The organism is Streptomyces sp. H27-H5, assembly GCF_026627505.1.
Lineage (GTDB): Bacteria > Actinomycetota > Actinomycetes > Streptomycetales > Streptomycetaceae > Streptomyces.
Map to the genome: position 1 here is coordinate 1 of NZ_JAPNLK010000050.1, position 56,813 is coordinate 56,813.

Here is a 56,813-nt window from a genome sequence, read left to right on the forward strand (position 1 = left end):
CCTCCCCACCGGCCTCCCCATCGGCAGTCCCGAGGACTGCCTTACCTGCGCCGGCACCCTCTACCTCGGCAGCCCGGCCTGACCGGCCCAACCCCCCTCCACGAACTTTCGCGGTGCAGCACTAGGCCCCGTGCCGGAACGCCGCCGCCGCCCGAACTGCCGGGCGGCGGCGGCGTTTTCGCTGCCCGTTGCCGGGTACCCGCGTGTGACACGACCATGACTGTGGAGGCGGTAGGTATGCGCGGCATCGGCGGTTGCATCGCCCTGATCGTGGTGGGAGCCATCCTCACCTTCGCGAGCGACTGGAAGATGGAGAGCGTCAACCTCGATCTGGTCGGCCTCATCATGATGGCGGCCGGAGGCATCGGCCTCGCCGTCTACGCCAGCGTCCTCAAGCGCCGGCGCGCGGCCGGGGTCCTCCCGGTGGTCGAGGGCCGTCGCGACGGCATCTGACCACCCCGGGACCCGGCCGCGCGGCCGGGCGACCCCGGGGAAGACTCCGGTCCGCTAGCGGGTGCGTCCCGCGGCGGCCTCATAGACCGGCAGGAGGGTGTCCAGGACCGCGTCCATCGAGAAGGACTCCGTCGCCAGCTTGCGGGCGGCGACCGAGGCGGCCGCGTTGGCGGCCGGGTCCAGCAGCGCGAGGATCGCCTCGGCCACCCCCGCCGGACCCGGGTCCACCGCCCGGCCGGCCCCCGCCGCGGCGATGTCGCGGGCCAGCCCGTTGGAGTGGGTCACCACCGGGGGGACACCGACCGACAGGGCCTCCAGGACCGACATCGGGAACGGCTCCTCCACCGACGGCAGCACGTACACGTGCGCCCGGCGCAGTTCCGTCAGCACCTCGGCGCTGGACAGCGCCCCGGGCAAGGTGAACCGGTCGCCGAGCCCCAGGGCCGAGATCCGCGCGCGGACGGCGTCCCGTTCGCCCTCGTCCGGCCCCGCCACCACGAACTCCGCGTCCGGGTGGACGGCCAGTACCGCCGGGGCCGCGTCCACGAAGTCCACCGGACGCTTGCGGGCCTGCAGGCGCGCCGAGTACAGCACGCGCGGCGCCCCGCTCGGCGCGGGCCGCTCCTCCTGCGCCGGGGTGCCGTTGACGAGACGGACGGCCGAGGCGAGCGCGGGAGCCCCCACCACCGCGTCCAGGCCCTCCCGTTCGTGCGGGGTCAGGTACAGCACCGCGTCCGCGCCGCGCAGCACTCGGCGCACCGCCACCGCGTCCAGCAGCTTCGCCAGCAGCTTCCCGCTCGGGTCCACCATGCCGTGGGTCTGGAGCACCAGCGGCTTGCGGGCCCGCAGCGCCGCCAGCGCCACCGGCAGCGTGACCAGGTCCCGGGCCAGGTGGACGTGGACGACGTCGGCGTCGCGGACCAGCCGGCCCGCCGAGGCCAGCAGGGCCGGCGAGGTCATCCCGCTGAAGCCGAGGGGGAGCAGTCGCCGGGCCGGGAACAGCTTCGCCGGGACGCCCTCCACCGAGGTCGGCCACGGGTCGGGGAATCCCTCGCCCAGGGCCAGCAGTCGGGCCTCGTGACCGCGTGCCCGCAGTCCCTTGGCGAGGTTCAGCGCGACCCGCACCGGGCCGCCGAAGGCGTGCGAGGGGGAGTGCAGCGTAACGGCGTGCAGGACTCTCACTTGGGCTCCTCCACCGGGCGGCGACGCCCGTCCTGGGTCTGCAGGGTCAACGGCGGCAGGTCCTTGTGGACCACGGCGCCCGCGCCCGCGACCGCGCACCGGCCGATCGTCACGCCGGCCAGCACCGTCGCGCGCACGGCCACCCAGGCACCGTCCTCCACGGCGATCGGGGCGTTGCGGTAGCGGAAGTCCGCGGCCCGGTGGTCGTGCGAGCCGGTGCAGAGCAGGGCCTCCTGCGAGACGCACACGTTCGCCCCGATGGTCACCGGTTCCAGGTTCAGCAGCCAGGCGCCCTCACCGATCCAGGTGTGGTCCCCGACGGTCAGTTTCCACGGCCACAGCACCCGCACCCGGTGGCGGATCAGCACGCCCTCGCCGATCTTCGCCCCGAAGGCCCGCAGCAGCGCGACGCGCAGCCGGGCCGGGCAGAACCAGGCCATGAACACCGTGTTCATCACGGCGAACCAGAGCGCCTGCGTCAGCAGTCCGCGCCCCTTCTCGTATCCGGCCAGCGTGAACGCAGGAAGATCCCGCAACTGTCGCCCCTCGTCGTCCGCCCCCCGAGCACCGTCGGCGGGCGCCTCCCCGGCCGCGCCTCCCCGGGCGCCGCCCGCTCAGACTAGACTGCGCGCGGACCAGGTACACCGGGTGGGGGCAGCAGTGGCAACAGACGTACACAAGCCCGCCGCCACGCGCCCGCTACCCGGCGTGCCCGACCCGGACGACGAGAAGAAGTGGGGTCGGGTCACCACCCCGCGCACCCTGCTCTCGCGCGCGTTGTCCATCCCGCTCATCCTCGGCTTCAGCGTCTTCCTGCCGCTCGTGGTCGCCGTCCAGTCCGGCGACGGCCAGCACGACGCCGCCTTCTGGCTCCAACTCCTGCTCACCATGTACGCGGGCGCCCGGCTGTCCGCGATGGTGCTGACCGGCCGCCGCAAGCTCCTCCAGGGCTCGTTCTGGCTGTTCGTCTACATGGCGATGGGGGTGGCCCCGCTCGCCCAGGCCGTCCTCGGCCGGGTACCCACGCCCGTGGTCGGGCCACGCTCCGACCTGACGATCGCCATCGGCCTCGTCCTGCTGGGCTGCCTCGCGTTCGACGTCGGCGTCCTCCTCGCCCGACACCGGCCGACGGGCCTCGCCGGGGGTTCCCGCAAGGAGGAGAAGCCGGTCATGGCGCACAGGCGGCGCCTGCAACTGCTGACCGTCCTCGCCTTCCTGGGCAGCGCGGCCTTCATCATGAAGCTGGGCGGCCCCAGCGTCTTCTTCTCCAGCCGCCAGGAGATCATCGCCGGCATCGAGGAGGCGGGCGTCTCCAACGGCGACGGGCAGGCCGGCCAGGCCCTGCTGCGCGGCTTCGGCACCGTCCCGGCTCTCCTCGCCCTGCTGCTGTACACGCGCTGGCTGATCACCTCGAAGTTCGCCCGCCGCAAGGTGTCGATCATCGTCACCTGGGCGGGGCTGGCCGCGCTGAACCTCGTGGTCAACAACCCGATCTCGAACCCGCGCTACTGGTTCCTCACCGTCATGTTCGCGCTGCTGTTCACCGTCTTCCCGGTGAGCGCCGCGATGTACCGGGTGGCGCTGTCGATGGCCGTGGTGATCGCCCTGCTCGTCTTTCCGTTCGCGGACCGCTTCCGGTACGACGAGAAGAACTACAAGCCGGTCGAGACGACCTCGTTCCTGGAGCCGATGGCGCTCAAGGACTACGACCAGATCGGCATGTTCGCCAACACCATCACCTACGCGGACTCCGGCCCGGGCCACTCCTACGGGCGCCAGCTCGCCGGTTCCGTCTTCTTCGCCGTGCCCCGCTCGGTCTGGCCGAGCAAGGCACGCGACACCGGCGTGATGGTCGGCCAGTGGATGGGCACGATCAACACCAACCTCTCCTCCCCGATCTGGGCGGAGCTGTGGCTGGACTTCGGCACGCTGGGCATGGGCGCGGGCCTGTTGGTGATGGGCTACGCGGCCGCCCGCGTCGACCGGCGGTACGCGAAGCGCGCCACCCGCCGGTCCCCACCCGGCAGCCTGATCTCGGTGGTCGTCCCGCTGGTCGCGGGCTACTCCTTCATCCTGCTGCGCGGACCGCTGCTCCAGGCCTCGGGCCGCGTCGCGATCGCGGCCCTGTGCCTGGCCCTCGTGGCGACGTACCGCACGGACAAGGACAGCACCCTGCGCTGATCCGCCGCCGGGGCGTCCCACGCGCCCCGTCCGGGGTCAGGCGGCGCCGCGGCTCTCGGTCACCGGGTCGGGCATCGGACCCGCGGTCACCGGCGGCACGGGCAGCCGTACGACGCGCACCCAGCCGGCGGCGGCCTTGGCGGCCGAGCCGACGGCCAGCCCCCACGCGGCGCCGGCGACGCCCCACGCCGCGTACCCGCCCAGCAGCAGCCCCACCGACAGCAGCGAGAACACCACCTGGAGCGAGAGCGTCGCCTTCGGGTTCAGCACCCGAAGGGTCAGCAGGGCGCAGGTGCCCAGCCCCATCACCGCGTACTGGGCGCCCGTCGCCGGCAGCAGCGCGGCGGCCGCCGTCCAGGTGTCGCCCAGCAGTTGGCGGCCCGCGGAATCGGGCAGCGCGTACAGCACCGCACCCCAACCGGCGCCGAGGACGGCCAGCGCGCCGCCCATCAGCAGCGTCAGCCGGACCACGCCCCGCTTGCCGCAGGCCCGGCCCACCACGGGCGGCCCGAAGGCGTTCGCGGAGTTGAACAGCACGTTGAGCGGCCCGAACAGGGTCGTCGCGCCGCGCAGCGCCCCCACGGCCAGGGGCGTCGCGAAGACGCCGAGGCCCAGGACGGCGAGCTGACTGGACCCGTTGCCCACCGCGAACTCGACGACGAACCGCTGCCCCAGGTGCCCGCGGCGCAGGTACGGACGCAGCTCCGTCGCGGCGCCCCGCACGGCCGGCCTCAGCAGGAGCAGCCCCAGGGCCAGGGCGGGCAGCGCGGAGAGCCCCCACACCAGCACGAGCCGTCCCGCCGACGCCCCTTCGGGCTGGAGCAGCAGGGCGGGCACCACGCACACCAGACGCAACGCGTCGGCGGCCAGGGCCCGCTCGGGCGCGCGCAGCGCGGAGAAGCAGTACCGCAGTCCGTCCTGGACGAGCACCGGCGGCAGGACCAGACCCAGCGCGAGGACCGCCCACCCGGTGGCCCCGGGCAGCAGCAGGCCCACGAGGACGAGCACGACGCCGACGACGCCCGCGGCCGCCGCAGTGAAGGCGACGGCCGAGCGGCACACGCCGGCGAGCCGCTCACCCTTCTCCAACACCACGGTCTGTCCGACGTAGGCCATGTTCAGCCCGAGGAGCACGGTGAACGTCACGTACACCATCGAGAAGTCGGCGAACCCGGCTGCCGAGGACAGCCGGGCGGCCAAGACCAGCACCAGGATGTTGGTGGCGCTGGAGGCCGCCTGGTCCAGGACCGAGGCGACCGCTGCGAGTCCCCGCCGACTCACCGCCGGCCCATGCGGACCGTGCGCAGCGCCACGGTGTCGGTGCCGTCACCGGGGATGTGCTGCTCCGGCTCGGCCACCTCGTAGGGGATCGGCTGCGGCGCGGACGGGCCGGCCGGACGGGCCGGCCCGTCCGGCGGGGCGCCCTCCCCCTTGCCCTTGCCACGTCCGCGCTTCTCGGTGGGCAGCGGGGTGTGCAGCACGGCGCCGAGCACCGTGCCGCCCGCGCCGCTGATCAGTTCGCGGATGCGGGAGAGGTCGGTGCGCCGCACGGCGCGCGGGTCACAGACGACCAGCACCCCGTCGACGCGGTCGACGAGCGCGAGGGCGTCGGCGTACGAGAGCACGGGCGGCGCGAGCACCACGACCGTGGAGTTGGGGGAGTCGGCCTCGGAGATCAACCGGGTCGAGCGCGGGGACGTCAGGGCGCGGGCGACGTTGCGGACCCGCTCGCCCGGGATCAGGTCGAAGGCACCGGACTCGCCGGCGTCCACGACGAGCTGACGTCCGTCCGGCCAGTCGGAGTCGCCGCTCTGCCCGGCGGCGGGACCGCCCGACATCTGGCTCCAGCGCGGCCGGCCGCCCGCGTCGGTCGGCAGCTGGCTCGCCAGCACCGGGGTGCGCAGGTCCGCCTCGATGAGCAGGACGTCCTTGCCGGTCTCGGCGAAGGAGGCGGCCAGGTTCACGGCCACCGCCGCGGCGGTCTCGCTGGAGCCGCGCGGGGCGACGACCAGCAGGCGGCGCCGGTCGGCGAACCGGGCGTCGTACGCGAGCCGGAACGCCACCGAGCGGAACTCCTCGGCGAGCCGCGGATCCTCCTCGCCGGCCGCGAGCAGCGGCCCGCCGCCGGTCTTGTCCCGCGGCAGGGAACCCAGTACGGGGGCGCGCAGGGCCCGGGCGACGTCGCCCTCGGAGCGCGGCGCCGGGTCGAAGACCAGCCGGACCCAGGCGGCGAGCAGGCCGAGCGCGAGGCCCACGGCCGCGCCGAGCGCCAGCGACATCGGGATGCCGGGGCCGTCGGGCTCGGACGGCGGGGTCGCGGGGCTGGTGACGCGCCCCGGGGTCATGTCGAGGGCTTCGAGCTTGGTGATGCTGTTGTTGTAGCGGCCGACCTCGCTCTGGAGGTCGGTCTTGCTGGAGGTGGCGGCGTCCCGGGTGGCGCCCGAAGGCATCCGGGAGATGTCCTTGGCCAGCTCGTCCAGTTGCTTGGCCACCGGGTCGCGCTGGTCCTGGTAGCCCTTGACCATCTTGTCGCGGGTGACGTCGAGGGCCTCCTGCCGCTTGAGCAGGTAGGCGCCGGTCATCGCGTTGGCGCGCTTGGCGGCCTCGGCGGGGGAGGACGAGGTGTAGGTGAAGCGCAGGACCATCGTCTGGGGCGGGTTGGTGACCTGGAGGCCCGAGCGCAGACCGGCGAGGCCGGACGCGGAGACGCCGAGCTTCTTCGCCGCCTCGTTGGCGATGGAACTGGAGAGCGCGACCTGACGCTCGGAGCCGATGTTGATCGCCTTGTCGGGCGCGAGGCTCGGGTTGAACGGGTCGTCGGTGGGCGCGCGCAGCACGACGTCGGCGGTGGCGACGTACGTGTCAGCCGTGGATATGCCGAGGTAGACGCCACCCAGCAGGCCGACGCCGACGCCCGCCAGGAGGAGTCGGCGGTAGCGCAGGAGCTGCTTGAACTGGTCCCGGAGGAGGTCGGGTTCGTCCTCTGCCGGGGCCGCTGCCGGGCGGTTCGTCTCGATCACGGCCGGGGACCCCCAAGTGCTTCGTCTATCAGTGCGTCGATGCGGGCGAGGCCCGCTTCCCTGCTCAGGTGGGCCGCCACGTGGGCGGGCCCGGCGGCCCCCAGCGCGTTCGCGCCTTCGGGATCCTCGGCCAGGGCCCGTACGGCCTTCAACAGGGCGTCGGGGTCCTCCGGCGGTACGAGTACCCCTGCGCCCGAACGTTCCACTTCCTGGGCCGTTCCGCCCCGCGCCGCGACGGACGCGAGGACGGGGCGCCCCGCCTGGAAGTACGAGGTGAGCTTGGACGGCACGCTCATGTCCATCACGGCCGCGTGCTGCGTGACCGCGAGCACGTCCGCCGCCGCGAGGATATCCGGGAACTCGCCGTCAGCGGCAGGGGGGATGATGTCCAGATTCGGCACATCGGCGGCGAGGTCGGCGAGAGTGGAGCGCTGGCTTCCGTCACCCATGAGGACAAAGCGGACGTTCGGATCCAGTCGCGCGGCACCGACGAGTACCTCCAGACCCTGCTTGAGGCCCATGTTCCCGGAGTGCAGGACCACCGTCTGACCAGGGGCCCAGCCGAGGTGCCGGCGGGTCTCGCCGCGCGGCTTCGTGGGGACCGCCACGTGGGACCAGTTGGGCACCAGGCGGATCCTCTTCGGATCCACGCCCATGCCGACGACCCGGTCCACGAACGTCTCGTGGATCACACCGACCAGGGTGGCGCGCTTGAGGGCGTACGCCTCGGCGCGCCCGGCGATCGCGGCCGCCTTGTCCCCGCCGCTGATCCCGCTCTGCTCGGCCGCGGCGCCCATCAGGTCCTGGACCACCGGGACGTAGGGGACCTTCCACTTGGCCGCGAGTCGCGCCGCGAGCACCCCGCCGGCCAGGCTGGGCATCTGGGCCATGACCGCGTCCGGCTTCGGCATCCGCGGCGGGGCCGCGGCCCCGTGCAGCAGAATCGATCCTTCGAAAAGGGCCCGCTTGACGGCGGTCTGCTGCTGAGGAACCGTGTGTGCGCGCCGGTGCACGGTGACTCCCGCGCGCTGCTCCGTGCGCCGTAGCGCCCCCTTGTACTCCGGCTCGAGAGACCAGGCCGGATAGTGCGGCATGCCCGCCAGTACATGGGTCTCGTGGCCGAGATCCGCCCAGTGCTCGGCGATCTGCGTGGCGTACGGCCCGATCCCCGCGTGCTCAGGAGCGTAATTGGTGGAAACCAGCAGCAGGCGCCGGTGACCGGATCTGGACACTGAAGGTCCCCTTCTCCCCTGGATGATGCGCACGTCACCCTATTCGTTCACCGACGTGATGCGGTACGTGCACGCTATTGTCTGCTAATCCGCCACACCGGGGGTGTGGCTCTTGGGGGGTAACCAATGACGGAGCAGGACATGTCAGACCTTGGTGCGCCCGCGCGCAGGCCGTATCGAGTGGGCTATGCGCCGGGTGCGTACGATCTGTTCCATATCGGACATCTCAATATCCTTCGCCACGCCCGGAGTCAGTGCGACTACCTGGTGGCCGGCGTGGTGTCGGACGAGATGGCCGAACTCGCCAAGGGCCGCCGCCCGATGATCCCGCTGGTGGAGCGCCTGGAGATCGTCCGCAGCGTCAAGTACGTCGACGCCGCCTTCGTCGAGACGGTCCCGGACAAGGTGGAGACCTGGAAGCAGGTCCGCTTCGACGTCATCTTCAAGGGCGACGACTGGCGCGGCACCCCCAAGGGCGACCGGCTGGAGAAGGACTTCGCCGAGCACGGCGTCGACGTCGTCTACTTCCCCTACACCGTCCACACCTCCAGCACCCAGCTCCGCCGGGCCCTCGACGCCCTCTCGCAGCCGGCCGGCCCGCCCCAGGTCGCCCACCTCGCCGGCGAGGGCCTCACCGCGGAACGGCGCTGAGCTCCCGGTACCACTTGGCCAGGAACGCCACCAGGAACAGCACGGCGACCGCGCCCAGTCCCGCGTACGCCCAGCGGAACAGCTCCCCGCCGCCGAGCAGCAGGAACACCAGACAGAACACCCCGTAGTCCACGGGCAGCAACGCCACCGCGCGCACGGTCGACGGCGCGGCGGCGGCGCTCCCCGGCGCCGGCCTGGGCTTGAGCTTCTCCGTCAGCAGCCCGCCGAAGAAGGTGACGATCGCGGCGAACTGGAAGCCGAGCGGCACCAGGAGCCAGCCGTCCGCGCCCGTCCCGTACGCGTCGGGGAAGCGGTAGAACGCGATCAGTACGCAGGTGTGCAGAGCCGTCAGCTTGGCGCAGTCCACGACGTGGTCCAGCCATTCGCCCGAGGCGCTGCCGCCCCCGCGCAGCCGGGCGAGCTGGCCGTCGGCGGAGTCGAAGGCGAAGCCGACCGCGAGCGCCGCCCACACGACGATCCCGAGCCCCCACGAGGGCGCGGCCAGCGCGACGGCCGTGACCGCGGCGAAGCTAAAGGCGGCGCTGATCAGCGTGACCTGGTTCGGGGTGAGCCCGAGGACGTACGACCCGGCGGCCAGGTACCGCCCGGCGGGACGGTTGACGTACCGGGAGTAGAGCGACACGCCCTTCGCCGACTTCTGCGCCCCGCGCAGCTCCCGCAACGCGGTCCCGAATCTCGCCATCCGGCCAAGCCCCTTTGAACGTGTGTACGTATGAAGGGCACATCATCGCAGGGCGGGTGCGGCCGTCCGCCCGGGATGTGCCCGGACGTCCTGAAGCAGCAGTACGGACAGGTTCGCGGCGGCGGTGAGCACGGCCGCCACCAGCAGCGGGACCGTCGTCCCCGCGACCGCCGCGAGCGGCGCCGCCGTCGCGAGGCCCAACGGTCGGGCGGCGAACGAGATCAGGGTGTCGAAGGAACCGACCCGCCCCAGGGTCTTCGGCGGGACGCGGCGCTGGATCTCCGTCTCCCACAGGGGACTCAGCAGCCCCACGCCGAACATGGCGACGAAGAGGGCCGCGGCCGTGACCGCGAGCGGCGACCGCAGGGCGAAGGCCGTCAGCGGCAGGGCCTGGAGCGAGGACGCGACCGCCACCCAGACCAGCGGCCGGCCCACGCGCAGTCGACCGGCGACCCAGACCCCGACGAGCATCCCGGCCGTGCCCAGTTGCGCGATGACCACCCAGGCGCCCTCGCCCCCCAGGCTCCGCACGGCGATCAGCGGTCCCAGGGTGAGCAGCAGACCGGCCGCGAGGTGCCAGACGCCGTGGGCCACGACATTGGCCAGAAACCACGGGTGCCGCCGGGTCTCCGCCCAGCCGGCCCGCAGTTCCGTGAGGAAGCGGGCGCGTGCCTCGCTCCGGGCGGGCGCCGGGGTGCGCAGCCCGCCCAGGGTGAGCGCGGAGCAGACGAACAGGGCGCTGGTGAGCAGGGAGGACCAGCCCGCGCCGATGAGCAGCACCATCGCGCCGGCGGCGGCGGGTCCGGCCATCAGGGCGAGGGCGTTGGCCACCCCCAGCCGGGCGTTGACCCGCAGTCGGCCCTCCTCGGGGACGACGCCCGCCACCAGCGTCCGGGCGGAGGGGTTGCCGAAGGCCACGGCGACCCCGGTCACGGCGGCCAGCGCCGCCAGCTCGGGGATCCGTACGGGGCCGGACAGCAGCAGCGCGCCGGTGCCCAGTTGCGCGGCGGCGCGCGCGAGGTCGGACACGAGCACCACCCGCCGGGCGGGGTGGCGGTCGGCCACCACGCCCGCGAGGGGCAGCAGGAGCAGCATCGGGAGCAACTCGGCGGCGAGCACCAGGCCCAGATCGCCGGCCGAACCGGTGCGCACCACCGCGAGGGTGAGGGTGGTGGGGATCAGGGCCGTGGCGAAGGCGGCGAAGGAGCGCCCGATGAGCAGTCGCCAGATCGTCGGGGTCATGACACCGGACACTATTTCGCCGGGGAGGAGGCCGTCACCCGCATGCGGCGCCACCCCCCTCGGCCCCCCCCCCCCCGGCCCCTCAGCCCACCACCCTCAACAGCAGGACCGACCTGGCCGGAACCGACAGCGCCTCCCCGCCCCGGTGTCGGGTCGCGGGCGCCGCGCCCTGCTCCTCCCGCGAGGTGTCCAGCACCAGTTCGTACGTCGTCGCCCACGGCGCGCCCGGCAGCATCCACTCCACCGGCCGGTCCCCGGCGTGCAGCAGCGCCAGGAAACTTTCGTCCGTCACCTGCCGACCCCGCTCGTCGCGCCCCGGGATGTCGCGCCCCGACAGGTACAGGCCCAGCGCGGCGGCCGGCGCGTACCAGTCCCGCTCCGTCATCTCCTTGCCGCCGGGGGTGAACCAGGCCAGGTCCCGCAGCCCGTCCGCGCCCTGCGCCCGCCCCGAGAAGAACGCCCGCCGGCGCAGCACGGGATGCTCGCGGCGCAGCGCCAGCACCCGCGTGGCCAGGGCGAACAGCTCCCGCCACACCGGGTCCTCCAGCAGCGACCAGTCCACCCAGCTCGTCTCGTTGTCCTGGCAGTACGCGTTGTTGTTGCCGCCCTGCGTGCGGCCGAACTCGTCACCGGCCACCAGCATCGGCACGCCCGTGGACAGCAGCAGCGTGGTCAGCAGGTTCCGCAGCTGCCGGCGCCGCAGCGCGCCGATCCGGGCGTCGTCGCTCTCGCCCTCCGCCCCGCAGTTCCACGACCGGTTGTCGTTGGTCCCGTCCCGCCCGTCCTCGCCGTTGGCCTCGTTGTGCTTGCGTTCGTGACTCACCAGGTCGCGCAGGGTGAACCCGTCGTGCGCGGTCACGAAGTTCACCGAGGCGTACGGCCGCCGCCCGCCCCACGCGTACAGGTCGCTGGACCCCGACAGCCGGTACCCGAGGTCCCGTACGTCGGGCAGCGCGCCCCGCCAGAAGTCCCGGACGGCGTCCCGGTAGCGGTCGTTCCACTCCGTCCACAGCGGCGGGAACGCGCCCACCTGGTAGCCGCCGGACCCCACGTCCCACGGTTCCGCGATCAGCTTGACCCGCCGCAGCACCGGATCCTGGGCGATCACCGCGAGGAACGGCGAGAGCATGTCCACGTCGTGCATCGAGCGGGCCAGCGCCGCGGCCAGGTCGAAGCGGAAGCCGTCCACGCCCATCTCCGTCACCCAGTACCGCAGCGAGTCGGTGATCAGCCGCAGCACGTGCGGCCGCCCGGCGTGCAGGGTGTTCCCGCAGCCCGTGTAGTCGGCGTACCGGCGCTGGTCGGACTGGAGCCGGTAGTACCCCCGGTTGTCGATCCCGCGCAGGGACAGCGTCGGGCCGAGCTCGCCCGCCTCCGCCGTGTGGTTGTAGACCACGTCGAGGATGACCTCGATGCCGGCCACGTGCAGCGCCTTCACCATCCGCTTGAACTCGCCGACCTGCTGCCCGGTCGTCCCGCTCGACGAGTAGCCCGCGTGCGGGGCGAAGTAGCCGATCGAGTTGTAGCCCCAGTAGTTGCGCAGGTTTCGGCGCAGCAGATGGTCCTCGTGCGCGAACTGGTGCACCGGCAGCAGCTCCACCGCCGTCACGCCGAGCCGGGTCAGGTGCTCGATCGCGGCCGGATGGGCCAGACCGGCGTAGGTGCCGCGCAGTTCCTCGGGAATGCCCGGATGGCGCATCGTGAAGCCGCGCACGTGCAACTCGTAGATCACCGAATCGGCCCAGGGCGTCTTGGGCCGGACGTCGTCCGCCCAGTCGTCGTCGTCGTGGACGACGACCCCCTTCGGCACGGACGGCGCCGAGTCCCGGTCGTCGCGCACGGTGTCCGCGATGTACTGCTGCGGCCAGTCCCGGACGTGGCCGTACACCTCGGGCGGCAGCCCGAAGTCGCCGTCCACGGCCCGCGCGTACGGGTCCAGGAGCAGCTTCGCCGGGTTGTACCGGGCGCCCGTCCAGGGGTCCCAGCGCCCGTGCACCCGGAATCCGTACCGCTGTCCGGGGCGCACGCCCGGCACGAAGCCGTGCCAGATCTCGTGCGTGAGCTCCGTCAGGGCGCACCGGGTCTCGGTGCCGGACTCGTCGAACAGGCACAGTTCCACCGCCTCCGCGCCCTGCGCCCACAGCGCGAAGTTGGTGCCCGCGACCCCGTCCGGCCCGGTCCGGAACCGCGCCCCCAAGGGGTGCGAGGACCCGGGCCACACCGCCGGTCCCGGGCGCGCGGACACCCGTGACGCGTGGCCGGGCCGCGCTGTGACCTGGCCGTTCGTCCTGCCGTTCGCCTGACCGTTCGACTGCCCGTCGCGGTGCGGTACGGGCGCGGTCACGCCGCGCCGTACGTCACCCTCGACGGCTTCCACCGCCTCTTGCTCGGCTGCGCTCGACACTGCCCGCCTCCACGGCTCTCGGTACCTGCGGGGGTGGGGAGTGCGCGGTCCCGGCGTCCCGGCCGGGTCCGCCCCCGTCTGGTCCTTCCCACTGTTCTGCCCGTACTGCCCCGCCCGGAACGTGGGCCGCGCCCACGTTTCCCCCGGAGGGGGCCGGTCGTTGGACAGTCCGTGACTCATCTGACGAGGCGGGCAGGGGCGGGCTTGGCCGCCATGGCGGCATGGGCGGGCCTGCTGGGCGGGCTCACCGGCTGCACCAAGGACGGCGGATCCCCGGTCGAGATCCAGCTACCCGGCAAACCCCGGTCGCCGGACGAGGCCATCCGGATCACCCCCGGGGACAACGCCAAGGGGGTCCCGGCCGACGGACCGCTGGTCGTGAACGTTCCCGAAGGACGGCTGGAACGGGTCGTCGTCACCAAGGTGGAGGACGCCCAACAGGAACAGGTCCCCGGCTCCATCGCCGCCGACGGGCTCAGCTGGAGCCCGGACCCGGCGGCCGGACGGCTCTCGCTGGCCGCCAAGTACACCGTGGACGCGGTCGCCCTCGACGGGCACAACCGCCGCCAGGCCCGGCACACCACCTTCACCACCTACGTTCCCGAGGAACGGTTCATCGGCTACTTCAAGCCCGAGAACCGCTCCACCGTGGGCACCGGCATGATCGTCTCCTTCAACTTCAACCGCGCCATCAAGCAGCGCGCCGCGGTGGAGCGGGCCATCACCGTCACCTCCAGGCCCGCCGTGGAGGTCGTCGGCCACTGGTTCGGGGACGGCCGCCTGGACTTCCGGCCCAAGGAGTACTGGAAGCCGGGTACCGAGGTCACCGTGAAGATGAACCTCCGCGACGTCGAGGGCGCGCCCGGTTCGTACGGGATCCAGGACAAGACCGTCACCTTCACCGTCGGTCGCTCGCAGATCTCCACCGTGGACGCGGCCGCGCACACCATGGAGGTCCGCCGGGGCGGGGAGCTGGTGTCCACCGTCCCGATCACCGCGGGCGCTCCGAAGAACACCACCTACAACGGCAAGATGGTGGTGATGGAGATGTTCGACGTGACCCGGATGAACGGTCAGACCGTCGGCTTCGGCGGCGAGTACGACATCCCCGACGTGCCCCACGCCATGCGGCTCACCAACTCCGGCACCTTCCTGCACGGCAACTACTGGGCCAGCCCCGACACCTTCGGCAGCACCAACGTCAGTCACGGCTGCGTGGGTCTGCGCGACGACAAGGGCGGCGGTTCGGACACTCCGGCGGGCTGGTTCTTCGACCGGACCCTGGTCGGGGACGTGGTGGTCGTCGAGAACTCGCAGGACAAAACGGTCGCCCCCAGCAACGGACTGGGCGGCTGGAACATGACCTGGGCCGATTGGGTCGCCGGCTCGGCCGCCCGTTGAGCGACCCGCCCCGGTCGCACCAATCGAGTGATTGTCGGACCGGATGGCCGCAGCGGGATCGTGTCGTCGATCCGGCTCGCCGCAGCCTGCCGTCAGCCTGTCAGCCAACAGCGCAGGCAACGGACGGAGCGTCATGTCAGCAAGGAACTGGACCCTCGGCCTCGCGATCGGGGCCGTGCTCACCGCCGGCGCCCCCGCGGCCGTCGCCGCGGGATCCGGCGGCGAGCAGCCGGTACGGGCCCTGCGGGCCCCCCTGCCGGGCGGGCTCGGTCCCTGCGTTCCGGGCACCTGCCCGAACCCGTTCCCCCCGATCGGCACCGGAACCAGGCCCGTCGGCACCGACAACGCCGTGAACATCTTCGTCGGCGGCGACTTCCTCGTGCGCGAGCGCGCTGCGGAGGCCGAGGGCCGGGTGGTGGTCCTCGGCAGCTTCGACCAGGACAAGGTGGCCGGGGCGAGCTCCGCCTACAACATCGGGATCGTCGGCGCGGGCTCCCTGGTCCAGCCGCCGCTCGGCTCGGACTTCCTCACCACCGGCCGGAACGTGAACATCGCCGCCGGCGAACGACTGATCTCCGACGGCGGCGTGGTCCGTCACGCGGGCACCGCCCCCGGCGCCGGCACGGTCACCGGCACCCTGCGCGCCGACCCGAACGCCGTCGCCCCCTACGCCGGCCTGCGGGACGACCTCACCGCCGCCGGCAAGTGCTACGCCCGGGTCGGCGCGACCCCCCGCCCGGCGACCGGCACGGTGGTCAACCGGGACGGCACCTTCGTCTTCACCGGCGACGACAGCTCCGCGCTCCAGGTCTTCAACCTCGACGCCGACCTGGTCGGCCGCAACGGCGGGGCCGTCGGCATCCGCTTCGCCCGGATCCCGGCGACGGCCACCGTCCTGGTCAACATCCTCGGCACGACCCGGACGATCAACACCTACAGCGGCACCATCGTCGACGGCGCCGACACCTTCAACGCCCTGCGCACCCGACTGCTGTGGAACTTCCCGGACGCCACGACGGTCAACCTGAACGGCAGCGGCCAGTTCCAGGGCAGCGTGTTGATCGGCGAGCAGGGCTCCCGGGCCACCGTCACGCTGCCCGGCATGAACGGCCGCTTCTTCACCACCGGCAACCTCACCCACACCGGCATCCAGGGCGGTGGCGGCGGCCAGGAGTTCCACGCCTACCCCTTCGACGGCGACCTCCCCGACTGCGCCCCGCCGCCGGCGACCGGCGCGGTGTCCGTGCTCAAGCGGGACGAGACGGGCCGCCCGCTCGCCGGCGCCCGGTTCGAGCTGTGGCGCGAGACCAACGACACGCCCGGCCTCCAGACCACCGGGGCGGAGGCCGACACCAGGGTCACCGAGTGCACCACCCCCGAGAACGGGATCTGCTCCCGCACCACGGACCTCGGCCGCTACTACTGGCGCGAGAGCGTCGCCCCCGACGGCTACCGCCCCGCCCCGAACCCGGTCTTCCCGCTGGAGCTGACCGCGGACAACGCGAACGCCGGCGTCCGGGTCACCGTCGACAACGAGCGGCTGCCGGCGCCCACCGTCAAGGTCGTGCTCTGGAAGTCCGACCTCGCCACCGGAGCCGCGCTGCCCGGCGGCCGCTTCGACCTGTGGCGCGAGAGCAACGGCCGCACGGGCCTGCAGACCGGCGGAACCGACCCGGACACCAGGCTCCCCGGCGAGTGCGTGACCGACACCGACGGCAGCTGCACGGTGTACCTGCCCGTCGGCCCGACGTACTACTGGCGCGAGACGGCGGCCCCCGACGGCTACAACCCGCCGGAGGACCCGGTGGTGGCCTTCACCCCGGACGGGGACGACGTGACGGAAGGGATCGTCGTCAACGTCCCCAACACCAGGGAGCCCGAGGAGGACCCCGGCACCCTGCGCGTCGTGAAGAAGGACGCCAAGACCGGGCGACCGCTGCGCGGCGCCGTGTTCGAGGTCTGGAAGGAGACCAACAACACCGAGGGCCTCCAGACCCGCGGCATCAACGCCGACCGCAGGGTCAAGCCGGGCTGCGCCACCGACCGCGAGGGGATCTGCGACTTCGACCGGCTCTCCGAAGGCTCGTACTACCTGGTCGAGACGGACGTCCCCGAGGGCTACGTCCTGCCGAGGAACCGGGTCACCGGGCCGCTGCGCCTCGACGGGACGACCCCGAACCACCGCCTCGTGGTCACCCTGCACAACAAGCGGGACGACCACGGCAAGGACCCGAAGGGCCCGCGCGCCTGAACCCCGCGCGACCCCGGCCCGGGTACGCCGGCGGAGTGACCTCCTCACCCCGCCGGCGCACCCGGGCGGCCGTACCGGGCGGGAGCGGGTTGGCTGGGCGGCGAGTGCCCGACCGGCGGGCGCGAGGAGGTCCACATGCCCCCAGGGGACACCACCGCCGCGACGGGCCGCCCGGCCCGCGGGACAGCCGCGATACGCGGGGCGCTCGCCCTGGCCGCGGCCCTGACCCTGGGCGCCCTCGCCCCGACCGCCGCCGCGGCCCCGGCCGGGCGCGTCCCGGAGCCCGAACCCGCCTGCACCGCCGGTACCGGCCCCTACCAGCGCGAGTTGGAGGCCGGACTGGGCCGCCCGGTCGACGGGGTGCAGTCCACCGCCGACTGCGTCGCCGTCCGCTCCTTCCAGCGGACCCACCGCGTCACCCCCGCCGACGGCTACGCCGGCCTCGTCACGCACCGCACGATGGTCGCCGTGAACGCCCGCGAGAACGCCAATGCCGACGGCTCCTGCCCGGTCCGCACGCATCGGGTGACCTGTGTGGACCTGGAACGCCAACTCCTGTGGGTACAGCGCGGGGAGCGCGTCGTCTTCGCACCCGTGCCCATCCGCACCGGCCGCGACGACCAGGAGACCCGGCCCGGTTGGCACGAGGTGTACTGGCGCAGCAAGGACCACGAGTCCACGATCTACGACAACGCGCCCATGCCGTACGCCCAGTTCTTCGACGGGGGCCAGGCCCTGCACGGCCGCCCAGGCGACCTCTACGCGCACGGCGGTTCGGCGGGCTGCGTCAACCTCTCGGTGCCCGACGCCGAACGCCTGTGGAACCTGTTGGCGGAGGGCGACGCCGTCTACGTCTGGGGGACCAAACCCGGTACGGACGACTGACTCCGGGACCGTCCCCGTGCTTGGGACCGAACGGTGACAAGACCGTATCTTTTCGTGTTCTTCCCGTGTGATTTCCTGTCGACATGCGCGCGACTGTCCGTGCGCGGGGGACATGGGGAGAACACGAGTGAACCTGCAGCCGATTCGCGGTCGAGTCCGCACCGGCCTGCCGGCCCTACTGCTGGGAGCGGCCCTGCTGCTCACCACCGCGTGCAGCGGTGGCGGCAACGGCGGGGGCAGCGGCGGAGACGACAACGGCGGGGGCGGTGCCGGCAAGACCGGCACCGAGGCGTCGAAGGCGGTCGTCAACGTCAAGCCGGACGACGGGGCCAAGGAAGTCGCCACCAGCGGCGTCCTGAAGATATCCAGCACCGGTGGCAAGCTCACGACGGTGACGGTCGCCGACACCAAGGGCAACGCGGTGGCGGGCAAGCTCACCGCGGACGGCGCGAACTGGGAGCCCGAGCGCCACCTGGCCTCCGCCACCGAGTACAAGGTGCACGCGGTGGCCAAGGACACGGCCGGCCGGGAGTCGGTCAAGGACACCACCTTCACCACCCTGACCCCGGAGAACACCTTCGTCGGCCACTACACCCCCGAGGACGGTTCCACGGTCGGCGTGGGCATGCCCGTCTCCATCAACTTCACCCGCGGCATCACCAACCCGGAGGCCGTCGAGAAGGCGATCACGGTCACCGCCGAGCCCTCCGTCCCGATCGAGGGCCACTGGTTCGGCAACGACCGCCTCGACTTCCGCCCGGAGAAGTACTGGGCCGCGGGCACCAAGGTCACCGTGAAGCTCGCCCTCGACGGGGTCGAGGGCCGGGAGAACGTCTACGGCAAGCAGACCCGCACGTTCTCCTTCACCATCGGTCGCTCCCAGGTCTCCACGGTCGACGCGAGCGCGCACACCATGGAGGTCGTCCGTGACGGCCAGGTCCTGAAGAACCTCCCGATCACCGCCGGCGCCCCGTCGACGACCACTTACAACGGACAGATGGTCATCAGCGAGAAGTACAAGGTGACCCGGATGAACGGCGCCACCGTCGGCTTCGGCGGCGAGTACGACATCTCCGACGTGCCGCACGCGATGCGCCTGTCGAACTCCGGCACCTTCGTGCACGGCAACTACTGGGCCTCCTCCTCGACCTTCGGTTCGGAGAACGTCAGCCACGGTTGTGTCGGTCTGCGCGACGCCCGCGGCGCCGGCGACCCCGACCAGCCCGCCGCCTGGTTCTTCGACCAGTCGCTGATCGGTGACGTGGTCGTCGTGAAGAACTCCAAGGACAAGGAGATCGCGCCGGAGAACGGCCTCAACGGCTGGAACATGGACTGGGCGGAGTGGGTCAAGTAGCCCCACCCCGTACGTGATCGAGTGGCCCGGCGCTGTGACCCACGGCACCGGGCCACTCGCTGTTAACCGGTACTAACCTTCCCCGTATGACCCTCTCTCTCGAAGTCTCCGAAGGCGTCGGCACCATCCGCCTGGACCGGCCGCCCATGAACGCCCTGGACATCGCCACCCAGGACCGGCTGCGCGAGCTCGCGGTGGAAGCCGGCGACCGGGCCGACGTCCGCACGGTCGTCATCTACGGCGGCGAGAAGGTGTTCGCCGCCGGCGCGGACATCAAGGAGATGCAGACCATGGACCACGCGGCGATGGTCGCCCGGTCCCGCGGTCTGCAGGACGCGTTCACGGCCGTGGCCCGGATCCCCAAGCCCGTTGTGGCGGCCGTCACCGGCTACGCCCTGGGCGGCGGTTGCGAACTCGCGCTCTGCGCCGACTACCGGATCGCCGCCGACAACGCGAAGCTCGGGCAGCCCGAGATCCTGCTGGGCCTGATCCCGGGCGCGGGCGGCACCCAGCGGCTGTCCCGCCTGATCGGCCCGTCCAAGGCCAAGGACCTCATCTTCACCGGCCGGATGGTCAAGGCCGAGGAGGCGCTCGCCCTCGGTCTGGTCGACCGGATCGTGCCGGCCGCCGAGGTGTACGAGCAGGCGCACGCCTGGGCCGCGAAGCTGGCGCAGGGCCCCTCGCTCGCCCTGCGGGCCGCCAAGGAGTGTGTCGACGCCGGCCTGGAGGCGGACATCGACACCGGACTGACCATCGAACGGAACTGGTTCGCGGGCCTGTTCGCCACCGAGGACCGCGAGCGGGGCATGCGCAGCTTCGTGGAGGAGGGCCCGGGCAAGGCCAAGTTCCTCTAGCCACAAGGGAAGTCCACACGGGAGCCCTCGGGCAGTCCTCCCTGTGGGTGGATTAGCCAGGCCTTAAGACAGGCTTAAGGTGACCTCATGGGCCACCGAGGGTGATCGACTCCGGGCGCTGCGTCATCGCAGGTCACTTCGGCGTCGAGGCTCCTCTTTTGCCTGTTGCATATGCCGGGACACCCCTTCGGAATCAACCATTCCGGGGGGTGTTTTCCCGAGGAACGGCCCGGAGCGGCGCTCGCGCCGTCCATGATGGGTTCATGGCGGGCCTGGAGGGTGTGGAACAGCCGCGGCAGCGCAGCAGCGCTTCCGCCGTACGGCTCACGGCTGCTCTTGAGGACGAACAGGGCCTCAAGGTGCCGGAGTTGTTCGAGAATCCGGCGGAGGCGGAGGTGACGTTGCCGTCCATGCCCGAATCCGCGAGAACCGCTCGCCGGCTCACCCAGTCGGTGGTGATCCGCTACTGGGGCCTCTCGCCGCAGATCGCCGAACACGCGGTCCTGCTCGTCTCCGAACTTGTCGGCAACGCCGTGCGTCACACCGGGGCCCGCTCCTTCGGCTTACGGATGTTGCGTCGCCGCGGGTGGATCCGGATCGAGGTGCGTGACCCCTCGCGCGGGCTGCCCTGTCTGATGCCGGTCCACGAGATGGACACCACGGGGCGCGGGCTCTTCCTCGTCGACAAACTGTCCGACCGCTGGGGGGCCGATCTGCTGCCGCGCGGCAAGATCACCTGGTTCGAGATGCGGGTGGCCGACCGCTAGGGGCAGCCCTCTCCGCACTTGGCCCGGAACGCCAGAAACCCCCTGTCGCCGTGATGTGGCGCTGCGGGGGTTTCATGGGTGTGCCGAGGATCAAAGGGGGTGTGATCCTCGGCGGGACTTCGCTCGGGTCAAAGGGAAGCCGTGGTTCCGACTATGGCAGACGAGCGGCCGAATGCCAAAAGTCCCAACATGGACATAAGTGTGCATATCCTAAGAGTTTCCACCTAAATCTTAGGTGAGGTGGGCCACTCACCTCGTAATCAATGAATAAGTATCGACTGCTCTGAGTGAATCGTTGATCACATAGCGGACGGAACCCTGGATGGCGTCCCGATGGCCGACGTCCCGAATTGGGTCAATCATTACCATCTCGGTCATCCACCCCTTAAATGGGCAAGTGCTCTGCTACCCGGACCGCCGATCCGCCCTTCGCGCCGGTGTGGCGGGCGCCGTCGGCGCCCTCGCCACCGCCTGCGGGACCGCGTCCCCGCCCCGGGCGACCGCCCCCGACAAGGCCACCGCCCCCTCCGCCACCGTGCCCGCCAAGGCCCCCGCCGCCGCGGCCGCACCGGCACCCCGCCGGTTCGCCGGCATGCCCGTCGAGATCGCCCACGGCCCCCGCGACCGCCCCCGGGTCGCCCTCACCTTCCACGGCAACGGGGACCCCGCCGTCGCCCGCGCCGTGCTCGCCGAGGCCGAGAAGGGCGGGGCGCGCGTCACCGTACTGGCGATCGGCACCTGGCTCGACGACCACCCGGACATGGCCCGCCGGATCCTCGACGGCGGCCACGAACTCGGCAACCACACCCAACGCCACCTCGCGATCAACGACATGTCCGAAACCGACGCCCTCGCCGAGATCACCGGCTGTGCGCAGCGCCTCAAACGCCTCACCGGCTCGATCGGCACCTGGTTCCGCCCCTCGCAGACCCAGTACGCGAGCCCGCTCGTCCGGACCCTCGCCCAACGGGCGGGCTATCCGCACGTCCTGTCCTACGACGTGGACTCCCTCGACTTCACCTCGCCCGGCGCCGCGGCCGTCATCCGCAACGTCACCGGGACGATCCACGGCGGATCGGTGGTGAGCCTGCACTTCGGCTACGCGGACACGGTCGACGCGATGCCGCCCCTCCTCGAAGAACTCGCGCGCCGCAAGCTGCGCGCGGTGACCACCACGGAGCTGCTGACCCCATGACCACGAACCGCCTTCCCCGGAAGGCCACCGCGCTGCTCGCCGGACTGGTTCTCGCTGCCCTGGCCGGCTGCGGTTCCGGTGGAGGGAGCGCGACCGAGGCGCTCGGCTCCAAAGGACCCGCCCGGCCGGTCAAGGCCGTGCCGGCGGTGCCGCCCGGACTGCCGGGCATGCCGCCGGTGCTCGACCCCAAGGACGTGTACGCGGCGGACCGCCCGAACCGGCTCTCCCCGGTGGTCAAGGACTTCCCGTCCCGGGTCTACGTACCGAACACCAACTCCAACACGGTGTCCGTCATCGACCCGGCGACGTACAAGGTCATCGACACCATCCCGGTCGGCGCCCAGCCCCAACACGTGGTGCCCTCCTGGGACATGAAGACCCTGTGGGTCAACAACAACCGGGGCCACACGCTCACCCCCATCAACCCGGCCACCGGCGAGGCCGGTGAACCCGTCGAGGTGCACGACCCGTACAACCTCTATTTCACGCCCAACGGGAAGTACGCGATCGTGATGGCGTCGATGGACCGTGAACTGGTCTTCCGCGATCCGCACACCATGAACCGGGTGAAGACCGTCCCCGTGACCTGCTTCGGCGTCAACCACGCGGACTTCTCGGCCGATGGCCGGTACTTCATCGTGAGCTGCGAGTTCTCCGGCGAACTGCTCAAGGTGGACACCGAGAAGATGGAGGTCGTCGGCCGGCAGAAGCTGCCGTTCGAGGGCGCGATGCCGCAGGACGTGAAGATCTCCCCGGACGGGAAGACCTTCTACGTCGCGGACATGATGGCGCACGGCATGTGGGTGCTCAGCGGGGACAAGTTCGACGTCCCCAAACTGCTGCCCACCGGAAAGGGATGCCACGGCCTGTACGTCAGCCGCGACTCCAAGGAAATGTACGTCTCCAACCGCGGCGAGGGCACCATCTCCGTCTTCGACTTCCCCAAGAACAAGCTGACGAAGAAGTGGGAACTGCCCGACGGAGGCAGCCCCGACATGGGCGGGGTCTCCGCCGACGGCAAGGTGCTGTGGCTGTCGGGCCGCTACAACTCCGTGGTCTACGCGATCGACACCACCAGCGGCAAGGAACTGGCCCGGATCCCGGTCGGCGGCGGCCCGCACGGCCTCGCCGTCTACCCCCAGCCCGGCCGCTACTCGCTCGGCCACACCGGGATCTTCCGCTAGGCCCTGTCGCCTCCGCCGGGTCCCGCCGCGTTCCGCCGGGGCCGCGACGGCGACGGTCGGCGCGACGGGACGGCGGCGCCCCGGGAGCTCGCACAGCTCCCGGGACGCCGCCGTCCACCCGGTCGGGCAGGGCCCCACCGGGCCTACCAGGCGACGGGAAGCCGCTCCGGCAGGCGCTTGATGAAGCCCGTGCGCCAGACGAGGTTCTCGGCCGGGACCGCGAGGCGCAATGCGGGCAACCGCTCCACCAGCACCTCCAACGCGATCTCGGCGTGGGCCCGCCCCAGCGCGGAGGCCGGGCAGAAGTGCCGGCCGGCCCCGAAGGCCAGGTTGGCGTGGGGGCGGTCGCGCTCCAGGTCCAGTACGTCGGGGTTCTCGAAGGCCTCCGGGTCGAAGTTGGCCCCCTCCAGCAGGACCAGGACCAGTTCGCCCTTCTCGACCAACACGTCACCGACCCGCACGTCCTCCAGGGCGATCCGCGGCAGGCCGTCGCCCACGGACAGGTTCCAGCGCAGGAGTTCGTCCACCGCCGGGCCCATCCGCTCGGGATGCGCGCGCAGGTACCCGATCAGCTCCGGCCGCTGGAGCAGTGCGAGGACCGCGAGCACCAGGAACGCGGACGTGGAGACCGCACCCGCCCCGAAGAGCGAGACGGCGACCGTCGCGAACATGTCGTCGGTCAGGTGCGCCGACTCGGGGTCGGCCTCCTTCAACCCGGCGAACCGGCCGAGGAGCCCCGTACGCTCCTCGGCCGGCAGGGCGAGCTGCGCGTCCAGCCGCTCGACGAAGTAGCCGACGTCCTTGTACCAGTTGAGCGCCGAGTCCGCGAAGGGCTCCCGCGCCGTCATGAACGCCACGTCCAGTCCCGACATCAGCCGGCGCCGGTCCTCGAAGGGAACTCCCAGCACCCGACAGTGCAGCGCCGCCGAGAACGGGTCCGCGAAACCGGCCCGGAGGTCGGCCGGTCCGCCCTCGGTCACCATCCGGTCGACGAGCTCCCCGGCCGTGGCGCGCAGCCACTCCTGGAGCCCCTTCTGACGCGGGTTGAGCGCCTTCATCACCGCGTTGCGCAGCCCGGCGCTGTTGATGTTGCCCATGTTGTTCACGACCTCGGGCGGGATCGTGAGGGCGTACTGGCGGGGGACGCCGGCGTTCGCCGTGTCCTTGAGGCTGAAGCGCTCGTCCTCCAGCACCTGCTTGGCCAGCGCGTAGCTGCTCACCAGCCAGGCCGGGTCCCCGGTGAGGGTGCGGACCCTGGCGACCGGCGCCTTCTCGCGCAGCCAGGCGCACTCCTGCGGGAGCACGTCACCGCGTCGCGAGAGCGGGAAGTCGAGGAGGGCGTCCCCGGCGCCCCCGCCCTCCCGACCCTCAAGCTGCTCGACGGTCATCGACGGTCCCTCCGGTCGGCGGTACGTGGTTCGAGGTGGTGTCCGGCGTCTCGGCCGGCGTGTGGATCGAGGCCGCCGCGGCCTCGGGGCGCACGACGGCGTACGCCTGGTTGCGGGTGGCGCGCAGGCCCCCGCCCCGCGCGAAGAGGACATCGGTCAGGGGCATCTTGACGTGGTAGGCCGCCACCGAGGACGGGACGTCGAGAATGCTCGGGGTGTCCACGAAGAACGGGAGTTCGGCCGCCATGTAGTCGAAACAGACCTGCAACTGTGCGTCGGTGATCGATTCACCTCCCGGCAACTTCGATCCGACAAAATGAAGGGCCATTTCCTCGCAGCCCTTACGGAATTCCTCGTCGGTCTCCAGGAAATGGAGCACGCGTCGGTGCAGGAGTTGGTAGACGGGATTCGACTGGAACTCCGAAAGTGCCCTCACGCGAATCTCGGCGAGTGGGGGCCCTGATTCCTCCACGCCTTTGAGGATGCGCCGCCGAACGGCCTTGATCTCTTTCGCGGCCCGTTTCTCCGCGTGCTCCGGGGCGTAACCGAAGGCGGCGAACATCCGGTCGACGTGGAGGTCCGCGTAGACGAAATCGACTTGGGCGAAGCGGGTCGTGGCCCACCGGGCGAGGTCGCCGATGCGCTCGGAGCTGAAGTAGCTGTTTCCGGGACTCACTCCGATGAGCACATGGTCGCCGTCTTCCCAGATATGGCGGCAGGTGCGGGTGAAGGGCAGAACTTCGAATGATGCGTCAGCTGTGATCGTCACCTGTGTGATCGCCCTTGTTGCCGCTTGTCCCTGGGAGCCCTGCGCTCCTGGTGTGGCGGCAATGTCGGTACGTTATGCCGCGATGCCGGAGTGTGACAAGTGCAGGCCGGAATTATTGGCCGGAATTATTGCTTCCGCCTTACCGGGTGGTAATTGGATTTCTTTCTGCCGGCCGAACGGGACCCGGGGAGGAGCCCCGCCCGGGCGGGCGCTACCCTGAGCCGTCAACAAGCACCAAGAAGGGGTGGACCCAGTGGCGGACATCGAGAGCGCGCGGGCGACGTTCCGTAAGTTCGACGCGGACGGCGACGGCTTCGTCACGGCCGACGAGTACAGCGCGGCCATGAAGGCCATGGGCGACGCGTTCGTCACCGGCGCGGTCGCGGACGCCGTGGTCGCGTCCAAGGACAGCAACGGCGACGGCCTGCTGAGCTTCGACGAGTTCTGGGTCGCCCTGAACAAGTAGTCCCCGTCCCGGCCGCCTCCGACCCCCTGCCGGGGCCGGAGGCGGTCAGGCCGTGTCCCCGGGTCCCTCGGGCGCCCCCGGCCCGTCCTGCGCGGCAGCCATGTCCTCGACCTCGGTCAGGGCCTCCTCCAGCCAGCGCAGCCAGAAGGTCTCCAAACCGATCCCGCCGCGCAGCACCAGCCGGCGCAACCGGTCCTCGTCGGAGTCCCGTCCCGGCGGGAAGTCCCGTGCCTCGATGGCCTCGTACTCCGCCAGCTGCCCCCGGTGCAGCTCCACGTGACGGCCCAGCTCCGCCCCGAGCCCCCGCGCCCCCACCACGCCCGCCGCCCGCACCCGCAGCAGCAGCGGGTCCCGGATGGCCTTCGGGTCCTGGCTCTCGCCGACCCACCGGGCCAGTTCCGCACTGCCGGCGGGCAGCACCTCGTACTCCTTGCGCTGCCCGCGCACCGGCACCTCGCCGGGCAACGCCCTGATCAACCCGGCCTCCTCCAGCCGGCCCAGCTCCCGGTAGATCTGCTGGTGCGTGGCCGACCAGAAGTACCCGATCGACCTGTCGAACCGCCGGGTCAGCTCCAGCCCCGACGAAGGCTTCTCCAGCAGGGCGGTGAGGATGGCGTGCGGCAGCGACATGCGGCCATCCTAGGTTCGGGGTCGATCCCGGCGCCGCGATCCCGTCCCCGACGGCGCCCGCCGTACGGGCGAGGTCGGGGCGCCCGTACGGTCACCCCAGCGCGGCCAGCGCCTCCGGGGTCCTCGGGCCCGCGGCGTCCGGGGCCAGCAGGCCGTGGGCGCGCAGGTGCGCCGTGACCGTCGGGGACCACGCCTGACGCAGCCCGGCCGAGGCCAACAACGCGGGGTCCGAGAGGAGTTCCGCGGCCGGCCCGACACGGACGCCCGTCGGGGTGAGGACCGCCGCGTCGTCGGCCCAGCGAACCGCCAGGTCGACGTCGTGCGTGGCCATCACCACCGTGGTCCCGGCCGCGCGCAGCCCCGCCAGGACGTCCAACAGCCGCTCCTGCCCGTCCGGGTCCAACCCGGCCGTCGGTTCGTCCAGGATCAGCACGCGCGGGGCCATCGCCACCGCGCCCGCGATGGCCGCGCGCTTGCGCTGCCCGTACGACAGCAGGTGCGTCGGCCGGTCCCGCAGCGCCGTGATGTCCAGGGCGGCGAGCGCCGAGTCCACCCGGCCCCGCACCTCGCCGGGCTCCAGGCCCATGTTCATCGGACCGAAGGACACGTCCTGCTCCACCGAGGCGGCGAACAACTGGTCGTCCGGGTCCTGCACCACCAACTGCACCGCCCTGCGCAGCCGGGTCAGCCCCGCCCGGTCGTGCGTCACCACCGCGCCGTCGAGCCGCAGCGAGCCCGAACCCGGCCGCAGCCCCCCGCTGAGCAACCGCATCAGGGTGGTCTTGCCGCTGCCGTTGCGGCCCAACAGGACCAGCGCCCGGCCCTCGACGATGCCGAAGTCCACGCCGGAGAGGACCGCGGGCCCGTCCTCGTACGCGTAGCCCGCGCCGGCCAGTTCCACCAACGGGTTCACAGGTACAGCCCCTTCAGGGTGAGAGTCACGGTGATCAGGGCCGCCAGCAGCGCCCCGGACGCGGCCAGGAACCGCCACGACAGCGTGGCCTGCGGCACCAGCACCCGCAGCGCGCCGTCGTAGCCGCGCCCCGCCAGCCCCTCCTGGAGCCGCGCGGCGCGGTCGAAGGCCCGGACGAACGAGGTCGCCGCCAGCCCGGCCAGCGAACGCCACACCGCCGCCCGGCCCGTGTGTCCGAGCCGGGCCGCCTGGGCGCGGCGGACCTGCGCCATCGAGTCCAGCAGCAGGAAGCCGATCCGGTACATGACCAGGGCCACGTCCACCACCGGCGCCGGCACCCCGGCCCGCACGAGCCGGGGCAGGACGTCCGACACCGGGGTGGTGAAGGCGAACAGCAGCACCCCGAGGGAGGCCGCGGAGGTGCGCAACAGCAGCTCGGCCGCGTGCCGGGGCCCGTCGGGGGCCCACGACACCAGCCCCGCCGGGCCGCCCACCGCGAACAGCAGCGGGAGCGCCCCGGTGAAGCAGAACCCGAGCGGGATCCGGAAGGCCCGCCACAGTTGGCGCCCGGCCACCCCGGCCGGCCCGAGCAGCACCCCCAGGGTGGCCGCCGCGACGAGCGGCCCCCCGGGCCAGGGCGGCAGGGCGACGGCCGTGACCGTCAGCCCGAGCCCCAACAGGGCCTTCTCCAGCGGATGACGACGGCGCCAGCGGCTGCCGTGCGCCGCCACGTCGATCGGCAGCACCGCCTACGACTCCGCGGGGCCCGCCGGGCCACCGGTCGCGCCGGCCTGGGCGAGGCCCTGACGCCGGCCCTTGCGGACGCCGAAGTAGTACGCGAGCACGCCCGCGCCCAGCGCCGCCTGAAGGGCGAACAGGGCCGACTCGATCTCCCCGGACGGGGGCTCGTACAGCGGCGAGAACCACGGCTCGTAGTCCGGCTTCAGCTCGGTGATGGCCGCCTCCGCCTGCGCGTCGGCGCCCGCGAACGGCTCCTCCTTGCCCTCGCCCAGACCCAGCGCGAGCGGGAGCACGGCCAGCGCCGCCACCAGGAGCAGCAGCACCACGTTGATCTTCGCGTTCCTGGTCATCGGACCACCGCCTCCTCCTGCTTGTTCCCGTTACGGGCCGTCAGCTTCGCGACCCCCAGCCGGACCAGGTCCGACTTGCTCGACTGCATCAGCAGCCGCATCACGAGGACGGTCAGCAGACCCTCGCTGACGGCCAGCGGGATCTGGGTGACGGCGAAGATGCCGCCGAACTTGGCGAGCGCCCCCGGGAAACCGGTGCCCGGGTCGGGGAAGGCCAGCGCCAACTGGACGCTGGTCACGCAGTAGGTGACGAGGTCGGCGAAGAACGCGCCGAAGAAGACGGTCACCATCAGCGGCAGGTCGAACCTCTTGAGCAGCCGGTAGACCCCGTAACCCGCCCAGGGTCCCGCGATCGCCATGGAGAAGACGTTCGCGCCGAGCGTGGTCAGGCCGCCGTGCGCCAGCAGCAGCGCCTGGAAGAGCAGGGTGATCGTGCCGAGCACCGCCATGATCGGAGGCCGGAACAGGATCGCCCCGAGTCCGGTGCCGGTGGGGTGGGAGCAACTGCCCGTCACCGAAGGGATCTTCAGGGCGGACAGGACGAAAGTGAACGCACCGGACGCGCCGAGCAGCAGGGTGCTCTCGGGGTTGGCCTTCACCTCGCGGGTGAGGGCGCGCACACCGTGTACGACGAAGGGAGCGGACGCGGCGCCCCAGGCGACCGCGTGCAAGGGGGGCAGAAACCCCTCGGCTATATGCATGAGTAAGGAGACCTCTCCAGCACCTCGTGGATGGACGACGTGCCCTGGCCGGTCTCCTGGCTCACGGGTACTGATGCCCTGACTCCGCCTTCCCGGGGCCGTGCGGTCTCCCGCGCGGGCCCAGTGGCTTCCCGCAGGGGAGTGGAGCCGGACTTCCCGATCACAGTGGCGAGGGCCGCACCGGTTTTTCACCGGTTTCCCGAACACCAAGGCCCGCTGACCCTAGTCGGCCGCGCGGACCCGTAACAACCCGACCCCGCTCCCGCGCCCCCCGTCCACCCGCTCCGACCAGGGCCGATCCGGATGGCCCCCGGACGGGCGCGGCCCGCTGGCGCACCCGTCCCGGCCTGCGCAGGCTGGGGGAGTGGCCGACGAACACGACTACTCAGACCTCAGCGCCGTCTACGTGAACTGCACGCTCAAGCGCTCGCCCGAGACCAGCAACACCGAGGGGCTGATCAGCAGGAGCCGCGCGGTGATGGAGGCGGCCGGCGCCCGGACCTCACTGATCCGGGCCGTCGACCACGACATCGCCACCGGTGTCTGGCCCGACATGACCGAGCACGGCTGGGAGAGCGACCAGTGGCCGGTCCTCTACAGCCAGATCATGGACGCCGACATCCTCGTGCTGTGCGGGCCGATCTGGCTCGGCGACAACAGCTCCGTGATGAAGCAGGTCATCGAGCGGCTCTACGCCTGCTCCTCGATCCTGAACGACCGGGGCCAGTACGCCTACTACGGCAGGGTCGGCGGCGCGCTGATCACCGGCAACGAGGACGGCGTCAAACACTGCGCCATGAACGTCCTCTACAGCCTCCAGCACCTCGGCTACGCGATCCCGCCGCAGGCCGACGCGGGCTGGATCGGCGAGGCAGGGCCCGGCCCCTCGTACCTCGACCCGGGGTCGGGCGGCCCGGAGAACGACTTCACCAACCGGAACACCACGTTCATGACGTGGAACCTGATGCACCTGGCCGCCCTGCTCAAACGGTCCGGCGGCATGCCCGCACACGGCAACCAGCGCGCGGAGTGGGACGCGGGGTGCCGTTTCGACTTCCCCAATCCGGAACACCGCTAGTGCTGTGACCGGACGCGAGGGGCCCGGGGCGGCGCACGCCCCGGGCCCCTCGACCGTTCGAACCGTGCGCCGGGCGACGGTTCAGCAGGTCGCCGGGTGCGGGAAGTCGACGACGAGCCGCTCCGGCGCGTGCAGCACACTGGTCTTGTAGGTGGGTTTGGTGTCGAAGGCGGCGCCGAAGGTCACGTACCCCTCGTAGTCGCCGGTGTAGGCCATGCCCTTGAGTTTGGGCAGGTTGATCTTCTGTAGGCGGGGGCCCTGGTAGACGTTCTGGCCGGCGTCGGTGTGCCCGGCCGCCGGGTGCAGCCGGATCTCCAGGAAGAACTTCCCGGCCAGCGGCACGGGCTTGCCGGACCCGTCGTAGACCAGTTGGGAAACGGGTGTGACGGTGACCGGGGGAGCGGATCCCTGGAGGTCGACGACGAGCCGGTCGAAGGTGCAGTGACCGCCGAAGCGGGCATTGGTGACCAGCGTGGTGGACAGGGTGCGGGTGGCGGCCGAGGCCGGAGCGGCGAGGCCGATCCCGGCGGCGAGCAGCGTGCCCGTGACGAGTGCGGTGACCTGACGGCGACGCAGTGGACGCATGACGTCCCCCCGATTCTTCAGAGACGGGGACAGTGGTGTCACAGCAGAAGACACTCCCCGGGCGCCCATGGTTGCACCGGATCGGGCACCAGCCCGCGCGGGGGCGGGCGGCGGGGCCGCGAGCCGCGCCGTCAGCCGGGCAGCAGCGCGCTCAGTTCCGCGTCCAGGTCGTAGTGCCGTCGTTCCTGCCCGCGCGGCACCAGTTCCACGAGCCGGCGGCACAGGGCCCGTACGTCCTTCGCCCGGGCGGACACCACACACCCCTGCTCGCCGTTGCTGAACGCCAGGAAGATCCGCGGCTCGGTGGCCTTCCAGCGCGGCCACACCTGTATGTCTCCCTCGCCCGTGGCGCAGGTCTGCCCGTCGAGCAGCAGCTCGCGGGAGAACACCCAGCGCGCGATGTGCACCCCGGCGCCCTCGAAGTCGAGCGTGATCTCGTAGGGCCGGTCGGTGCGGTACACGAACGTCCCCCGCACCGGGATGCGGGTGGGCGCGGCCTCCAGGCGGAGGGGGAGGACGCGGTGCTCCGTGATCGTCATGGTGGGGGGTGCGCCTCTCTGTCGGCGGGGGTGTTTCCTTCCCCTCGGGCAAGCTAACCCCACGCCTTCCCCGCATCCGCGGGTCCAAGGTCCCGACCCGGACGGGCCGCTCGGCCCGTCTTGCGCCGGCTCCGGGATTTCCCCGCCCCCACCGGACACGCGGAAGCCCGCCCTCGGGGGAGGACGGGCTCGACGGGCCCGCCGCGCGCGGCGGCGGGCGGACGCTCAGGTCAGCATTCGATGACGTTGACCGCGAGACCGCCGCGAGCGGTCTCCTTGTACTTCACCTTCATGTCGGCGCCGGTCTCCTTCATGGTCTTGATGACCTTGTCGAGGGAGACCTTGTGGGTGCCGTCGCCGCGCATCGCCATCTTGGCGGCGGTGACCGCCTTGACGGCCGCCATGCCGTTGCGCTCGATGCACGGGATCTGCACGAGCCCGCCGACCGGGTCACAGGTGAGGCCGAGGTTGTGCTCCATGCCGATCTCGGCGGCGTTCTCCACTTGCTCGGGGGTGCCGCCCAGCACCTCGGCGAGGGCGCCGGCCGCCATGGAGCAGGCCGAGCCGACCTCGCCCTGGCAGCCGACCTCGGCGCCGGAGATCGAGGCGTTCTCCTTGAAGAGCATGCCGATCGCGCCCGCCGCGAGGAGGAAGCGCACCACGCCGTCCTCGTCGGCCCCCGGCACGAAGTTCATGTAGTAGTGCAGGACCGCCGGGATGATGCCCGCGGCGCCGTTGGTGGGGGCGGTGACGACCCGGCCGCCCGCCGCGTTCTCCTCGTTGACGGCCATCGCGTACAGCGTCGCCCACTCCATGGCGTGCGCCTGCGGGTCGCCCTCGGCGCGCAGCTGGCGGGCGGTGCCCGCGGCGCGGCGCTTGACGCGCAGACCACCCGGCAGGATGCCCTCGCGGGACATGCCGCGCGACACGCAGGCCTGCATGACCCGCCAGATCTCCAGGAGGCCCGCGCGGATCTCCTCCTCGGTGCGCCAGGCCTTCTCGTTCTCCAGCATCAGGGACGAGATGGACAGGCCGTTCTCGTTCGCCAGCCGCAGCATCTCGTCACCGGAGCGGAAGGAGTACTTCAACACCGTGTCGTCGAGCTTGATCCTGTCCTCGCCGACCGCGTCCTCGTCCACCACGAAGCCGCCGCCCACCGAGTAGTACGTCTTCTCCAGCAGCGGGGTGCCGGAGGCGTCGTACGCGAAGAGCGTCATGCCGTTCGCGTGGTAGGGCAGCGAGCGCCGACGGTGCAGGATCAGCTGGTTCGGCTCGTCGAAGGCGATCTCGTGGGCCTCGCCTATCTCGGCGCCGAGCAGCCGCAGCCGGCCGCTCTGGCGGATGCGCTCCACCTCGGCGTCCGCCGTCTCGACGTTCACCGTGCGGGGGGAGTGCCCCTCCAGCCCCAGCAGGACGGCCTTGGGCGTGCCGTGGCCATGGCCGGTGGCGCCGAGGGAGCCGAAGAGTTCCGCGCGGACGGACGCGGTCTGGGCGAGGACACCGTCCTTCTTCAGGCGGGTCACGAACATGCGCGCCGCCCGCATCGGGCCGACCGTGTGGGAGGAGGAGGGGCCGATGCCGATGGAGAAGAGATCGAAGACGGAGATGGCCACGGTGGCGGACTCCCTTGTCTGCTCGTGGGGTGGGAGGGGGCAGGAGAGGCGGATTGGTCGGATTTTGTCCGGCAGCCGAGCTTAACGCGAGGAGGTGAACAAGCCGGCTGGCGGGAGGGTTGCACGGGTGACGGTCAGGCGCGGCTCGGTCCGCGCTCCGGTACCACGCATGCGGCGTCCGGTGCCGGTCAGGGGCCGGGTCCCGGTCGGGCGGGCCCGTCCGGTGGCCCCCGATGCCCGGGCGTACGGCCGGACGTACGTGAGCAAGGCCATGCCGGCCGGCCCGCGGCGCGGTGTCCGGTCGGGCCGCCCGGGCGAGGGGGAGGCGGCAGCACTCCCGACCTCCCCGACCCCGTGCCCCGTACCCGCGCCCCGTCCCCGGGGCCGCGGACGGGTCGGACACCGACCGCCTCCGGCCGGGTCCACGGTCACGAGAAGGGCCCGGTGCCTGCGGAAACAGCCACCGGGCCCGACCCGTGAGGTTCTAGCGCACCACGTCAGAGCGTGGGGTACAGCGGGAACTTCGCGGCGAGCGCCGAGACGCGCGCCTTCAGGGCCTCGGCGTCGGCCTCCGCGAACGGAGAGGGCGCCTTCAGCGCCTCCGCGATGATCTCGGCGACCTCGGTGAAGGCCTCCGCGTCGAAACCGCGGGTGGCGAGGGCCGGCGTGCCGATCCGCAGACCCGAGGTGACCATCGGCGGCCGCGGGTCGTTCGGGATGGCGTTCCGGTTGACCGTGATGCCGACCTCGTGGAGGCGGTCCTCGGCCTGCTGACCGTCCAGCTCGGAGTTGCGCAGGTCGACCAGGACCAGGTGCACGTCGGTGCCGCCGGTGAGGACGTCCACGCCCACGGCCTTGACGTCGTCCTGGACCAGACGGGCGGCGAGGATCTTCGCGCCCTCCAGGGTGCGCTCCTGGCGCTCCTTGAACTCGGGCGAGGCGGCGACCTTGAACGAGACCGCCTTTGCCGCGATCACGTGCTCCAGCGGACCACCCTGCTGACCGGGGAAGACCGCAGAGTTGATCTTCTTGGCCAGTTCCTGCGTCGACAGGATCACACCGCCGCGCGGACCACCGAGGGTCTTGTGCGTGGTGGTGGTCACGACGTGGGCGTGGGGCACCGGGTTGGGGTGCAGACCCGCGGCGACCAGGCCGGCGAAGTGCGCCATGTCGACCATCAGGTACGCGCCGACCTCGTCCGCGATGCGGCGGAAGGCGGCGAAGTCCAGCTGACGCGGGTAGGCGGACCAGCCCGCGACGATCAGCTGCGGCTTGGACTCCTTGGCGAGGCGCTCGACCTCGGCCATGTCGACCTCGCCCGAAGCGTCCACGTGGTACGGGACCACGTTGTAGAGCTTGCCGGAGAAGTTGATCTTCATGCCGTGGGTCAGGTGACCACCGTGGGCGAGGTTCAGGCCCATGATCGTGTCGCCCGGCTTGAGCAGCGCGAACATCGCGGCGGCGTTCGCCTGCGCACCGGAGTGCGGCTGGACGTTCGCGGCCTCGGCGCCGAACAGCGCCTTGATGCGGTCGATCGCGATCTGCTCGACCACGTCGACGTGCTCGCAGCCGCCGTAGTAACGGCGGCCGGGGTAGCCCTCGGCGTACTTGTTGGTCAGGACCGAGCCCTGGGCCTCCATGACGGCGACCGGAGCGAAGTTCTCCGACGCGATCATTTCCAGGGTGGACTGCTGACGTTCGAGTTCGGCGTCGACGGCGGCGGCGACGTCGGGGTCGAGCTCGTGGAGAGGGGTGTTCAGTACAGACATCAGGGTCCCCTGGGGTCAGTTACCGGCGGTGAGCTTGGCGTACTCGTCGACGGAGAGCAGGTCGTCCTGCTCCTCCGTGACGCGCACCTTGAAGAGCCAGCCGCCCTCGAAAGGAGCCGAGTTCACCAGCGACGGGTCGTCCACGACGTCCTGGTTGGCCTCGACGACCTCACCGGTGACGGGGGAGTACAGGTCGCTGACCGACTTGGTCGACTCCAGCTCGCCGCAGGTCTCGCCCGCGGTCACCGTGTCGCCTACCTCGGGAAGCTGGGCGTAGACGACGTCACCGAGCGCGTTGGCCGCGAACTCCGTGATGCCGACCGTCGAGACGCCGTCCTCGGCGCCCGACAGCCACTCGTGCTCCTTGCTGTAACGCAGCTGCTGGGGGTTGCTCATGGCCTGATTCTCCTGGATGCGGGGGAGTGGATGTGAACCGGTGGTCTTGAATGCCGAGACGGCGCCGCACGGACCTCCGGACGGCGACGACGCGCTTGGGAAGGGGCGGAACTACTTCTGCCGCTTGTAGAACGGCAGCGCCACGACCTCGTACGGCTCATGCGTACCGCGAATGTCCACGCCGACACCGGAGGTGCCGGGCGCGGCGTGCGCCGCGTCCACGTACGCCATCGCGATCGGCTTGCCCAGCGTCGGCGACGGGGCGCCCGAGGTGACCTCTCCGACGACCTGCCCGTCCGCGACGACCGGGAACCCGGCGCGCGGGACCCGGCGGCCCTCGGCGATCAGGCCGACCAGCTTGCGCGGCGGGTTGTCGGCGGCGCGCTCGGCGGCGGCCTCCAGCGCCTTGCGGCCGACGAAGTCCACCTCCTTCTCGAACTTCACGACCCGGCCCAGACCCGCGTCGAACGGGGTGAGGGAGGTGGTCAGCTCGTGCCCGTACAGCGGCATGCCCGCCTCCAGGCGCAGGGTGTCGCGGCAGGAGAGACCGGCCGGGACCAGGCCGACGCCCGCGCCCGCCTCGGTCAGCGCCTGCCACAGCTCCACCGCGTGCTCCGGGGAGACGAACAGCTCGAAGCCGTCCTCGCCGGTGTAGCCCGTCCGCGCGATCAGCGCGGGAACCCCGGCCACCGTGCCCGGCAGGCCGGCGTAGTACTTCAGGCCGTCCAGGTCGGCGTCGGTCAGCGACTTCAGGATGCCGGGGGACTCCGGGCCCTGCACGGCGATCAGCGCGTACGCGTCGCGGTCGTCACGGACCTCGGCGTCGAAGCCCGCGGCCCGCTCGGTGATCGCGTCCAGGACGACCTGGGCGTTGGAGGCGTTGGCGACGACCATGTACTCGGTCTCGCCCAGGCGGTAGACGATCAGGTCGTCCAGGATCCCGCCGTCCTCCTGACAGATGTGCGTGTAGCGGGCGCGGCCGACGCCGACGGTCGAGATGTTGCCGACCAGCGCGTAGTCGAGGACCTTCACGGCCTCGGGGCCGGTCAGGGTGATCTCGCCCATGTGGGAGAGATCGAAGAGACCGGCCTTGGTGCGCACGGCGTTGTGCTCGTCGCGCTCACTGGCGTAGCGCAGCGGCATGTCCCAGCCCGCGAAGTCGGTCATGGTCGCACCGAGCGAGCGGTGCAGCGCGTCGAGGGCGGTCAGACGGGGGGCAGTGCTCATGGGTGTGGCTCCCGGGTCCCAGGGCATGACATGACGAGGACGATCCTCCCCATCTGTCATCGGAACCTGAGAGGTTCGCCGAGAGTTCCCGCGCAAACGGGGCGCGTCGTCGACTTGCACCTTGGGTGGAGCGCACGCCGTTGCCGTCGGGGACGGCGGACGCGGCTCGCTTTTCAGATCTGCCTCATCCACGCGGTACGGGGCCTGAGAGATTCAAGGGAGGGACTTGCTCCTTCGGCGCCCGGGCACGGCCTCACGGCCTGCCGGGACTCTCCCGCGCGGATTCAAGCGGCCGGTATGCAGTTGGTGTCCAGATGGCGCACATCATTGCACGCGACGGCCCGCGACGGGCGTGCGGGCCCGAAAGACCGTGCGTGACCGTGACCGGGCCCGAGCGGGCCCCCGGAACCGGGCATGCCGGATTACCGTCTCTTTACACTCAGTGGGCAAGGGTCCTTGCGACCCGATTCGGGGGAGGCGATCACTGTGGCGGTGCGGAGATTCGGAGTGCTGACGACGACGGGGACCGTGACGGGAGTGCCGGCGCAGCGGGGCGCCCACGAGAGACCCGCCCGGGCCGGGAGCACGGCCGTGCGCGACCTGCGCGGCCGAGGCGCGCACGGACCGCGCGGGCTCGACTTCGCCGACGGGGACATCGTCGTGGTGTCCGGCCTGCCCGGCGGCGGCAAGAGCACGCTGATCAAGCGGGCCGCGGCCGGCGGCATCGACTCCCAGGACACCCGCGAGCGCTGGGAGCGGCGCATGCCGCACGCGCTGCCCTACGCGGTCTACCGGCCGCTGGTCCGCGTCGCGCACTACTGGGGCCTGTGGCGGACCGTGCGCTCCGGGGCCTCCGTCGTGGTCCACGACTGCGGCACCCAGACCTGGGTGCGGGGACTGCTCGCCGGGTTCGCCCGGCGCCGGAACCGGTCCCTGCACCTGCTGCTCCTCGACACCACCCCGCAGGAGGCCCTGGCCGGGCAGGAGGCGCGGGGCCGGCGGGTGTCGGCGTACGCCTTCTCCCGCCACCGCGGCGCGGCGGACCGGCTCCTGCGCGACGCCGAGTCGGGCGGCCTCCCGCGCGGCTGCGCGTCGGTGGTCCTGCTGGACCGCGCCGCCGCCTCGGGCATCGCCCGCATCACCTTCGTCCCCACGCCCGCCGCCGGCGGCTGAGGCGCGGGCCCGGGCGAGGGGGGTCCCCGCCGACCCACTAACCTCGGCACGGCAAAGGTGGCGATGGCAGCGGAGGCGTGGATGCACGGCGGCGGGTGGCCCGACAACGAGCTGGAGCAGGTGCTCGGGGCGGCGCTGGGAGCGGCGGACGCGGGAGCGCGGATCCTGGAGGTCCTCGGCCGCAGCCGGCTCTGGGTGCCGCTGCCGGCCGGTGGCGCGCCCGACGCTGCCGACCTGACCCTGCCGACGATGCAGATCGGCGGCCAGGCGTACGTCCCCGTCTACAGCTCCGAGGCCCAGTTCCGGTTCTGCGTCGGCCCCGGCATGGACTTCGCCGTGGCCCCCGCCGTGGACTTCGCCCGCGGGCTGCCGCCGCAGATCGGCCTCGCCGTGAACCCCGAGGGGGCCGTCGGCGTCCCGCTGCCCCCGGTCGCCGTCGCGGAGCTGTGCCGCACGGGACGGACCCCGCTCGACGGACCGGCCACCGGCGGCCGCGTCCGGCTCTTCGAGCCCGACTGGCAGGACGACCCGGTGGACTTCCTCGCCGCGGCCGGCGAGGAGTTCCGTGCCACCGGCGTGGTGGCCGCGGCGCACCGCTGCCTGGCCAGCGTGGAGGGCGGGGCGCCCGAGTTGTACATCGGTGTCCGACTGGTGGGATGGGATCCCGAGTCGCGGAACGCGCCGATGGAGGCGCTCGGCCGGGCGCTGGCCCGCGTACCGGCGCCCTGGCCCGTGCAGTTGATCCTCCTGGACGCCGCCGAGGACCCGGTCACGGAGTGGATTCGTGAGCGTGTGCGCCCCTTCTACCTCCCGTAGGGCCGCTTAAGCTGATTACATCTCTTGGCCCCGCTCGCGTGGCCTGGGTAACGGGTGGACGACGGGCGGACGAAGAGGGGTACCGGGTGAGTGCGTCAGGCACGGCCGCGGCCGGGCAGGTCGAGCACATGCTGCGCCAGGTGACTCCCGGGCGCTATGAGAGCTACGAGTCGCTTCTGCACGCCCTGGCCGAGGGCCGGCTGTGGATGTTGTTGTGGCAGGGGCAGCCGGGTTCCCCGGACGCCCAGTACGGGGGGATGGAGGTCGACGGGCTCGGATACGCGCCCTGCGTGACCTCCACGCAGGAACTGGCCGCCAGCGGCTGGAACCGCGGCTACGAGGTGGTCACCGGCCGGGACATCGCCCGCGCCCTCTACCCGGACCGCTGGGGGCTGTGGCTCAACCCGCACGCCCAGGGCGGCGGTCTCGGACTGCCGTGGGCGGACCTCCGCCGGATCGCGACGGGCCTCGACCGGATGCCCGCCGGACCGCTGCGGCTGTCGGAGCCCGCCCTGGAGCTCCCGCAGTTCTACGGACTGCTCACCCAGCACGCGCACCGCACGCCCGCCGTCCGGTCGCTCCGCAGGGCCTGGGTGCAGCCGTCGCTCGGATCGGCGTACCTCGCCGTCGGGCTCGACCTGTACGACGCCTCCGCGCCCGCGCTGGAGTCCGTCCGGGAGATGATGCGCCAGTCGGTCGGGGCGGTCCCCGACGGCGTTCCCGTGTGCACCGTCGCGCTGGCCGACGAGCACGATCCGGTCGCGATGTGGCTGCGTTCGCAGACCCGGCCCTTCTACGACCGCGAGGGCCAGGCGCCCTCGTACTGAGGCGTTCCCCCCCGGGCCTCCGTCGGACCTCCGGCGGGGGCCTTTCGCATGCCCGCTCCCCGGCTCTCGTGCGGACGGCCCGATCGGCCCCTCCAGGCCTCCCGTCAGGCCGTCCTTGTCCGCCGGGGGCCTCGGACGGCCCGCGCGGCGCCGCCGTCCGGACGGCGGAACGGGCGCCCGGGGAACGCCTCGGGCCGCCGCCGGCCACCGCCCCCGGGCAACCTTCGGCTTGTCCTGATTTCATCGGTCTTGTGGGGCCAAAAGGCATGCGAGTCTTGCGAGTTGGGCGCCATGTCCGGTTCCGTACCGAACAGGCGGTCTTGCTCCGCTGAGACGCGAGTGAAGTCCGGATAACGGGTACCGGGACGTCAGATCACGTTTGCGCATCCATTCATCTGCGGGTCTGGCGGCTGGTCGAGCGCCCGATGAAGACTCCCCACCCAAGAGCCGATCAGTCCTCCGGGACGCGGTTCGGTTCGTTGACTGCACCTGTTGTTTCGCACGGCACTTTCGCAGCACTTCCCGCACTTCCTGCACCTCACACGCGTTCCGCGTGTCCACGCACTCCGAGCGCCACTCCGCACCAACGCCGCCACAGCGGCGGGCATGGGCCGGCACACCCGTCGGCCGAGAGGGGTCCCCACCACGATGACGGCACCACTGCATGACACGGACGCGGAAACACCCGCACCCGTGTCCGTAGCCGACGTCCCTGCCAAGGCCATCGAAGGCCGCTCGCCCGGCCGCATCGCCTGGATGCGGCTCAAGCGCGACAAGGTCGCGCTGACCGGCGGCGTGGTCGTGATCCTCCTGATCCTGGTGGCCGTCTTCGCGCCGCTGATCGTGAGCCTGCTGGGCCATCCGCCCAACGAGTTCCACGAAGACATGCTCGACCCGGACTTCGGGACGCCGCTCGGTTCGTTCGGCGGCATGAGCTCCGACTTCCTGCTGGGCGTCGAACCCACCAACGGGCGCGACGTGTTCAGCCGGATCGTCTACGGCGCCCGCATCTCCCTGGTCGTCGCCTTCCTCGCGGCCTTCGTCTCGGTGATCCTCGGCAGCCTGCTCGGCGCGCTCGCCGGGTTCCTCGGCGGCTGGGTCGACGGCGTCATCAGCCGCACGATGGACCTGCTGCTGGCCTTCCCGCAGCTGCTGTTCACCATCGCCCTCGTGTCCGTGGTCCCCAACTCCCTCTGGGGGTTCGAGGGTTCGGGCGTCCGGATGGGCGTGCTGGTCGTCGTCATCGGCTTCTTCGGCTGGCCGTACATCGGCCGCATCGTCCGAGGACAGACGATCTCCCTGCGTGAACGCGAATACGTCGAGGCCGCGCGCAGCCTCGGGGCGGGTCGCGGCTACATCCTGATCAAGGAGCTGCTGCCCAACCTGGTCGCGCCGATCCTCGTCTACTCGACGCTGATCATCCCGACCAACATCCTGACGGAGGCGGCCCTCAGCTTCCTCGGTGCCGGCGTCAAGCCGCCCACCGCCTCCTGGGGCAAGATGCTGTCCGACGCCGTCCCCATCTACCAGGACGACCCCATGTACATGGTGGTCCCGGGCCTCACGATCTTCATCACCGTCCTGGCGTTCAACCTCTTCGGGGACGGGCTGCGCGACGCACTCGACCCCAAGGGCAGCTGAACCGCTTCTTCGATTCACCACCTATGGAGGTTGGACAACCGTGATCCGCAGAAAGCAGGCACTCGCGATCACCGCCGTGGTCGCCGCCTTGTCGATGACCGCCGCGTGTGGCGGTGGCAAGGACGAGGGCAAGAAGTCCGAGGGCGCGAACGACAAGGGCTACAGCGGTGCCTCCACGGCCCTGGTGAACGCCTCGGACGCCAAGGGCGGTGAGCTCAAGCTCTGGTCGCCGCAGGACGTCGACTACCTCGACCCGGCGCGCGCCTACTACGGCTTCGTGTGGAACCTGCAGCGCCTCTACGTCCGCCAGCTCTTCGCGTACGACAGCAAGCCGGGCGCCGCGGGCACCAAGCTGGTCCCGGACCTCGCCGAGGCCGCGCCGGTCCTGAGCAACGACGGCAAGACGTACACCGTCAAGATCAAGGACGGCGTGAAGTTCGAGGACGGCACGCCGATCACCTCGAAGGACTTCAAGTACGGCATCGAGCGCGTCTTCGCGCAGGACGTGCTGTCCGGCGGCCCGACGTACCTGGTCGACCTGCTCGACCAGGGCCAGAAGTACCCCGGCCCGTACAAGGACACCGACCCGAACAAGCTGGGTCTGAAGTCGGTCCAGACGCCGGACGACAAGACGATCGTCTTCAACCTGGCCAGCGCCAACTCGGACTTCAACTACCTGCTGGCGATGCCGTCCTCCTCGCCCGTCCCGGCGGCCAAGGACCAGGGCGCGGGCTACACCAACAAGCCCGTCTCCACCGGTCCTTACAAGGTCGAGAGCTTCACCGCGGGCAAGGGCGCCACCTTCGTCCGCAACGAGAACTGGGACCCGAAGACGGACACGATCCGCAAGGGTCTGCCGGACAAGGTCAGCTTCACGGTCACGACCAACCCGGACGACATGGACCAGCGCCTGCTCTCCGGCGACATCGACCTCGCCGTCGACGGCACCGGTGTCCAGCAGGCCGCGAAGAACAAGATCCTCAAGGACGCGAACCTCAAGAAGAACGCGGACAACCCGTTCACGGGCTACATCCGCTACTTCGCCTTCCCGCAGACGGTCGCGCCGTTCGAGAACATCGAGTGCCGCAAGGCCGTCATCTACGCGGCCGACCCGAAGTCGCTCCAGAACGCCCGCGGTGGCCCGACCAGCGGTGACCTCGGCGCGAACATGCTGCCGCCCGGCATCCCCGGCTCGGACAAGTCCTTCGACCCGTGGGGCCTGACCGCCGGCAAGGCGCAGGAGCAGAAGGCCAAGGACGCGCTCAAGGCCTGTGGCAAGCCCGACGGGTTCGAGACCACCATCGCGGTCCGCAACAACCGCGCCCCCGAGGTCAAGACCGCCGAGTCCCTCCAGGCCTCGCTCGCCAAGGTCGGCATCAAGGCCACGATCGACCAGTACGACGGCAAGCTCTCCTCCTCCACGATCGGTTCGCCCGAGAACGTGAAGAAGAAGAACTACGGCATCATCGTCATGGGCTGGGGCGCCGACTACAACTCCGGCTCGGGCTTCCTCCAGCCCCTGGTCGACGGCTCGTTCATCCTGCCGAACGGCAACAACAACTACACGATGCTGGACGACCCCGAGGTCAACGGCCTGTTCGACAAGGCCGCGAACGCCGCCACCCCGGACGCCGCCGCTCCGTTCTACACGGACATCAACAAGAAGATCATGGAGAAGGCGCTCTACCTCCCGATCAACTTCGACAAGGCGCTCATCTACCACAACCCGCGCCTGACGAACGTCTACTTCAACGACTCGATGGGCCGCATCGACCTCGCTGTCCTGGGCGTCGCCAAGTAGTCGTCCGACCGTCCGGCGGCCGCTCCACCGCGGCCGCCGGGCACCAGCAGGCCAGCAATTCGTAAGTAAGTGCCTTCACCGCACATGCGCTAGTCCGAAGGGCAGGTGAAGGCCGCAGGCGGCGGCTGTCGTCCCCACAAGGGGCGGCAGCCGCCCGCCCCGGGCGGCCGACTGCAGTGCTCGTCTACCTCATACGGCGGCTGTTCAACGTCGCCGCCACGCTGCTGGTGGTCTCCGTGGTCACCTTCGGCATCTTCTTCGCGGTCCCGAAGCTGACCGGCAGCGATCCCGCGCTCATGTACGCCGGTCGAGAGACCAACGAGACTGCCCTGGCGGGCATCCGCGTGAAGATGGGCTTCGACAAGCCCATCTCCGAGCAGTACTGGGTGTTCCTCAAGGGCATCTTCGTCGGCCGCGACTACGACGGCGGCACCGAGGTCACGCACTGCGCCGCTCCGTGCTTCGGCTACTCCTTCAAGAGCGAGGCCCCCGTCTGGGAGACCATGCTCGACCGCATGCCGGTCACCCTCTCGCTCGCCGTCGGCGCCGCCTTGATCTGGGTGCTCGCCGGTGTGGCCACCGGAGTGGTCTCGGCGCTGAAACGGCGTACGGCCATCGACCGGACCGTCATGATCGGAGCGCTCGCCGGCGTCTCCCTGCCGATCTTCTTCACCGGCATGGTGGCTCCCGCCGTCTTCGTCTACGGCCTCGGCTGGTTGGACGTGTCCAACTACAAACCTCTGACCGAGGATCCGCTGGCCTGGCTCAACAGTCTGATCCTGCCCTGGGTCACCCTCGCCTTCCTCTTCGCGGCGACCTACGCCCGCATCACCCGCGCGACCATGCTGGAGGTCCTCGGCGAGGACTACATCCGCACCGCCCGCGCCAAGGGACTCAAGGAGGGCGTGGTCATCCGCAAGCACGCCCTGCGTTCCACCCTCACCCCGATCGTCACGATGTTCGGCCTCGACCTCGGCGGACTCCTCGGCGGCGCGGTGCTCACCGAGACGACCTTCAACTTCCAGGGTCTGGGAACGGCGGCCGTCGCCGCCATCGGCCAGGGCGACCTCCCCGTGATCATGGGTGTCACCCTCCTCGCCGCGCTCTTCGTGGTGATGGCCAACCTGATCGTGGACCTGCTGTACGCCGTCATCGACCCGCGCGTGAGGCTGACGTGACCGAGAACCCCGCCGTTTCCACCGGCACCTCCGGCGAGCCCGCGTTCGTCCCCGAGCAGGCCAAGGGGGAGACCCGCGCCGGCGACTCCTTCCTCTCCGTACGCGACCTCAAGGTCCACTTCCCGACCGACGACGGCCTCGTCAAGTCCGTCGACGGGCTCTCCTTCGACCTGGAGCGCGGCAAGACGCTCGGCATCGTCGGCGAGTCCGGCTCGGGCAAGTCGGTGACCTCGCTGGCCATCATGGGCCTGCACCGCACCGGCAACGCCCGCAGCCGCCCGCACATCTCCGGGCAGGTCGTGCTCGACGGCGAGGACCTGGTCCAGGCCGACGCCGACCACGTGCGCAAGCTCCGCGGGCACAAGATGGCGATGGTCTTCCAGGACCCGCTGTCCGCGATGCACCCGTACTACTCGGTCGGCAAGCAGATCGTCGAGGCCTACCGGACCCACCACGACGTCGACAAGAAGACGGCCCGCAAGCGGGCCGTCGAGATGCTCGACCGGGTCGGCATCCCGGAGCCCCACCGGCGCGTGGACGCGTACCCCCACGAGTTCTCCGGTGGCATGCGCCAGCGCGCGATGATCGCCATGGCGCTGGTCAACAACCCCGAACTGCTCATCGCGGACGAGCCCACCACCGCCCTGGACGTCACCGTCCAGGCGCAGATCCTGGACCTCATCCGCGACCTGCAGAAGGAGTTCGGCTCCGCGGTCATCATGATCACGCACGACCTCGGCGTGGTCGCCGAGATGGCCGACGACATCCTCGTGATGTACGGAGGCCGGTGCGTCGAGCGCGGCACCGCGGAGAAGGTCTTCTACGGCCCGCGGCACCCCTACACCTGGGGGCTGCTCGGCTCGATGCCGCGCATCGACCGCGACCAGACCGAGCGGCTGATCCCGGTGAAGGGCTCGCCGCCCAGCCTCATCAACATCCCGAGCGGCTGCGCGTTCAACCCCCGGTGCCCCTACGCCGACGTACCCAAGGGCGGCATCACCCGCACCCAGCGCCCCGAGCTGACCGAGGACGACAGCCGGCACTGGTCCGCCTGCCACATGTCGCAGGAGGAGCGGACCCGGATCTGGACCGAAGAGATTGCGCCGAAGCTGTGACCGACATGAACAAGACGGGCGCGGCGGGGGTCTCCTCCGCGCAGGCCGCGGCGGACACCGCCGAGGAGCCGCTGCTGAAGGTGACCGGGCTGGTCAAGCACTTCCCCATCAACAAGGGGCTGTTGCGCCGCCAGGCCGGCGCCGTCAAGGCCGTGGACGGCATCGACTTCGACGTCCGGCGGGGTGAGACCCTCGGCATCGTCGGCGAGTCCGGCTGCGGCAAGTCCACCATGGGCCGGCTGATCACCCGACTGCTCGAACCGACCGGCGGGAAGGTCGAGTTCGAGGGCCGGGACATCACGCACCTGAGCGTCGCGGGCATGCGACCGCTGCGCCGCGACGTGCAGATGATCTTCCAGGACCCGTACGGCTCGCTGAACCCCCGCCACACGGTGGGCACCATCGTCGGGGCGCCCTTCAAGCTCCAGAAGGTCACCCCCGAGGGCGGCGTGAAGGCCGAGGTCCAGCGGCTGCTCTCGCTGGTGGGTCTCAACCCCGAGCACTACAACCGCTACCCGCACGAGTTCTCCGGCGGCCAGCGGCAGCGCATCGGCATCGCGCGGGCCCTGGCCCTCAATCCGAAGCTCGTCGTCGCCGACGAGCCGGTGTCGGCGCTGGACGTCTCGATCCAGGCCCAGGTGGTGAACCTGCTGGACGACCTCCAGGAGGAACTCGGCCTGACGTACGTGATCATCGCGCACGACCTGTCGGTCATCCGGCACGTCTCGGACCGCATCGCGGTGATGTACCTCGGCAAGATCGTCGAGCTGGCCGACCGCAAGTCGCTGTACGAGGCGCCGATGCACCCCTACACGACCGCGCTCATGTCGGCGGTGCCGGTGCCGGACCCGAGGCGGCGCGGCGCGAAGAGCGGGCGCATCCTGCTCAAGGGCGACGTCCCGTCGCCGATCTCGCCGCCCAGCGGTTGCCGGTTCCACACCCGGTGCTGGAAGGCGACCGAGCTGTGCACCACGCAGGAGCCGCCGCTGGTGGCCCTGAAGACGGGGCACCAGGTCGCCTGCCACCACCCGGAGAACGCGCCGGACCAGGCGCCGGGCGACAAGGCCCTGCCGGGCGCCGCCGAAGTGGTGGACACGCCGACGGTGTAGCGGGTCTCGACGTCGGCGTGGCGGGTCACGCCGACGATCCGGCGGGTCACGACGACCGCAGGTGTCCGACCCCGGAGTAGCGGCCGGGGTCGGGTGTGGTGCCGGGGCACCCGGGCGTACGCGTCCGGGAACCCCGGCACCACTGTGCGTTCCCCGGCAGGTGTCGCGGGCGCCCCGCCCACGCCCCGTCGCGCCGGCGGGCGGGCGGTGCGACGGCGGACGGCACAATGGGGGCGTGCTCCACGATCTCTTCCCGCCCGGCATCCAGCACGCCCTGGACCTCGCGGGCATTTTTGTCTTCGCCACCGCGGGCGCCCTGCTCGCCGTGCGCAAGAACTTCGACATCTTCGGCATCGCCGTGCTCGCGCTCGTCACCGCCCTCGGCGGCGGTCTCTTCCGCGACCTCGTCATCGGCGCCGTCCCGCCCGCCGCCTTCGGGGAGCTCAGCTTCTTCGTGACACCGCTGGTCGCCGCCGGGCTGGTCTTCTTCCTGCACCCCGAGGTCCAGCGGATCAACCGCGCCATCAACGTCTTCGACGCGGCCGGCCTCGGACTGTTCTGCGTGACGGGCACGACCAAGGCGTACGAGTACGGCCTCGGGCTGACCGCGTCCGCCTCGCTGGGGCTGGCCACGGCGGTCGGGGGAGGCGTGCTGCGCGACGTGCTGGTCAACGAGGTCCCGTCGCTGCTGCGCGACCGCGAGATGTACGCGGTGCCCGCGGTCGTCGGCGCCTCGATGGTGGCCCTCTTCATCGCCTTCGACACGCTCAACGCCCTCACCACCGCCGCGGCGATCATCACCACCTTCGTGCTCCGGCTGCTCGCGATCCGTTACCACTGGCGGGCGCCGCTGGCCTGGAACCGCCGGTCCGCAGTGGCCGAAGAGCCGTAACGCGCATGTAGCAATAGAAAGCTACCGCTTAGTAGCATGCCGGTGTACCGTCGTTTTCATGTCACATGCAGCGGCCCAGGCATCCATCGGCGACAGCGAGTTCGACCGCGACACCACCCTCTCCGCCCGCGCGGACGAGCCCGGGGTGTACGACGCTGAACTCAGCGCCGGCTGGACGATCATCACCGCCGTCAACGGCGGATATCTGTTGGCACTGGTCGGTCGGGCCCTGTCGGCGGCCCTGCCGCACCCCGACCCCTTCACCGTCTCCGCCCACTACCTGACCTCCTCCGTGCCCGGCCCCGCCGTGATCCGCACGCAGGTCGTCCGGATCGGGCGCACCCTCTCGACCGGCCAGGCGTCCCTCTTCCAGTACGACGAGAGCGGCGCGGAGATCGAGCGGATCCGTGTCCTCGCCTCGTACGGGGAACTGTCCGCCCTGCCCGACTCCGTGCACACCACCGCGCTGCCGCCGGTCATGCCCGCCTACGAGGACTGCCTCGGTGCGGAGGCCGGCCCCGCGCCGATCCCCGGCAGCTCCGCCATCGTGGACCGGCTGCGGCTGCGCCTGGACCCGGCGACGGCGGGCTGGGCCGTCGGGGCGCCGTCGGGCAAGGGCGAGATGCGGGCCTGGTTCGAGCTGGCCGACGGCCGTGACGCCGACCCGCTGTCGCTGCTGCTGGCGGTGGACGCGCTGCCGCCCACCGCCTTCGACCTCGGCCTGATCGGCTGGGCCCCGACGGTCGAGCTCACCACCCACATCCGCCACCGCCCCGCGCCGGGCCCGCTGCGGGTGGCCATCACCACCCGCAACCTCGCCGGGGGCTTCCTGGAGGAGGACGCCGAGGTCTGGGACTCGACGGACCGACTCGTGGCCCAGTCCCGCCAACTGGCCCGCGCCCCCCGCCAGACGCCCTGACCCGCGCAGGCGCCCCCGCCCGGCCCGGCCGCCGGGCGGCGGGTGCCCCGCCGCCGCCCCGGCACCCCGCCCGGCCACCGGGCTCCGCCGGGGATTGCGCCGGCGGGGGACCGGATGGGGTCCGGTGCGTCGGGGGGCTCGTAGAATCGGGGGATCATGGCCTACCTCGACCACGCCGCAACCACCCCGATGCTGCCGGAGGCCGCTGCGGCGATGACCGCGCAGTTCGCCGCCACGGGTAACGCGTCCTCCCTCCACGCCGCCGGCCGCCGCGCCCGCCGCACCGTCGAGGAGGCCCGCGAGGCCCTCGCCGAAGCCCTCGGCGCCCGCCCGAGCGAGGTGGTCTTCACCGCCGGCGGCACGGAGGCCGACAACCTCGCCGTCAAGGGTCTCTACTGGGCACGCCGCGACCAGGACCCGACCCGCACCCGCGTGCTCACCAGCCCCGTCGAGCACCACGCCGTCCTCGACGCCGTCCACTGGCTCGCCGAGCACGAGGGGGCCCGGGTCGAGTACCTCCCGGTGGACCACCACGGGCGCGTGCACCCCGACGCCTTCCGGGAGGCGATCGAGCGGAACCCCTCCGACGTCGCCCTGGCCACCGTGATGTGGGCCAACAATGAGATCGGCACGGTCTTCCCCGTACGGGAACTCGCCGCCATCGCCGGGGAGTTCGGGATCCCGCTGCACTCCGACGCCGTCCAGGCCGTCGGCCAGCTCGACGTCCGCTTCGGCGACAGCGGCCTCGCCGCCATGACCGTCAGCGGCCACAAGGTGGGCGGCCCGTACGGCATCGGCGCCCTGCTGCTCGGCCGGGACCAGACCCCCGTCCCCGTCCTGCACGGAGGCGGCCAGGAGCGGCACGTCCGGTCCGGGACCCTCGACGTGCCGGCCATCGCGGCCTTCGCGGTGGCGGCCGTCCTCGCCGCCGAACGGCGCGAGCGGTTCGCCGTCGAGATCGGCGCCCTGCGCGACGAGCTGGTCGCCGCCGTCCTGCGGGAGGTGCCCGACGCCGTGCTCGGCGGGGACCCCGTGGACCGGCTGCCCGCCAACGCCCACTTCAGCTTCCCCGGCTGCGAGGGCGACTCCCTGCTGCTCCTCCTCGACGCCCAGGGCATCGAGTGCTCCACCGGCTCCGCCTGCACCGCGGGCGTGGCCCAACCCAGCCACGTACTGCTCGCCACCGGCACCGATCCGCTGCTGGCCCGCGGCACCCTGCGGTTCTCCCTCGGCCACACCTCCACCAAGGAGGACGTCGCCGCGGTGGCCGCCGCCATCGGCCCGGCCGTCGCCCGCGCCCGCACGGCCGGACTCAGCTGAGCCGCGTCCCGCCCGTACCCCGGGCGGGCGTCGGACGGGTCGGGGGCCGGTCGGCGGGCGCCCCGGCTCAGCCGGTCGCGGGCTTGCGGGCCAGGGCTTCCCCGACCATGCGGACGTAGCGGTCCCAGTCCCAGTGGCGGCCCGGGTCCGTGTGATCGGCGCCCGGCACCTCGGAGTGGCCCACGACGTGCTCCCGGTCGGCCGGTATGTCGTACCGTCGGCAGACATCGGCGGCCAGCTCGGCCGAGGCCGCGTACATCGCGTCCGTGAAGTCCTGCGGCCGGTCCACGAAGCCCACGTGCTCGATGCCGACACTGCGTTCGTTCATGGACCGGTTCCCGGCGTGGAAGGCCACGTCCAGCTCGCGCACCATCTGCTCGACATGGCCGTCCTGGCGGACTATGTAGTGCGCCGACGCCTTGTGCCACGGGTTCTTGAAGGCGTCCACCGAGGACTCGAACCCGCCCTGTGTGACATGCACGACAATCCGGTCCACGCGGTAGTCGTCGGGCCGGTCCGCCGGCCGCCAGTTCGCCGGCGAGGCCGCCGTCCAGTTCGCGGCCGCGTAGTCCAGCTCGCCTTCCTTGCGCGGCTTGGACACCCCGGGCAGCAGCCACCAGGCGCGTCTGAGCTCGTCCTGCCCGACGACGGCCGCGGCCGCGATCACCCCGAGCCCCCCGAACAGCACGGCCCTGCGGGTCCGGCCCGACCCCTTGCCGGTCGCCTTGCCCGGAGCCGCGTCCCGCGTCTTCCCACCCTCACGCACCATGCGATCCACCCCCCGACCCGACAACGCGCCGTGACCGCGCGCGGTTCCCCGTACCCTGGACGGTGCCATGACTGAGAACCTGCCGCGCACCGCCCGCCCCCTCCGCGTCCTCGCCGCCATGTCCGGCGGGGTGGACTCCGCCGTCGCCGCCGCCCGCGCCGTGGAAGCCGGGCACGACGTCACGGGCGTCCACCTGGCGCTCTCCGCGAACCCCCAGTCCTTCAGGACCGGCGCCCGCGGCTGTTGCACCATCGAGGACTCCCGCGACGCCCGCCGCGCCGCCGACGTCATCGGCATCCCCTTCTACGTCTGGGACCTCGCCGAGCGCTTCCGCGAGGACGTCGTCGAGGACTTCGTCGCCGAGTACGAGGCCGGGCGCACCCCGAACCCCTGCCTGCGCTGCAACGAGAAGATCAAGTTCGCGGCACTGCTCGACAAGGCCCTGGCCCTCGGGTTCGACGCCGTCTGCACCGGCCACTACGCCACCGTCGTCCTCAACGACGACGGCACGCGCGAACTCCACCGCGCCAGCGACATGGCCAAGGACCAGTCGTACGTCCTCGGCGTCCTCGACGAGAAGCAGCTGGCCCACGCGCTCTTCCCGCTCGGCGACACCCTCACCACCAAGGAAGAGATCCGCGCCGAGGCCGAACGACGCGGCCTCGCCGTCGCGAAGAAGCCCGACAGCCACGACATCTGCTTCATCGCCGACGGCGACACCCAGGGCTTCCTCGCGAACCGCCTGGGCAAGGCCGAGGGCGACATCGTCGACGAGAGCGGCGAGAAGGTCGGCACCCACGAGGGCGCCTTCGGCTTCACCATCGGCCAGCGCAAGGGCCTGCGGATCGGCCACCCCGCCGCCGACGGCAAGCCGCGCTACGTCCTCGACATCTCCCCGGTGAACAACACCGTCACCGTCGGCCCCGTCGAGGCCCTCGACGTCGCCGCCCTCACCGCGATCCGCCCCCGCTGGTGCGGAGCCGTGGCCGCGGCCCCCGGCACGTACACCGCGCAGCTGCGCGCCCACGGCGGCGAGACCGAGGTCTTCGCCGAACTCGTGGACGGCGAGCTGCGCGTCTCCTTCACCGAGCCGGTCCGCGGCGTGGCCCCCGGCCAGGCGATCGTGCTGTACGACGGCACGCGCGTGGTCGGTTCCGCCACCATCGCCACGACCGAGCGGGCGTCCGCCGCGGTGTGAGCCCGGCGGCCGGGGCTCAGGCCACCGTCAGGACGATCTTGCCGGTGGTACGGCCCCGCTCGCCGATCTCGTGGGCCTTCGCGGCCTGCTCCAGCGGCAGCACCGTGTCGACCAGCGGCTTCAGCAGGCCCTGCTCGACCAGGGCGGCGATGCCCTCCAGGCCCTTGAGGTCCGGCTCCACCAGCAGCCAGGTGGCGTGCACGCCCTCGGCGTCGGCCGGGAGGCCGTCGGGGCCCGGCAGGGTCACCAGGTGCCCGCCCGGCTTGAGCACCTTCAGCGAGCGCCGCCCGTGGTCCCCGCCCACCGCGTCGATCACCACGTCGATGTCGGAGACGACGTCCTCGAAGTCCGCGGTGCGGTAGTCGATCACCTCGTCGGCGCCCAGGTCGCGCAGCAGTGCGTGCTTGGCGGCGCTCGCGGTGCCGATCACGTACGCGCCGCGGGCCTTGGCGATCTGCACGGCCAGGTGGCCGACGCCGCCGGCCGCCGCGTGCACCAGGACCCGCTGTCCGGCCGAGACCCCGGCCGTGTCGACCAGCGCCTGCCAGGCGGTCAGGGCCGCCAGCGGCAGCGCCGCCGCCTCCACGTGGTCCAGCGAGGCGGGCTTGCGGGCGAAGTGCCGGGCGGGAGCGGTCACGTACTCGGCGTACGCGCCGGCCTGCTGCGGGAAGCGGGGCATCCCGTACACCTCGTCACCCACCCGGTACAGGGTCACGCCCGGTCCGACGGCCTCGACGGTGCCCGACACGTCCCAGCCGACGGCCGGCACCGGCCCCCAGGGGATCAGGCCGCCGCTCTCGCGGGTCTTCCAGTCCACCGGGTTCACGCCGGCGGCGCGGACCCGTACGAGCACCTCACCCATGCCGGGCTCCGGGCGCTCGATCTCCCTCTCGACGAGAACCTCGGGTCCGCCCCACTGGCTGACGACGACGGCGCGCATGGATGTCTCCTTTGGTGGTGCCTCTACTGGTATCGGCCGGTTTCCCCGGCCGACGCATCCAGCTTGGCGGCCGTCGCGCCCGCATGGTGCTGGCCGTACGGCCACCATGTGACAGGATCTGGCCATGCACCGTATCGCCGTACTCGCCCTCGAAGGCGTCCCCCCGTTCGAGCTCGGGATCCCCTCCCGCGTCTTCGGCAACGCCCACGACGACGCCGGCGCCCCGCTCTACGAGGTGACCGTCTGCACCGCCGACGGCCTGCCCGTGACCAGCGACGCGGGCTTCACGGTCGGCGTCGCAGCGGGCCCCGAGGCGCTCGCCGCCGCCGACACCGTGGTCATCCCGCCCACCCACGCCATGGACGACCTCGCACACGGCGCGCCCCTGTCGCCCGCGCTCGCCGCCGCCATCGCCGGGATCCGGCCCGGCACCCGTCTGGTGTCCATCTGCACCGGCTCCTACGTCCTCGCCGCGGCCGGGCTGCTCGACGGCCGACCCGCCACCACGCACTGGTTGCACGCCCCCGAGTTCCAGCGGGCCTTCCCTCGGGTCCGGCTCGACGAGGAGGTGCTCTTCGTCGACGACGGGGACGTCCTCACCTCCGCCGGCGTGGCCGCAGGCGTCGACCTCTGCCTCTACCTGATCCGGCAGGACCACGGCACCGCCGTCGCCAACCGCGCCGCACGCCTGTGCGTCGTCCCGCCCTGGCGTGACGGGGGACAGGCCCAGTACATCGACCGGCCCGTCCCCGAGCCGACCGTCGCCACCACCACCGCCACCCGCGCCTGGGCCCTGGAGCGGCTGTCCGAACCGATCGCCCTCGCCGAACTCGCCGACCACGCCCGGATGAGCCTGCGCACCTTCACCCGACGGTTCCGCGACGAGGTGGGCATGACGCCGGTGCAGTGGCTCACCGTCCAGCGCCTCGAACTCGCCCGCCACCTGCTGGAATCCAGCGACCTGTCGGTGGACCTGGTCGCGCACCGGGCCGGCTTCGGATCCGGCAACTCGCTGCGCCAGCACATGAGGACCTCGCTCGGCATCTCGCCGATCGCCTACCGACGCACCTTCCGCCCCGCCCTCGCGGAGGCATGACCCCCGGGGTAATCGCGCTCCCGACCGGCGTTTGCCATGATCGAACCCACGGAACGGTCCGACCCGCGGACCGGTCCGGCGTCCATGCGTAGGACCGACACCGTGCACCGGTCCGACACGGCACAGCCGAGGAGAACACGATGACCGCGTACGCCCTGGCCCACCTGCGCCCCGTCCCGATGAACGACGAGATCCTGCGTTACATCGAGGAGATCCAGGCCACGATGGACCCCTTCGGCGGCCGCTTCCTCGTCCACGGCCGAGAGGTCGAGGTCAAGGAGGGCCCCTTCCCCGGGACGGTGGTCCTGATCTCCTTCCCCGACATGGACCGCGCCCACGCCTGGTACGACTCACCCGCCTACCAGGCGATCCTCTCGCTGCGGACCGACAACATCCCCGGCGAGATCATCCTGGTGGACGGAGTCGCCCCCGACTACGACGCGCGCCTGACGGCCGCCCAGTGGCGCGAGGCCCTCGGCCTCTGAGGCCGAGGGGCGCGATCCGGGCGCGATCAGGATGCGAGCATGGCCACATGGCTACTCACCTGATCACCGGTGCCGGATCCGGCATCGGCGCCGCCGTCGCGAACCGCCTGCACGCGCGCGGCGACGACCTCGTCCTCCTGGCCCGCGACGCCGCGCGCGGCAAGCAGCTCGTCGAACGCTTCCCCGGGGCGGGCGTGCTCGTGGGCGACCTCGCGGACCCCGACCGGCTCTCCTGGGCCTTCTCCAAGCAGGCCATCCCCGAGCGGATCGACTCCCTGCTGCACATCGCGGGGATCGTCGACCTCGGCCCGGTGGGCGAACTGCGCCCCAAGACCTGGCACCAGCAGCTCAACGTCAACCTGATCGCCCCCGCCGAGGTCACCCGGCTGCTGCTCCCCACCCTGCGCGCCTCGCACGCGACGATCGTTTTCGTGAACTCCGGCGCCGGACTGCACGCGCACGCCGACTGGAGCGCGTACGCCGCCTCCAAGCACGGCCTGAAGGCCCTCGCCGACTCCCTGCGCGAGGAGGAGAAGCCCAACGGCATCCGCGTCACCTCGGTCTACCCGGGCCGCACCGCGAGCCCCATGCAGGTCAAGGTGCACTCCCAGGAGGGCAAGGAGTACGACGCCGCCGCCTGGATCGACCCCGAGTCCGTCGCGACGACCGTCGTCATGGCCGTCGACCTGCCCCGCGACGCCGAGGTCAACGACCTCAGCGTCAGGCCCGGCCGATGAGCGCGAACGCCACCGGCGTCGGCTCGCTGCCCGGCGGCGACGCGCGCGAGGCCGCCAAGACCGTCACCGGCTCCTTCGAGGAGTTCCCGTACCTCGCCGAGCTGCCCGCGCGCGGACCCGGCGCCGACATGATCGGCCGGTCCCTCGGGCTGCTCGTCGACATGTACGCGCACGTCGAGCCCAGCGGCTGGCGGATCAGCGACCGCCCCGGCCGCGACAGCAAGCGCGCCACCTCCTGGCTCGGCGAGGACCTCGACGCCCTGGAGGAGTTCACCCAGGGCTACACCGGCAAGCTGAAGATCCAGGCCGTCGGGCCCTGGACCCTGGCCACCGCGCTGGAACTGCACGGCGGGGAGGCGGTCCTCCAGGACGCCGGAGCCTGCCGGGACCTGGCCGGATCCCTCGCGGAGGGGCTGCGCGAGCACCTGACCGACGTACGCAGGCGCATCCCAGGTGCCGAGGTGGTGCTCCAGTTCGACGAGCCCTCGCTGACCTCCGTGCTCCTGGGCCGGGTGCGGTCCGCCAGCGGGTACCGGACCTACCGCGCCGTCGACCGACAGGTCGTCGAGGGCACCCTGCGCGAGCTGTTCGCCGTCCACGACGGGGAGGTCGTCGTCCACTCCTGCGCCCCCGAAGTCCCCTTCGGACTGCTCCGGCGCGCCGGCGCCACGGGTGTGTCGTTCGATTTCTCCCTGCTCACCGAGCGCGAGGACGACGCCATCGGGGAGGCCGTCGAGGACGGTGCGAAACTCTTCGTCGGAGTGGTGCCCGGCACCGACGCCCCGTTGTCGGACCCGGGGGGTAGCGTCATGGGTGTCAGGAAGCTTTGGCGCAGGCTGGGACTGGCCCCGGGGACCCTCGCGGAGTCCGTCGTGGTCACCCCGTCGTGCGGTCTGGCGGGCGCATCGCCCGCCTACGCCCGCGCGGTGCAGGCCCACTGCGTCAGGGCGGCGAGGTCGCTCGCCGACAACCCTGAGTGACGGATCAGACGGGCCACGGGAGGACACGGCATGGCAGCCGAACAGAAGCAGGCCGGCGGCGAGTCGGCGGTGCCGGCGGCGGTGCGCGAACAGCACGCACTGCTCGCCGAGCAGGTCGAGGAGCACCGCTTCCGGTACTACGTGAACGACCAGCCGGTCGTCAGCGACGCCGAGTTCGACACGCTGCTGCGCTCGCTGGAGGCACTCGAAGAGGAGTACGCGGAGCTGCGCACCCCCGACTCGCCGACCCAGAAGGTCGCCGGGGCGTACGAGACGGACTTCGCGTCCGTCGTGCACCGGGAACGGATGCTCTCCCTCGACAACGCCTTCGACGACGAGGAACTCGCGGCCTGGGCCGAGCGGGTGGCCCGGGACGCGAACACCTCCGACTACCACTACCTGTGCGAGTTGAAGGTCGACGGCCTCGCCGTCAACCTCACCTACGAGAACGGTCGGCTCACCCGCGCCGCCACCCGCGGCGACGGCCGCACCGGTGAGGACATCACGCCCAACGTGCGCACCATCGCCGAGATCCCGGACCGACTGAGCGGCGACCGCATCCCAGCCCTCGTGGAGATCCGCGGCGAGGTCTACTTCCCGATGGACAAGTTCGAGGAGCTCAACGCCCGGCTCGTCGAGACCGAGGGCAAGCCCTTCGCCAACCCGCGCAACGCGGCGGCCGGTTCGCTCCGCCAGAAGGACCCGAAGATCACCGCCACCCGCCCGCTGCACATGGTCGTGCACGGCATCGGCGCGCGCGAGGGCTTCGACATCGACAACCTCTCGCACGCCTACGACCTGCTCCGCGAGTGGGGCCTGCCGACCGCCGAGCACAACAAGGTGGTCTCCACCCTGGCCGAAGTGCGCGATTTCATCGCCCACTTCGGCGAGAACCGGCACTCCGTGGCGCACGAGATCGACGGCGTGGTCGTCAAGCTCGACGAGATCCCGCTCCAGGGCCGGCTCGGGTCCACGGCGCGCGCACCGCGCTGGGCGATCGCCTGGAAGTACGCCCCCGAAGAGGTCAACACCAAGCTCATCGACATCAAGGTGGGCGTCGGCCGCACCGGCCGCGTGACCCCGTACGCGCAGGTGGAGCCGGTGACGGTGGCCGGGTCGGAGGTCGAGTTCGCGACCCTGCACAACCAGGAGGTCGTCAAGGCCAAGGGCGTCTTCATCGGCGACACCGTGGTCCTGCGCAAGGCCGGCGACGTCATCCCCGAGATCCTCGGCCCGGTGGTCGACCTGCGGGACGGCAGCGAGCGGGAGTTCGTGATGCCGGGCGAGTGCCCCGAGTGCGGGACCCCGCTGCGGCCCATGAAGGAGGGGGACATCGACCTCCGCTGCCCCAACGGGCAGACCTGCCCCGCCCAGTTGCGCGAGCGGCTCTTCTACCTCGGCGGCCGGCAGTGCCTGGACATCGAGAACTTCGGCGCGGTGGCCGCCGCCGCGCTCACCAACCCGCTGGAGCCGGCCGAGCCGCCCGTGCGCGACGAGGGCGACCTGTTCGGCCTCACCATCGAGGACATCCTGCCCATCAAGGCGTACGTCCTGGACCAGGACAGCGGACTGCCCAAGCGGGATCCGAAGACCGGCGAGGAGAAGATCGTCACGGTCTTCGCCAACCAGAAGGGCGAGCCGAAGAAGAACGCCCTGGCCATGCTGGAGAACATCGCCGCCGCCAAGGACCGCC

Annotated in this window: 53 protein-coding genes and 2 riboswitches (1 of these 55 running past the window's edge); of the genes, 30 read left to right on the forward strand and 23 right to left on the reverse strand. The window is 71.7% G+C overall.

Annotated features, from left to right (window positions below; genetic code table 11):
- Positions 1–216 precede the first annotated feature (216 nt).
- The gene (locus OTB19_RS24125) at positions 217–453 is read left to right on the forward strand and encodes a hypothetical protein (protein ID WP_267800459.1); all 237 of its coding nucleotides are present in this window, start codon (positions 217–219) and stop codon (positions 451–453) included.
- Between the two features lie 54 nt (positions 454–507).
- Here OTB19_RS24125 and OTB19_RS24130 read toward each other — a convergent pair whose 3' ends face one another.
- Together OTB19_RS24130 and OTB19_RS24135 are read right to left on the reverse strand one after the other, a co-directional pair.
- Positions 508–1,635: a glycosyltransferase gene (locus OTB19_RS24130; RefSeq protein WP_267800460.1), complete on the reverse strand. Its 1,128-nt coding sequence runs from the start codon at positions 1,633–1,635 to the stop codon at positions 508–510.
- Positions 1,632–2,171: a WcaF family extracellular polysaccharide biosynthesis acetyltransferase gene (locus OTB19_RS24135; protein ID WP_267800461.1), complete on the reverse strand. Its 540-nt coding sequence runs from the start codon at positions 2,169–2,171 to the stop codon at positions 1,632–1,634. The genes OTB19_RS24130 and OTB19_RS24135 overlap by 4 nt, the downstream gene beginning before the upstream one ends.
- 124 nt (positions 2,172–2,295) lie before the next feature.
- Between OTB19_RS24135 and OTB19_RS24140 the strand changes: the two genes are divergently transcribed.
- On the forward strand, positions 2,296–3,816 hold the full coding sequence (locus OTB19_RS24140; RefSeq protein ID WP_420716897.1) for a hypothetical protein: 1,521 nt from the start codon (positions 2,296–2,298) through the stop codon (positions 3,814–3,816).
- 36 nt (positions 3,817–3,852) lie between these two features.
- On the opposite strand, the gene OTB19_RS24145 is transcribed toward OTB19_RS24140, so the two are convergent.
- From OTB19_RS24145 to OTB19_RS24155, 3 genes are read right to left on the reverse strand one after another with little or no spacing between them, the layout of a single operon-like run.
- The gene (locus tag OTB19_RS24145) at positions 3,853–5,097 is read right to left on the reverse strand and encodes a hypothetical protein (protein ID WP_267800462.1); all 1,245 of its coding nucleotides are present in this window, start codon (positions 5,095–5,097) and stop codon (positions 3,853–3,855) included.
- Complete coding sequence (locus tag OTB19_RS24150) at positions 5,094–6,836, reverse strand: lipopolysaccharide biosynthesis protein (protein ID WP_267800463.1); 1,743 nt, start codon at positions 6,834–6,836, stop codon at positions 5,094–5,096. The genes OTB19_RS24145 and OTB19_RS24150 overlap by 4 nt, the downstream gene beginning before the upstream one ends.
- Positions 6,833–8,038, reverse strand: a complete 1,206-nt coding sequence (locus OTB19_RS24155; protein WP_267800516.1) for a glycosyltransferase family 4 protein — start codon at positions 8,036–8,038, stop codon at positions 6,833–6,835. The genes OTB19_RS24150 and OTB19_RS24155 overlap by 4 nt, the downstream gene beginning before the upstream one ends.
- A 171-nt stretch (positions 8,039–8,209) precedes the next feature.
- Here OTB19_RS24155 and OTB19_RS24160 point away from each other — a divergent pair, with 171 nt between their 5' ends.
- Positions 8,210–8,719: an adenylyltransferase/cytidyltransferase family protein gene (locus OTB19_RS24160; RefSeq protein ID WP_267800464.1), complete on the forward strand. Its 510-nt coding sequence runs from the start codon at positions 8,210–8,212 to the stop codon at positions 8,717–8,719.
- Here the strand turns inward: OTB19_RS24160 and OTB19_RS24165 are convergent.
- From OTB19_RS24165 to glgX, 3 genes are all read right to left on the reverse strand, one after another.
- Entirely contained in the window at positions 8,700–9,422 is a 723-nt protein-coding gene (locus tag OTB19_RS24165; RefSeq protein ID WP_267800465.1) for a CDP-alcohol phosphatidyltransferase family protein, read from the reverse strand. The genes OTB19_RS24160 and OTB19_RS24165 overlap by 20 nt on opposite strands.
- A 42-nt stretch (positions 9,423–9,464) precedes the next feature.
- A complete protein-coding gene (locus OTB19_RS24170) occupies positions 9,465–10,664 on the reverse strand; it encodes an MFS transporter (RefSeq protein ID WP_267800466.1) in 1,200 nt (399 codons plus the stop codon).
- A gap of 82 nt (positions 10,665–10,746) precedes the next feature.
- On the reverse strand, positions 10,747–12,909 hold the full coding sequence (glgX, locus tag OTB19_RS24175; protein ID WP_267800517.1) for a glycogen debranching protein GlgX: 2,163 nt from the start codon (positions 12,907–12,909) through the stop codon (positions 10,747–10,749).
- Positions 12,910–13,281: 372 nt separating this feature from the next.
- Here glgX and OTB19_RS24180 point away from each other — a divergent pair, with 372 nt between their 5' ends.
- From OTB19_RS24180 to OTB19_RS24215, 8 genes are all read left to right on the forward strand, one after another.
- Complete coding sequence (locus OTB19_RS24180) at positions 13,282–14,469, forward strand: L,D-transpeptidase (RefSeq protein WP_267800518.1); 1,188 nt, start codon at positions 13,282–13,284, stop codon at positions 14,467–14,469.
- Positions 14,470–14,602: 133 nt separating this feature from the next.
- Positions 14,603–16,720, forward strand: coding sequence for a choice-of-anchor A family protein (locus OTB19_RS24185; protein ID WP_267800467.1), 2,118 nt, complete (start codon positions 14,603–14,605; stop codon positions 16,718–16,720).
- A 135-nt stretch (positions 16,721–16,855) separates the two neighbouring features.
- Positions 16,856–17,605 (forward strand): L,D-transpeptidase, encoded by a 750-nt coding sequence (locus OTB19_RS24190; protein ID WP_267800468.1) that lies wholly within the window; start codon positions 16,856–16,858, stop codon positions 17,603–17,605.
- Between the two features lie 112 nt (positions 17,606–17,717).
- On the forward strand, positions 17,718–18,959 hold the full coding sequence (locus OTB19_RS24195) for a L,D-transpeptidase (protein ID WP_420716898.1): 1,242 nt from the start codon (positions 17,718–17,720) through the stop codon (positions 18,957–18,959).
- An 86-nt stretch (positions 18,960–19,045) separates the two neighbouring features.
- Complete coding sequence (locus OTB19_RS24200) at positions 19,046–19,813, forward strand: enoyl-CoA hydratase/isomerase family protein (protein WP_267800469.1); 768 nt, start codon at positions 19,046–19,048, stop codon at positions 19,811–19,813.
- Between the two features lie 158 nt (positions 19,814–19,971).
- Positions 19,972–20,580 carry an ATP-binding protein gene (locus OTB19_RS24205; protein ID WP_267800521.1) on the forward strand — a complete coding sequence of 203 codons (609 nt, stop codon included), beginning with the start codon at positions 19,972–19,974 and terminating at the stop codon, positions 20,578–20,580.
- Between the two features lie 397 nt (positions 20,581–20,977).
- Positions 20,978–21,775 carry a polysaccharide deacetylase family protein gene (locus OTB19_RS24210; RefSeq protein WP_267800470.1) on the forward strand — a complete coding sequence of 266 codons (798 nt, stop codon included), beginning with the start codon at positions 20,978–20,980 and terminating at the stop codon, positions 21,773–21,775.
- A complete protein-coding gene (locus OTB19_RS24215) occupies positions 21,772–22,959 on the forward strand; it encodes a YncE family protein (protein ID WP_267800471.1) in 1,188 nt (395 codons plus the stop codon). Before OTB19_RS24210 ends, OTB19_RS24215 begins: the two co-directional genes overlap by 4 nt.
- Before the next feature lie 143 nt (positions 22,960–23,102).
- Here the strand turns inward: OTB19_RS24215 and OTB19_RS24220 are convergent, their stop codons facing one another.
- Positions 23,103–24,347, reverse strand: coding sequence for a cytochrome P450 (locus OTB19_RS24220; protein WP_267800472.1), 1,245 nt, complete (start codon positions 24,345–24,347; stop codon positions 23,103–23,105).
- On the reverse strand, positions 24,328–25,116 hold the full coding sequence (locus OTB19_RS24225) for a tRNA-dependent cyclodipeptide synthase (RefSeq protein WP_267800473.1): 789 nt from the start codon (positions 25,114–25,116) through the stop codon (positions 24,328–24,330). The genes OTB19_RS24220 and OTB19_RS24225 overlap by 20 nt, the downstream gene beginning before the upstream one ends.
- Positions 25,117–25,369: 253 nt before the next feature.
- On the opposite strand from OTB19_RS24225, the gene OTB19_RS24230 reads away from it, so the two are divergent.
- Positions 25,370–25,582 (forward strand): EF-hand domain-containing protein, encoded by a 213-nt coding sequence (locus OTB19_RS24230; RefSeq protein WP_053677573.1) that lies wholly within the window; start codon positions 25,370–25,372, stop codon positions 25,580–25,582.
- 45 nt (positions 25,583–25,627) lie between these two features.
- Here OTB19_RS24230 and OTB19_RS24235 read toward each other — a convergent pair whose 3' ends face one another.
- The 5 genes from OTB19_RS24235 to OTB19_RS24255 form a co-directional block, all read right to left on the reverse strand.
- The gene (locus OTB19_RS24235; RefSeq protein ID WP_267800474.1) at positions 25,628–26,212 is read right to left on the reverse strand and encodes a PadR family transcriptional regulator; all 585 of its coding nucleotides are present in this window, start codon (positions 26,210–26,212) and stop codon (positions 25,628–25,630) included.
- Between the two features lie 91 nt (positions 26,213–26,303).
- Positions 26,304–27,125 (reverse strand): energy-coupling factor ABC transporter ATP-binding protein, encoded by an 822-nt coding sequence (locus tag OTB19_RS24240; protein WP_267800475.1) that lies wholly within the window; start codon positions 27,123–27,125, stop codon positions 26,304–26,306.
- Positions 27,122–27,871 (reverse strand): cobalt ECF transporter T component CbiQ, encoded by a 750-nt coding sequence (cbiQ, locus tag OTB19_RS24245; protein WP_267800476.1) that lies wholly within the window; start codon positions 27,869–27,871, stop codon positions 27,122–27,124. The genes OTB19_RS24240 and cbiQ overlap by 4 nt, the downstream gene beginning before the upstream one ends.
- 3 nt (positions 27,872–27,874) lie before the next feature.
- Positions 27,875–28,216 carry an energy-coupling factor ABC transporter substrate-binding protein gene (locus OTB19_RS24250; RefSeq protein WP_267800477.1) on the reverse strand — a complete coding sequence of 114 codons (342 nt, stop codon included), beginning with the start codon at positions 28,214–28,216 and terminating at the stop codon, positions 27,875–27,877.
- The gene (locus tag OTB19_RS24255) at positions 28,213–28,917 is read right to left on the reverse strand and encodes an energy-coupling factor ABC transporter permease (protein ID WP_267800478.1); all 705 of its coding nucleotides are present in this window, start codon (positions 28,915–28,917) and stop codon (positions 28,213–28,215) included. The genes OTB19_RS24250 and OTB19_RS24255 overlap by 4 nt, the downstream gene beginning before the upstream one ends.
- 28 nt (positions 28,918–28,945) lie before the next feature.
- A riboswitch (cobalamin riboswitch) is annotated at positions 28,946–29,143 on the reverse strand.
- A gap of 138 nt (positions 29,144–29,281) precedes the next feature.
- On the opposite strand from OTB19_RS24255, the gene OTB19_RS24260 reads away from it, so the two are divergent.
- Positions 29,282–29,995: a flavodoxin family protein gene (locus OTB19_RS24260; protein WP_267800479.1), complete on the forward strand. Its 714-nt coding sequence runs from the start codon at positions 29,282–29,284 to the stop codon at positions 29,993–29,995.
- An 81-nt stretch (positions 29,996–30,076) separates the two neighbouring features.
- Here OTB19_RS24260 and OTB19_RS24265 read toward each other — a convergent pair whose 3' ends face one another.
- From OTB19_RS24265 to gcvT, 6 genes are all read right to left on the reverse strand, one after another.
- Positions 30,077–30,580 (reverse strand): AMIN-like domain-containing (lipo)protein, encoded by a 504-nt coding sequence (locus OTB19_RS24265; RefSeq protein ID WP_267800480.1) that lies wholly within the window; start codon positions 30,578–30,580, stop codon positions 30,077–30,079.
- A 131-nt stretch (positions 30,581–30,711) separates the two neighbouring features.
- The gene (locus OTB19_RS24270; protein WP_267800481.1) at positions 30,712–31,119 is read right to left on the reverse strand and encodes an SsgA family sporulation/cell division regulator; all 408 of its coding nucleotides are present in this window, start codon (positions 31,117–31,119) and stop codon (positions 30,712–30,714) included.
- Positions 31,120–31,349: 230 nt separating this feature from the next.
- On the reverse strand, positions 31,350–32,732 hold the full coding sequence (locus OTB19_RS24275; RefSeq protein WP_267800482.1) for an L-serine ammonia-lyase: 1,383 nt from the start codon (positions 32,730–32,732) through the stop codon (positions 31,350–31,352).
- Positions 32,733–33,229: 497 nt separating this feature from the next.
- Complete coding sequence (gene glyA / locus OTB19_RS24280; protein ID WP_267800483.1) at positions 33,230–34,501, reverse strand: serine hydroxymethyltransferase; 1,272 nt, start codon at positions 34,499–34,501, stop codon at positions 33,230–33,232.
- Positions 34,502–34,516: 15 nt separating this feature from the next.
- Complete coding sequence (gene gcvH, locus OTB19_RS24285; RefSeq protein ID WP_267800484.1) at positions 34,517–34,897, reverse strand: glycine cleavage system protein GcvH; 381 nt, start codon at positions 34,895–34,897, stop codon at positions 34,517–34,519.
- Positions 34,898–35,008: 111 nt separating this feature from the next.
- Positions 35,009–36,124, reverse strand: coding sequence for a glycine cleavage system aminomethyltransferase GcvT (gene gcvT / locus OTB19_RS24290; protein WP_267800485.1), 1,116 nt, complete (start codon positions 36,122–36,124; stop codon positions 35,009–35,011).
- A gap of 183 nt (positions 36,125–36,307) precedes the next feature.
- Positions 36,308–36,411, reverse strand: a riboswitch (glycine riboswitch).
- A gap of 220 nt (positions 36,412–36,631) precedes the next feature.
- Here gcvT and OTB19_RS24295 point away from each other — a divergent pair.
- From OTB19_RS24295 to OTB19_RS24345, 11 genes are all read left to right on the forward strand, one after another.
- Positions 36,632–37,297 (forward strand): AAA family ATPase, encoded by a 666-nt coding sequence (locus OTB19_RS24295; RefSeq protein ID WP_420716899.1) that lies wholly within the window; start codon positions 36,632–36,634, stop codon positions 37,295–37,297.
- A 63-nt stretch (positions 37,298–37,360) separates the two neighbouring features.
- On the forward strand, positions 37,361–38,113 hold the full coding sequence (locus tag OTB19_RS24300) for an enhanced serine sensitivity protein SseB (RefSeq protein WP_267800486.1): 753 nt from the start codon (positions 37,361–37,363) through the stop codon (positions 38,111–38,113).
- 86 nt (positions 38,114–38,199) lie between these two features.
- The gene (locus OTB19_RS24305; RefSeq protein ID WP_267800487.1) at positions 38,200–38,940 is read left to right on the forward strand and encodes an enhanced serine sensitivity protein SseB C-terminal domain-containing protein; all 741 of its coding nucleotides are present in this window, start codon (positions 38,200–38,202) and stop codon (positions 38,938–38,940) included.
- A gap of 648 nt (positions 38,941–39,588) precedes the next feature.
- Positions 39,589–40,581: an ABC transporter permease gene (locus OTB19_RS24310; protein WP_267800488.1), complete on the forward strand. Its 993-nt coding sequence runs from the start codon at positions 39,589–39,591 to the stop codon at positions 40,579–40,581.
- Positions 40,582–40,675: 94 nt separating this feature from the next.
- Positions 40,676–42,382, forward strand: a complete 1,707-nt coding sequence (locus OTB19_RS24315) for an ABC transporter substrate-binding protein (RefSeq protein WP_267800523.1) — start codon at positions 40,676–40,678, stop codon at positions 42,380–42,382.
- Positions 42,383–42,558: 176 nt separating this feature from the next.
- Positions 42,559–43,560 carry an ABC transporter permease gene (locus OTB19_RS24320; RefSeq protein WP_053677612.1) on the forward strand — a complete coding sequence of 334 codons (1,002 nt, stop codon included), beginning with the start codon at positions 42,559–42,561 and terminating at the stop codon, positions 43,558–43,560.
- Entirely contained in the window at positions 43,557–44,675 is a 1,119-nt protein-coding gene (locus OTB19_RS24325; protein WP_267800489.1) for an ABC transporter ATP-binding protein, read from the forward strand. Before OTB19_RS24320 ends, OTB19_RS24325 begins: the two co-directional genes overlap by 4 nt.
- Positions 44,676–44,680: 5 nt before the next feature.
- Entirely contained in the window at positions 44,681–45,784 is a 1,104-nt protein-coding gene (locus tag OTB19_RS24330) for an ABC transporter ATP-binding protein (protein ID WP_267800524.1), read from the forward strand.
- Positions 45,785–46,019: 235 nt separating this feature from the next.
- Positions 46,020–46,676 (forward strand): trimeric intracellular cation channel family protein, encoded by a 657-nt coding sequence (locus OTB19_RS24335; protein ID WP_267800490.1) that lies wholly within the window; start codon positions 46,020–46,022, stop codon positions 46,674–46,676.
- A gap of 58 nt (positions 46,677–46,734) precedes the next feature.
- Positions 46,735–47,595, forward strand: a complete 861-nt coding sequence (locus tag OTB19_RS24340; protein ID WP_267800492.1) for a thioesterase family protein — start codon at positions 46,735–46,737, stop codon at positions 47,593–47,595.
- A gap of 156 nt (positions 47,596–47,751) precedes the next feature.
- Entirely contained in the window at positions 47,752–48,915 is a 1,164-nt protein-coding gene (locus tag OTB19_RS24345) for a cysteine desulfurase family protein (protein WP_267800494.1), read from the forward strand.
- 67 nt (positions 48,916–48,982) lie between these two features.
- Here OTB19_RS24345 and OTB19_RS24350 read toward each other — a convergent pair whose 3' ends face one another.
- Positions 48,983–49,684 (reverse strand): N-acetylmuramoyl-L-alanine amidase, encoded by a 702-nt coding sequence (locus OTB19_RS24350; protein WP_267800495.1) that lies wholly within the window; start codon positions 49,682–49,684, stop codon positions 48,983–48,985.
- A 67-nt stretch (positions 49,685–49,751) separates the two neighbouring features.
- On the opposite strand from OTB19_RS24350, the gene mnmA reads away from it, so the two are divergent.
- A complete protein-coding gene (gene mnmA, locus OTB19_RS24355) occupies positions 49,752–50,882 on the forward strand; it encodes a tRNA 2-thiouridine(34) synthase MnmA (protein ID WP_267800496.1) in 1,131 nt (376 codons plus the stop codon).
- 16 nt (positions 50,883–50,898) lie between these two features.
- On the opposite strand, the gene OTB19_RS24360 is transcribed toward mnmA, so the two are convergent.
- A complete protein-coding gene (locus tag OTB19_RS24360) occupies positions 50,899–51,822 on the reverse strand; it encodes an NADP-dependent oxidoreductase (protein WP_267800498.1) in 924 nt (307 codons plus the stop codon).
- A 124-nt stretch (positions 51,823–51,946) separates the two neighbouring features.
- On the opposite strand from OTB19_RS24360, the gene OTB19_RS24365 reads away from it, so the two are divergent.
- The 5 genes from OTB19_RS24365 to ligA all read left to right on the forward strand — a co-directional run.
- Positions 51,947–52,918 carry a GlxA family transcriptional regulator gene (locus OTB19_RS24365; RefSeq protein WP_267800499.1) on the forward strand — a complete coding sequence of 324 codons (972 nt, stop codon included), beginning with the start codon at positions 51,947–51,949 and terminating at the stop codon, positions 52,916–52,918.
- 140 nt (positions 52,919–53,058) lie between these two features.
- On the forward strand, positions 53,059–53,403 hold the full coding sequence (locus OTB19_RS24370; protein WP_267800500.1) for a DUF1330 domain-containing protein: 345 nt from the start codon (positions 53,059–53,061) through the stop codon (positions 53,401–53,403).
- Between the two features lie 47 nt (positions 53,404–53,450).
- Positions 53,451–54,140, forward strand: coding sequence for an SDR family oxidoreductase (locus OTB19_RS24375; protein WP_267800501.1), 690 nt, complete (start codon positions 53,451–53,453; stop codon positions 54,138–54,140).
- Positions 54,137–55,120 carry a methionine synthase gene (locus OTB19_RS24380; protein ID WP_267800503.1) on the forward strand — a complete coding sequence of 328 codons (984 nt, stop codon included), beginning with the start codon at positions 54,137–54,139 and terminating at the stop codon, positions 55,118–55,120. The genes OTB19_RS24375 and OTB19_RS24380 overlap by 4 nt, the downstream gene beginning before the upstream one ends.
- Before the next feature lie 30 nt (positions 55,121–55,150).
- A protein-coding gene (ligA, locus tag OTB19_RS24385; RefSeq protein WP_267800504.1) for an NAD-dependent DNA ligase LigA crosses the window boundary here: on the forward strand, positions 55,151–56,813 show its 5' portion. The gene runs 551 nt beyond the window's last position; 1,663 of the gene's 2,214 nt are visible here — the first part of the coding sequence; it begins with the start codon at positions 55,151–55,153; its stop codon lies off the right edge, out of view.

What these genes read in the sequence shown, in the direction of transcription:
- OTB19_RS24300 (WP_267800486.1), top strand. Translation starts at nt 37,361, where the DNA reads ATGGCAGCGGAGGCGTGGATGCACGGCGGCGGGTGGCCCGACAACGAG.
- OTB19_RS24350 (WP_267800495.1), bottom strand. Translation starts at nt 49,684, where the DNA reads ATGGTGCGTGAGGGTGGGAAGACGCGGGACGCGGCTCCGGGCAAGGCG.
- OTB19_RS24315 (WP_267800523.1), top strand. Translation starts at nt 40,676, where the DNA reads ATGACCGCCGCGTGTGGCGGTGGCAAGGACGAGGGCAAGAAGTCCGAG.
- OTB19_RS24190 (WP_267800468.1), top strand. Translation starts at nt 16,856, where the DNA reads ATGCCCCCAGGGGACACCACCGCCGCGACGGGCCGCCCGGCCCGCGGG.
- OTB19_RS24160 (WP_267800464.1), top strand. Translation starts at nt 8,210, where the DNA reads ATGTCAGACCTTGGTGCGCCCGCGCGCAGGCCGTATCGAGTGGGCTAT.
- OTB19_RS24310 (WP_267800488.1), top strand. Translation starts at nt 39,589, where the DNA reads ATGACGGCACCACTGCATGACACGGACGCGGAAACACCCGCACCCGTG.
- OTB19_RS24270 (WP_267800481.1), bottom strand. Translation starts at nt 31,119, where the DNA reads ATGACGATCACGGAGCACCGCGTCCTCCCCCTCCGCCTGGAGGCCGCG.
- OTB19_RS24170 (WP_267800466.1), bottom strand. Translation starts at nt 10,664, where the DNA reads ATGACCCCGACGATCTGGCGACTGCTCATCGGGCGCTCCTTCGCCGCC.
- OTB19_RS24125 (WP_267800459.1), top strand. Translation starts at nt 217, where the DNA reads ATGACTGTGGAGGCGGTAGGTATGCGCGGCATCGGCGGTTGCATCGCC.
- OTB19_RS24220 (WP_267800472.1), bottom strand. Translation starts at nt 24,347, where the DNA reads ATGACCGTCGAGCAGCTTGAGGGTCGGGAGGGCGGGGGCGCCGGGGAC.
- gcvT (WP_267800485.1), bottom strand. Translation starts at nt 36,124, where the DNA reads ATGAGCACTGCCCCCCGTCTGACCGCCCTCGACGCGCTGCACCGCTCG.
- OTB19_RS24235 (WP_267800474.1), bottom strand. Translation starts at nt 26,212, where the DNA reads ATGTCGCTGCCGCACGCCATCCTCACCGCCCTGCTGGAGAAGCCTTCG.
- OTB19_RS24380 (WP_267800503.1), top strand. Translation starts at nt 54,137, where the DNA reads ATGAGCGCGAACGCCACCGGCGTCGGCTCGCTGCCCGGCGGCGACGCG.
- OTB19_RS24255 (WP_267800478.1), bottom strand. Translation starts at nt 28,917, where the DNA reads ATGCATATAGCCGAGGGGTTTCTGCCCCCCTTGCACGCGGTCGCCTGG.
- OTB19_RS24250 (WP_267800477.1), bottom strand. Translation starts at nt 28,216, where the DNA reads ATGACCAGGAACGCGAAGATCAACGTGGTGCTGCTGCTCCTGGTGGCG.
- OTB19_RS24265 (WP_267800480.1), bottom strand. Translation starts at nt 30,580, where the DNA reads ATGCGTCCACTGCGTCGCCGTCAGGTCACCGCACTCGTCACGGGCACG.
- OTB19_RS24180 (WP_267800518.1), top strand. Translation starts at nt 13,282, where the DNA reads ATGGCGGCATGGGCGGGCCTGCTGGGCGGGCTCACCGGCTGCACCAAG.
- OTB19_RS24360 (WP_267800498.1), bottom strand. Translation starts at nt 51,822, where the DNA reads ATGCGCGCCGTCGTCGTCAGCCAGTGGGGCGGACCCGAGGTTCTCGTC.
- OTB19_RS24345 (WP_267800494.1), top strand. Translation starts at nt 47,752, where the DNA reads ATGGCCTACCTCGACCACGCCGCAACCACCCCGATGCTGCCGGAGGCC.
- OTB19_RS24200 (WP_267800469.1), top strand. Translation starts at nt 19,046, where the DNA reads ATGACCCTCTCTCTCGAAGTCTCCGAAGGCGTCGGCACCATCCGCCTG.
- OTB19_RS24365 (WP_267800499.1), top strand. Translation starts at nt 51,947, where the DNA reads ATGCACCGTATCGCCGTACTCGCCCTCGAAGGCGTCCCCCCGTTCGAG.
- OTB19_RS24185 (WP_267800467.1), top strand. Translation starts at nt 14,603, where the DNA reads ATGTCAGCAAGGAACTGGACCCTCGGCCTCGCGATCGGGGCCGTGCTC.
- OTB19_RS24195 (WP_420716898.1), top strand. Translation starts at nt 17,718, where the DNA reads ATGGGGAGAACACGAGTGAACCTGCAGCCGATTCGCGGTCGAGTCCGC.
- OTB19_RS24330 (WP_267800524.1), top strand. Translation starts at nt 44,681, where the DNA reads ATGAACAAGACGGGCGCGGCGGGGGTCTCCTCCGCGCAGGCCGCGGCG.
- glyA (WP_267800483.1), bottom strand. Translation starts at nt 34,501, where the DNA reads ATGTCTGTACTGAACACCCCTCTCCACGAGCTCGACCCCGACGTCGCC.
- OTB19_RS24340 (WP_267800492.1), top strand. Translation starts at nt 46,735, where the DNA reads ATGTCACATGCAGCGGCCCAGGCATCCATCGGCGACAGCGAGTTCGAC.
- mnmA (WP_267800496.1), top strand. Translation starts at nt 49,752, where the DNA reads ATGACTGAGAACCTGCCGCGCACCGCCCGCCCCCTCCGCGTCCTCGCC.
- gcvH (WP_267800484.1), bottom strand. Translation starts at nt 34,897, where the DNA reads ATGAGCAACCCCCAGCAGCTGCGTTACAGCAAGGAGCACGAGTGGCTG.
- OTB19_RS24165 (WP_267800465.1), bottom strand. Translation starts at nt 9,422, where the DNA reads ATGGCGAGATTCGGGACCGCGTTGCGGGAGCTGCGCGGGGCGCAGAAG.
- OTB19_RS24215 (WP_267800471.1), top strand. Translation starts at nt 21,772, where the DNA reads ATGACCACGAACCGCCTTCCCCGGAAGGCCACCGCGCTGCTCGCCGGA.
- OTB19_RS24370 (WP_267800500.1), top strand. Translation starts at nt 53,059, where the DNA reads ATGACCGCGTACGCCCTGGCCCACCTGCGCCCCGTCCCGATGAACGAC.
- OTB19_RS24375 (WP_267800501.1), top strand. Translation starts at nt 53,451, where the DNA reads ATGGCTACTCACCTGATCACCGGTGCCGGATCCGGCATCGGCGCCGCC.